The organism is Pseudolabrys sp. Root1462 (assembly GCF_001426945.1).
In the GTDB taxonomy this organism is placed as follows: Bacteria; Pseudomonadota; Alphaproteobacteria; order Rhizobiales; family Xanthobacteraceae; genus Pseudolabrys.
Window position 1 is genome coordinate 2,244,166 of record NZ_LMFS01000001.1, and the last position, 40,913, is coordinate 2,285,078.

A 40,913-nucleotide genomic window follows, 5' to 3' on the forward strand; every position below is an offset into this window, starting at 1 on the left:
TGCGGGGCATCGCGATGGCCCAACTCGGGGATCTCGACCGCGCCAAGCTGCTGCTGAGGCGCGCGGCGCGCGGCTTCGGCCCCAAGGAGGCGCTCGCCCGAGCACGCTGCATCGTCGCCGAGGCCGAGATCGCGCTGGTGTCTCGCGACCTCGACGGCTCGGCGAAAGCGCTCGAGGCCTCGCGAACAACACTCGAGCGCCATGGCGATCGCGTCAATGCCGCGCATGCGCGTCATCTCGCTATCCGGCGCTTCATCCTCATCGGCTGCATCGACGAGGCCGAGAAACTGCTGGCGGGTTTCGATCCGGCGCCATTGCCGCCGGCGCTGCGCGCGGCGCACGAACTGGCGATCGGCGGCATTGCTCTGCGCCGCTTGCGCACCGAGCGCGCCCGCGAGGCTTTGGCCGAGGCGGCGCGCGCCGCGCAACAGGCCGGCATCGCCTCGCTGGTGGCCGAGGTTGAGAAAGCGGCTGAGATGCTCACCACGCCGGCGGCGCGGCTCATCGCGCGCGGCACGGAAAAGTCACTACTCCTTGCAGATGTCGAGGCCCTCCTCGCCTCCAAGGCGCTCGTGATCGACGCCTGTCGCCACGCGATCTCCATGGCCGGCGATACGATCTCGCTGGAGACGCGGCCGGTGCTGTTCGCGCTCGCGCGCACTCTGGCCGAAGCCTTTCCCGGCGACGCCTCGCGTGAAGCGTTGCTGACGCGGGCATTTCGCGCCCGTCACGCCGACGACTCGCATCGCGCAAGGCTGCGCGTCGAAATCGGCCGCTTGCGCAAGGTGCTGGCAGACATTGCCGAGATCGAGGCGACTTCAAATGGCTTTGCCCTGAAACCGCGCCGCGGCCGCGACGTCGCCGTTCTGGCGCCGCCGAGCGACGAAGCGCATGCCACCGTACTCGCGCTGCTCGGCGACGGCGAAGCCTGGTCGAGTTCGGCTTTGGCGCTCGCGCTCGGCGTCAACCAACGGACAGTGCAGCGCGCGCTCGACGACTTGCTGGCCGCCAGCAAAGTGCAGCCAATCGGTCACGGTCGTGCGCGACGCTGGATGGCCCCGCCCTTGCCGGGTTTCCCGACAAGCTTGTTACTCACGGCCGCGTTGCCCGCTGGCTAGCCTGCGACCATCAGGCAAAGCAAACAAGGAACAGTCTCATGAAACGCTCGGCAGCCAATATCGCCCACGAATATGGTCCGTTTCCGGACGTCGAACGCGTCAACGGCGTCAGCTATGACGGCAGCCATATCTGGGTCGCGGTCGGCGACACGCTCAACGCGGTCGATCCCGACACCGGCGCCACGGTGCGCAAGCTCAATGTCCCCGCGCATGCCGGCACCGCCTTCGACGGCCAGTATCTATTCCAGATCTCCGGCGATCGCATTCAGAAGGTCGATCCCGACAGCGGCAAGGTCATCGCCAGCATTCCGACGCCGGACGGCGGTGCTGCCGGCATGGCTTGGGCGGAAGGTTCGCTCTGGGTCGGTCAGCATCGCAACCGCAAGATCCATCAGGTCGATCCGAACACCGGCGCAGTCCTGCGCACGATCGAATCGAACCGCTTCGTCACCGGCGTCACCTGGCTCGGCGACGAGCTGTGGCACGCGACCTGGGAAGACGATAAGAGCGACCTGCGCCGCGTCGATCCTAAATCCGGCGAAGTCCTCGAACAGGTCAACATGCCGGACGGTCTCGTCGTCTCCGGTCTGGAGTCGAACGGCCGCGACGCGTTTTTCTGCGGCGGCGGCGGCAGCGCCAAGGTGCGCGTCGTGACGCGCCCGCGATAGGCAGACAGGCCGCGCCGTTTGAGCGGCGCGGCCTTTGGTTCAGCTGGCTGCGCGGTAGCGCGGCGCAGCGCGCTCATTGGCGAAGTTCGGCAGCATCGCCTGGCGCGCCGCGTTGAACGCCTCCCACTGCGCGGCATCAGGCAGCGGCGGAATCGTCACGGTCTCGCGCCGGTCGAAGCCGGCGAGCGCTGCGTCGACCAGTTCGCCGACATCCATTACGCCCGCAAGCTTGTTGACGTCGCGGCCGGAGCGTTCCCAGATTTCGGTGCGCGTCGCCGCCGGCAGCACCGCCTGCACATAGAGGCCGCGGCTGCCGAGTTCGGCGTTCAGGCTCTGCGACAAAGTCAGGACGAACGACTTGCTGGCGCTGTAGGCGCCGAGCCCGATCTCCGGTGCGAGGCCAAGCACCGAAGCGATGTTGATAATGTCGCCCTTCCCTTGCGCCAGGAAACGCTTCACCGCCGCGGCCGCGAGCCGCGTCACCGCGGTAACGTTGACCTTGATCAGCGCTTCCATGATGTCCGGATCGCCGTCGGCAAAGCCGCCAGGTGCGGCCATACCTGCATTGTTCACGAGGATGCCGATCGCGGCATCGTCGCGCAGACGCTTTTCGACCTTGGCCAGATCCGCCGTAACGGAGAGATCGGTCGGCAACACATCGACCTTTACGCCCGTCGCGGTGCGCAGGCGCGTCGCCAGCGCGTTCAGCCGTGCGGCATCACGCGCCACCAGCACCAGGTTGTGACCGCGTTTGGCGAAGCGGTCGGCGTAGGTGGCGCCAATGCCCGACGAGGCGCCGGTGATGAGGACGGTCGATTTGGGTTGAACAGCTTGAGCCATGACACTATCTCCTATTCATGATCATTGTCATGATTGTTTTTATGATAATCGTACTGTATAAGTCAAGACCGATGGAGGCGATCACATGAAAGTCAGCAAGGAAAAAGTAGCGGAGCACCGCAAGGCCATCCTCGAAGCGGCCGGCGAGCTGTTCCGCGCGCGTGGCTTCGACGATGTCAGTGTTTCCGACGTCATGAAGGAGGCCGGCCTGACGCACGGCGCGTTCTATGGCTACTTCCCGTCGAAAGAGGCGCTGATCGCCGAGGCCGTGTCGGCGGCGCTGGCGCCCGAACCGGCCAAACCGCGCCGCACGGTCGCTGACTTTGCCGACGCCTATCTCGGCACGCGGCATCGCGATAACCGCGAAGCCTCCTGCATGTTCTCGAGCCTCGGCACCGAAGCCTCGCGCGGCTCCGATGAATTGCGTCATGCCATGACCCAATCGCTGCGCACCACGCTTGACCGCTTCACTGCTGAAGCCAAGGGCAAGACGGCCGAGGACAAGCGGCGCAACGCCATTGCCGCCTGGACCTCGATGGTCGGCGCCCTGGTACTCGCCCGCATTGCTGACGACGAGGACCTGTCACAGGAGATCTTGCGCGAAGCACGCGCCGCCCTGCCGCTGTGAGCGGGGTTCAGGCCGAAAACTATGCCGCGCCGAGGCGCTTCTCGTAACGCCACACCTCGAGATCGAACGGGCCATCGGCAGTCTCGAGGCGGCTGACGAAGTTGCCGCTGCGGCGCCAACCGCATTTCTCGTAGAAACGCGCGGCGCGTCCATTGCCGATCGCGCAGGCGAGCCAAGCTATCGCATGCCCCTGCGCGGCAAGACACGTCTCCGCATCAGCGATCAGCTCTTGCGCAACGCCCTGCCCGCGCGCTGCGGCCGCGACGTAGAACTGATAGAGCTCGTCGGCCTTCAGCAGATGGAAGCCGAGAGGCGAGCCAACCGGTCCGATCACCCGCAGGTCGGCCTGCGCGTCGCGGAGGCGCCCGGCGAAACTGCTCAGCGTACGCGCCCGCGTCAGTGCTTCGGGCACGATGGCGGCATGGGCATCCTGCCAGCCGTCATGCCAGAGGCGGGCCAGCGCATCGATTTCGCTGCCATCGGCCGCTCGGACGCTCATGATCCCCCGCGCAAGCCTGTGCTCGCTATTTCGCCGCCGCCTGCGAGAACGTGCGATGCGCGCCGAGGTCCATGGCCGCAAGCTTGGTCCACACCTCGCCGGCGTCGTCGGCATAGTCAAAGACGCGGAGATCCGACGGGGCGATGGTGCCGGCCTCGACAAGAGCCTCGAGGTTGACGGCCGATTTCCAGAACTGCCGGTCCACCATGATCGTCGCCACCGGCGGCGATTTTCCGGTGATACGCAGGTTCAGTATCTCGAACAGCTCGTCGAACGTGCCGAAACCGCCGGGGAACACCACGAGAGCGTTGGCGCGCATCGCAAGATGCATCTTGCGCACCGAGAAGTAATGGAAGCGGAAGGTCAGTTCCGGCGTGGTGTAGGGATTGGGCCGCTGCTCATGCGGCAATTCGATATTGAAGCCGACCGTCGGCGCGCCGGCGTCATAAGCGCCGCGATTGGCGGCTTCCATCAGTCCCGGGCCGCCGCCGGTGGCAATGACATTGTCGCGCATCAGTCCGGCCGGCCTCAGCGCGCCGCCCTGCTCCGAGGCAATGCGGCCGAAAGCGCGCGCCTGTTCGTACCAGAACGCCTGTCGACCCGGTCCGTTTTCGCGCACGCGCGCCGAACCGAAGACGACGACGGTCGAACGGATGTGCCATTTGGCAAGCCCGGCCTCGGCAGTTTCGAATTCGTGGCGCAGCCGTTCACCGCGCAGGCCGTTGCCCGGCTTGAATTCGGCACAGAGCGCCTCGCCATCCGATTCCTTCTCCGGCATCGCGTTATCGGTCACGTCATTTGATCCCGTCGAACCATGTCTTCCAGTGTGGGACGGCCGTGGCATAGGTGCCGCGATGACTGGTCGGTCCGGTCGAAACCGCCTCGACATCCGGATTGCCGTTGCCGATCGCCTGCTGATAGGTCATCGCCAGCCGGCCCAGCCCCACGCTGATGGCCTCGTCAGCCTCACCGTAATAATTGCGCACGGGCGACTTGATGATCCAGCGATAGGCGGTCGTCTGCGCGACCAACTTGCCATAAGCCGACTGCGCAAAATACTGCGCATCGAAATAGTCCTTCTTGATGAGCTTGTGCAGGTCGGTCGGCACGTCGGCCGCGTTGAACGGCTCGCGCTCATAGGCCTTGCGCGCGGCCTCGTAATACGGCTCGGCGATCAGCGAGCGCGCCAGCCCGGGCACGCCGTAATAATTCTCAAAGGCGAAGGACGACAGGATGAACAGCGAGTTCACCCAGTCAGCATCGTTCTTGCGCGGGAAGCTGAGGAAGCCGTTGAGCGCGACGAAGATATCGACCGGCGCGCTGGCAGTCGCCGCGGCATCGACCTTGACGCCCGCGCTTTCCAGTTTCTCGAGGAAGGCCATGGTGACGAAACCGCCCTGCGACCAGCCGGCGATGAACAGCTTGCTGCTCGTGAGCTTCAGATCCGCCAGCACCGCCCGGCTCGCCATCAGCATGTCGTAAGTCGCCTGCTGATGGCTGGCCTTGACCATGTAGCCTTCCGGCTCCTTCGACGAACCCATGCCGAAATAGTCGGCGCCAATGACGATGTAGCCCTGCCCGGCGAATTGCCCGAGCATCAGCTGCGTCTCCGGCGACTGATCGGGGAACGACGGCACTTGCGTCTTTTCGTACACGGTGCCGTGCTGATACGACACCATCGGAAACGATGTGCCGGCGATATCCGGCACGGCGATCAAGCCGGTCGCCACGATCGGCTTGTTGCCGCGCTCCGGCATGACCGAATTGTACGTCACGCGATAAAGCTTCACGGCGTTCTTCGCCGCGCTGTACTTGACATCGACACCGAAGAATTTCGGCGTATCGCCGGTCAGTACCGTGTTGAGCTTGTCGGCGTCCCAGCGGCCGATGAGCTCGTACTGCACGCCGGAGGCCACCTGCACGGCGCCTGCGCCCTGCGCCGCGGCATGAGGCGCAACGGCACTCAACAAAACGAAGGCAGCCAGCGCCCGGGCGATCATTCGCGTTCTCCGAAGAATAAAGTGTGGCCTCAAGCTGCACGCGCACAGCTTAAATTTCGCTGAACTACGACAAAATACCGGCGTACCGCGCCGATACCTCAACCGACGCTGAGCGCCAGGATCCGGCTCAACTCGCGCTGCGGCCGCTTGGTTTCCTGCGCCCAACTGTTGAACGCTTCCTGCACCGCGTGCAATGCCGCCTTCGAGGTCGCCGGCCTGTCGATGACGCCGTCGCGGATCAGGGCCTTGGTCACGTCGGCCGAGAGGATGAAGGCATCCCAGCCGTTGAAGCGCAGGAAGTACATCGCGGTGGCACCGCCGAGCCTGGAGCCATATTTCTTCAGGTACTCCATGAGGCCGATCTGATCCGACGCCGGCCAGCTCTTGAGAAACGCTGCGAACGAGCCGTGCTCGGCGGCGATGTCGCGGACGAAGCGGGCATTGGCGATCGTCGCCTTGATTTTCGGTCCATTGCGCACGATGCCGGTGTCCTTCATCAGCCGCGCGATATCCCTGGCGCCATAGGACGCGACCTTGTCCGGATCGAATTGGTCGAAGGCCGTCTCGAAGCCCGGCCACTTCTGCTCGACCACGTCCCACGAAAAGCCCGACGAGAAGATCGCCTTGGCCATGCCGGCGAGAAAGCGGTCATCGCCCTGCTTGAGGCTTGCATGCGCGCGCCGCAGCTCGGCGAGCTTGGCTTTGACGCCATCGACGCCGTGATGCTTTTCCGCTTTGGCCAGGATCGTGGCGAATTTGACGTTCGGCATGATGGTCCGCGCAGTATGCCGAAATGCCGTTGCCCGAACAACCGAGGACAACGGCACCGCCGGCGCGGGCCTGCCCGGCTAGTGGCGCCGCCCGGTCATGAAATAAGCCAGAGCCAGCAACGGCAACGCGGCGCCGATCCAGACCACGCCCGGCCAGCCCGCGCCGGCGTAAGCCCAGACGCCAATCGCCGAACCAACGGCGCCGCCCATGAAGAACGTCGCCATGTACAGGCCATTGATGCGCGAGCGCAGGTCCGGGCTGAGCAAAAAGATGGCGCGCTGGCCAAAGACCAGATTGGCCATCACGGCGGCATCGATCAGAATGGCCGCCGCCACCAGGATGGCGCGCGCCGAGGTTGAGCCGTGCTGGGCCAGGAGTGTGACCAGCACTGCACCCGATGTCGTCAGCATCGCGAGAACGGTGCCTGCTCGGCTCCAGCCGCGATCGGCGACCCTCCCCGCAATCGGCGCCGCAACCGCTCCGGCAACGCCGGCCAATGCAAAGAGCGCCACCCCGTTGTGCGTCAGGTGGAAAGCCGGCCCCAGCAACAGCAGCGGCGCCGTGGTCCAGAACAGGCTGAAGACAGCGAACATGGCGGCTTGATACAGCGCGCGCCGGCGCAACAACGGCTCCGTCACCATGAGTCCCAGCATCGAGCGCAACAGTTCGCCATAACCCGGCCGAGTCTGCGGACGGCGCGGCGGCAACGCCCGCGCCAGGACCAGGGCCAGAACGATCATCACACCGGCCGACAGCACAAACACCGCGTGCCACGACAGTAACTCGGTGACAAAGGATGCGATGGGCCGCGCCAGCATGATGCCCAGCGTCAGTCCGCTCATGACATTGCCGACCACCTGCCCGCGCATCTCCGGCGGCGCCAGATGCGACGCATAAGGCACGAGGATTTGCACGGCGATCGAGCCGACACCGACAAAGAATGCAGCCGTCAGGAATAGCATCGCGGACGGCGCCACGGCGGCGGCTAACAGACTGACGATGGCCAGGCCCATCGAGGCCAGTATCAGCAGGCGGTTCTCGACCCGGTCGGCCAACGGCACCACCAGCAACAGTCCGAGCCCGTAGCCGACCTGCGTCACCGTCACGATCAAGCCGGCAGCCTTCGGCGTCATGCCGAGCGTCTGGCTGATCGGCTCGACCAGCGGCTGCGCGTAATAGACATTGGCGGCGATCGCGCCGCAGGCGGTCGCCAGCAGCAATGTCAGCATTGCCGAGATGGCGGGTTTGTCGGCAGGAAAGCAATCGGCAGTCGTCGTCATGGCACGTCCTTATAGGGAAACGATTGTTTCCTTTTTAGTGAAATTTTTTTAGTCGATCATCTTCAGCGCGGTGGCGATGACGGTCTCGACCCCGGTCCTGCTCGGCCGCACCTTGCGAACCAGCCGCAAGCCTTGCAGCAGGCAGAACATTGCGTGACCGACGGCGGCAGCATCGACCTGTGCGGAGATCGAGCCGTCATCCTGACCTTCGCGGATCAAACCGACGAGACGCATCTCGTTGCCCTTGAATGCCTGAGCCACGCGCTCGGCGACATCGGCGTCAACGGTCGCCACTTCGCTGGCGCTGCTAACGACGAGGCAGCCGCGCCGGCCTTCCTCGCCAAGCGACGACTCGGCGTAGAATCTGAGCACCTGACGCAAGCGGTCCCTGGCGGTCCCGGTTTCCGCCAGCGACTTTCTCAGCCTGTCTTCCCTGACCTCGCGATAGCGATCGAACGCGGCGAGGAAAACGGCCTTCTTGTCCTTGAAAGCCTTGTAGATGCTGCCTTCGGCCAAACCCATCGCCTCGGCCAGTTCACCGATCGAGGTGGCGTTGAAGCCGCGCTCGGAAAAGATCCGAACCGCGCCATCGAGCGCAACGTCCATATCAAAAGCGCGCGGCCGGCCGGGGCCGCGCTGAACGGGTGAAGCGAGCGTCTTCGTCATCGCCCTATTATAGGAAACATTCGTTTCCTATTCAAGCCCTCCCCCGCACGCGCATAGACGAATCGATCCTCTCAGACACCGAACCGGACATGGCCGTTCTCGTCGATCGGCCAGGCGGGATTCCAGGCGATTTCCCAGGCATGGGCGTCGGGATCGGCGACATAGCCGCGAAAGCCGCCATGCGCCGGCGCGTCCGCCGGGCGCAGGATATGCCCGCCCGCCGCGGCGAGCCTGTCGATCGTCGGCTGCACGTCGTCCTTGTGGCGGACATTGTGCGCCAGCGCAAAAGCACCCGGCCGCGACCAGCCGCTCCGCATCATATCGCTCTCCAGCGCCGCCGCCTGCCACGTGCTGAGCACGAAGCCGTTCATCTGATAAAAAATGACTTCGGCATTTTCAAACACCGGCACCCAGCCAAACCCTTCGGTATAGAAGCGTCGCGACCGGCCGAGATCGGCAATTCCCAATGTCACCACGGCAATCTGCTGCTGCATCCTGAAACCTCTTCGCAGTGATCTACGCGCTCAATCGGATCGGCTCGAGCCGCTGTTCGGTACTATCAATGCTTCAATGGTCGCCGGCATGAACAAGCCCGCCGCCGCAAGGCCAGCGTGCGGAGCGCGAGTACAAATAAGGGCGGGAGTTGAAGACGTGGCTGCCGTGGCCTGAAGCATCCGAAATCGCGGGTCGTATCGTCGGCTGGCGCGCTCGGCAACCGCTTCGATGTCGGCGACGTCGGCATTGACGAACTGATTCCCGTGTCGCCTGGCGTCGTCGATGATAGATACATACGGCGTGAGTATTTCGTCACGATAGTACCAATGCTTGGCCAGGCTTCTATCAGCCATGACGGTGGCTTCCTCGACACCGGCGCAGAGACCGACCCCGTCGAGCCCACATCCCGTAATTTTAACCGACATGCGACGAATCGGTTTCCCCGGCGCGGCCTGTGATTTGCGGTCTCGCGCGGCGCAACACGAGAAGACATCCCTGCCCTGCGCCGTGGGCCGGCGGCGGCCCTGATATGAAGCCGCCCAATTCCTCTCGCGAGAGGCCGGGCCTTGGCCGACAAGGCAAGCCACCCCGGCTTGCGTGCGCGTGACGCCGGCTTATCTGTGACAGACCGCGACCGGCGCCTGATCGTTCATCCCGCACGACCGCATAGGCGCGAATCCATCGACGACAGGAGAAATGGGAATGACTGCGACGACCGATTACACGCCGCCAAAGGTTTGGACTTGGAATAAGCCCTCGGGCGGCCAATTCGCCAGCATCAATCGTCCTGTCTCTGGGCCCACTCATGAAAAGGAATTGCCGGTGGGCAAGCATCCGCTGCAACTTTATTCTCTCGCGACGCCGAACGGCCAGAAGGTCACGATCATGCTCGAGGAGCTTCTTGCCCTCGGACACAAGAGCGCGGAATACGACGCCTGGCTGATCAAGATCGGCGACGGCGAGCAGTTCGGCTCCGGCTTTGTCGCGGTCAACCCGAACTCCAAGATCCCGGCGCTGTTGGACCGCAGCGGTCCAAAGCCTATCCGTGTTTTCGAGTCCGGCGCCATCCTCACTTATCTCGCCGAAAAATTCGGCGCCTTGCTGCCGAAGGACCCGGCGGCGCGCGCGGAATGCTTCTCCTGGCTGTTCTGGCAGATGGGCTCGGCGCCCTATCTCGGCGGCGGCTTCGGCCACTTCTACGCTTATGCGCCGACCAAGATGGAATATCCGATCGACCGCTTTGCGATGGAAGTGAAGCGCCAGCTCGACGTGCTCGACAAGCGCCTAGCCGAGAGCGAGTACATCGCCGGCCCCGACTACACCATCGCCGACATCGCCATTCTGCCTTGGTACGGCGGCCTGGTGAAGGGCTGGCTCTACGGCGACTCCGCCACCTTCCTGAGCGCGCACGAGTACAAGCACGTCAACCGCTGGGCCGATCAATTGCTGGCGCGGCCGGCGGTGAAGCGCGGCCGCATCGTCAATCGCGTGTCCGGCGATCCGAAGAGCCAGTTGCACGAGCGTCATGACGGTGGCGACTTCGAGTCCAGGACGCAGGACAAGCTGGCGAAGGCGACCTAGGCCCAGGCACTAGCCGCCGGTGTCGTCGGCGGCTTTTCTGGCTTTCTCGGCGGCGTCCTGAGCGTCACGGACGGCAACCGCGGCCTCGGCGCGGCCGGCGGCTTCGTGGCTTCTCGCCATATCGGCAAAGCTTACCACTATCCGCGCGGAGGCCTTCGCCTCGGCGCGGCACTTGAACGCCGCGGGCCAATCGCCTTTGGCCTCGGCCTCGCGCGCGCAACGCGCGAGATCTTCCGTGCTGATGGCGATCTGGTTGGCGGACGCCGCCAGCGACATGGTGAGTTGTGCCTCATTGAGGCTGGCGATGGTGGTGGTGCCCCGATCGTCCATCACCGTTGTGTCCCAATCCAACGGCGCAATCAGGGCTCCGCAATGAAACTGTATGTAATTTCCCAACGCGGTCGCCGATTGATCCATCGTCTCGGTGCTCGATTTCGGTGTCCGGGCGGCCTTTCCCAGTTCGACGCCGTAAGCGACGCCCAACTTGTGCCCAACCTCGAGACCGTCTCCCCACCCCAGACGTTCGTCGCCCGGCCTGAGCACCTCCGGGGTTGGGATCGACAACAGGATGAGAGTTTTGTTCTCGACAGGACTGGTCGCCGAACCGTTGTAACCATCGACCACGCCGCGCAGCCAACCGGGATAGGCGCCCTGGCAGGCGCCGCGATGAAACGCCGGACTATCGCGATCGGCGAGCGCTGCTCCAGCGCTCCAAGCGAACGCGCCGAGCGCGATGATGACCGGGCTCAATCGTCGAATGGCGCTTGGCGCCTGCCCCGTCCGATGCGTCATGCTGGCCACCTTTGATCGTGCTCCGTCTCCTCGCGGAGCCGCCATCATGAGGGCTAGCCGTCGCCACCAGCATTGATCTGCATCAGCCTGAATCGGATACCGGTAACGGTCTCAAGCGGTTTGCGCTTCCGGCGAAATCCGGCGGAGCAGCAGCAGCCGCAACGCGGCGACGTGCGTGATCATCAGGATCGGCACATACAGGATCGGTATCCAGTACGCCGCGCCGAGGGCGCCGGCCGCGCCCGGCAGGTCGAGCCGGACACCGTGGACATAATTGAGGATGAGGTCAGCCGCACCGACGACGTTGAAGGCGACGACGAACATCATGAACAGCGGCCGAACGCGGACACTGAACAGCGCCAGCATCGCCAGCAGTCCGGCCGCGAGATCGCCGTAGGCGGCGGACGCGGCAAAGCCCGGCGGCAGGCCTGGCCCGACCACGCCGGGGACCAGAAAGACCAGACCGAAAAAGCGGAAGCTGTGCAGCGTCGCGATGAGCCGGTGCGCCGCGACCGGATCCATCGCCCGCAGCCGCGGCCAGAGATAGGTGACGAACAGCAGGAGCCACGGCAAATAGCCGAGGGCGAGCTGGATCTGGAAGATGATGGCGGCCGGCATGCGCGTCCTCCCGTTCAGGCGGCGACGCGGGCGATGTACGGCACCTTCCCCGGCGGCACTATCCGCGATAATCTGCGCGATCCATGAAGCAGAACTTCACAATCCGCCAGGGCGCGCTCGACGGCGTCGAGGCCTTTCTCGCCGTCGCCGGCCAGCGCAATTTCCGCAAGGCCGCCGCTGCGCTCGGCGTCACGCCGTCGGCGGTCAGCCAGACCATCCGCGCGCTGGAGACGCGCATCGGCGCCGCGCTGTTCATGCGCACGACGCGCAGCGTCGGGCTGACCGAAGCGGGCGAGCGCTTCCTCGCGCGCGCCAAGCCGGCCTATGAGGAATTGCTGGCGGCGCGCGACGTCGCGCGGGATCTCGGCCAGCGGCCGTCCGGGCTGCTGCGCATCTCGGTGCCGCGCGCCGTCGTGCCGGTGCTGCTCGAACCGCTGATCGCGTCGTTCTGCGAGGCCTATCCGGATGTCGAACTCGAGATCGCGACGCGCGAGGAATTCAGCGATCTGGCCACCGAGGGCTTCGACGCCGGCATCCGCCTCGGCCAGTTCATCGCCGCCGACATGGTCGCGGTGCGGCTGACGCTCCCCTTCCCGCTCATGGTGGTGGCAACGCCGGACTATTTCAAACGCCGGCCGGCGCCACAAAACATCGGCGATCTGCGCGGCCACGCCTGTTTGCGTCTGCGCCGTTCGGACGGATCGCTGGCGCCGTGGCCTTTCGTCGACGGTAACAAGGCAATCGAGACCATCGTCTCCGGCCCTTTCATCGGCCACGATTATCTGACGCTGCTCGGCGCGGCGTTGCGGGGCGTCGGCCTGGCGCAGTTGCCGGCGCCGCTCGTGCGCGGCGCCCTGGCCGACGGCAGACTGCGCGCTGCGCTGTCGCCTTATGCCGTCACCGCGCCCGGGCTGTTCCTTTATCACCCCGGCAAGCGCCAGGTGCTGCCCAAGCTGCGCGCCTTCATCGAGCACGTGCGCTACAGAAGCGAGCGCAAGCCGGCCAAGGCGCCACCGCGGCCTGCGGCACGAAAGTCACAACGATGAGCGCGCGTCGTCTTGTCGCCCTGCGATCGCTTGCAACCTGCGCGGCGCAGAGTTATCTGGCGCCATCATGAAGATGATCGCTTTCAAAATCGCAGCGGCTTTCTTTCAAGGCTGACTCCGGCGCGCTCCTCTCGAGCGCACGACGTCGTTCGCCTGAAAGACATCGCCGGCCGTGCCGTTTCCGGCACCGATGAAGGCCGGCCCGAAAACGAAAGCTATCATCATGCCTCACGCTCCTCACTCAGGGCGCGCGCTCAGCGACGCCCAGATTACTCAATTCATTCGCGAGGGCTTCGTCCGCATCGACAACGCCTTTCCGCGCGCCGCGGCAGCCGATGCGCGGGCGATCCTGTGGCGCGACAGCGGCTGCGATCCGGATGATCCAGCGACCTGGACCCATCCGGTGATCCGGCTCGGCATGTACGACCAGACACCGTTTCTCGACAGCGCCAACACGCGCGTGCTGCACGATGCGTTCGATCAGCTTATCGGCGGCGGCCGCTGGTTGCCCTGCCGCAGCATGGGCACCTTCCCGATCCGCTTTCCGTCGGCCTGCGACCCCGGCGACACCGGCTGGCATGTCGATGCCAGCTTCGGCTGGGACCAGCCCGATTTCATGGAATGGCGCGTCAATGTCGTCTCACGCGATCGGGCCCTGCTCATGTTGTTCCTGTTCTCGGACATTGACGAGACGGATGCACCGACGCGCATCCGCCGCGGTTCGCACCTCGACATCGCACGGCAACTGGCGCCGGCCGGCGACGCCGGCCTGACCTTGCGTGAACTGGCCGCTGACGGCTTTGCCGGATCCGCAGCGCGGCCCGAGACACTGGCCGTCGGTGCAGCCGGCACAGTCTATCTGTGTCATCCGTTCCTGGTACACGCGGCGCAGCCGCATCGCGGCAGCCGCCCCCGCTTCCTGGCGCAGCCACCGTTGTTGCCGAAGGAACCGTTCAGCCTGACGCGCGGCGATCGCGACCTCTCGCCGGTCGAACGCGCGATCCGCGATGCGATCGATGGCCAGTTGTAGGTGTGCGCGAGCGCGAAGATGCGGGCCGCGCGCCCGCCGCCTACATCTCGAACTCGAACTTCACGCTCGGCGCCGATCGCTTGGCCGGCCCGTGATAGACCGCTTCGATATTATTGCCCGCCGGATCGATCACGAAAGCGGCGTAATAATTGGCGTGGTACTTGCGCGTGCCCGGCGCTCCATTGTCCTTGCCGCCGGCGGCAATCGCGGCCTTGTGGAAGGCATCGACCGTGGCGCGATCCTTCGCCTGAAACGCGAGGTGATGCCGCCCGGTCGTCTTGCCGAGCGCCGCCTGGCTGCAGGGGGTCGAGATGAACAATTCGTCGGCCCAGAAATAATCGTCGCCGCTGCCGGCCAGCGGGATCTCCAGCACTTTGAATATCGCTTCGTAGAAGCGCCGCGCGGCGGCAAGATCATCGACCACCAGTTGGATGTGGTCGATCAGGCGGCCGCGGTGAATTTCCATGACTTCCATGAGAGCCTCGCTGATGCGGACAGGGACTTCCCGTGTCTTGCCGCGCCGCGACGGCGGCGCGAAGTCAGCGATTTGCCGCAGGCTTCGATGCCGCGACCGCAGGAAGACGCGCCAGCAGATCCTGGCAACCATGCCGCTTGATGGCACCGGCCGGCGCCGCGTCACAGGACGACTCCGCCGCCTTCAGGCGCGAATCGCAACGACGCGCGAAGATGCGCGCATATGCATAGACATTGGAACCGACGCGGCGGACGGCGGCCTGTTCCCTTCCGGCCGCGGCCGTAGCATCCGCGGCGCCAATGCATTCGCGCAAACCGTCATGCGAATGGGAAAACAGTTCGTTCGCCGGCGATGTAACTGGGAGACTAGCGCGGCCCTTCGACGGCGCGACGAAAACCAGTGGTCCCTATTCCATGCCGACTTATCTCATCAACCACCTGCGCATCCCGGCCGATGTCCCGAACGATGAAGGCTTGACCTATCTCGAGCAGGTCGAGGCGACGGTCGCGCCGTATGGCGGCAAATGGCTGGCGCAGGGACCGGTCGACGTGATCGAAGGCGCCTGGCCGGGCTCGGTCGTTCTGATGGAGTTTCCGGACCGCCATGCCGCGGATGCCTGGTATCACTCAGCCGACTATCAGGCCATCGCGCCGCTGCGCATGCGCAATGCCATCTCCGACCTCGTGCTGATCGACGCCCTGCCCGCCGGGTTCACGATCAAGGGATTTGCCGGCGACATCCGCAAGGCGCTCGCGGGCGTCTGAGCGCGCCGGCCAACTTCCATCGAAGGAAATTGACGTGACCCCACTGAATTGGCGGTTGCTGACCAAGAAACGCGGCAGTTCGACGCAAGGCGTGCCGCCCGGCAAGGAGGACCTCGCCTGGGTCAACAACACCGTCACCCTGATTATTGGCGAGAATGATGCGGTGTTGGTCGATACGTTCCTGCCGTTGCAACAGTCACAGGAACTGGTCGACTGGGTCGCGCAAAGCGGTAAGAACCTCAAGACGATCTATGTGACGCACGCGCATGGCGATCACTATTTCGGCCTGGCGCTGCTGCTCGAACGATTTCCGGCGGCAAAAACGATCGCGGCAAGACCGGTCGCCGAGGCGATCGCGCGGCAAATCGAGCCCGACTTCGTCAAGTCGTTCTGGGAGCCCCGCTTCCCCGGCCAGCTGCCGAAAAAGTTCGCCGCGCCACGTCCCGCCGACAGCGACATCTTCCAGCTCGAGGGCCAGGACCTGCGCATCGTTCCCCTCGGCCACACCGATACCTCGGACACGACGGCCTTGCACATTCCTTCGATCGGTCTGGTGATCGCCGGCGACGCCGTCTACAACGAAACGCATCTTTATCTGGCGGAATGCGATGCGGCGGCGCGGTCGGAGTGGCTACACGCGCTCGACATCATCGAGACGCTGCAGCCCAAGGCGGTCGTCTGCGGCCATGCGGTCACCGACCAGGACGGCTCGCCGCGTCACATCGACGCCACGCGCCGGTATATCCAGGATTTCAACGCCGCGCTGCCGAACAGCGCGAGCCACCTCGATCTCTACAACAAGATGCTGGCGCTCTATCCTGATCGCGTGAACCCAGGCTCGCTCTGGGCCGCGGCAAAGGCCGCCATACCCGCCGGTTAATCACACCTGGGTCAGCAACACCTCGGCCAGGGCCTCGGGCTGCAACCGCGCGACATTGTGCCCGCAATCGAACGCCAGCGTTGACCATTCGGGGTCGCCGCTCAAGCGCGCATGCAGGTCGCGGAACGGACTGCCCTGCCAGCCGAAGGCGCCGATATAAGTCTTGCGCGGCACCTCGCGCCAGCGGCCGCTGAGAGTGGTGGCCTGCAGAAAGGTCGCCATCGGCTGCGGCCGACAGCGTGGGTCCATGGTCGCCGGCGGCACGCAATTGCGGCCGTCGGCCTTGCACCCGGCGACGAAGAGATCGCGAAACTGCGGCGTCGTCAGAGACCACACCGAGTCGCCGGTCTGCGGCACATAGGCATCGACATAGACCAGAGCGCGGATCGGCGCCGGCACCGCATCGGCCGCGCCGCTGACGATCATGCCGCCATAGGATTGGCCGACGAGCACGACCTCCTCGCCCTGCGCCCTCACCGTCTCGACAACCTCGGCGATGTGGCTGTCGAGATTGGCGTCCGGCGCCGGCTTATCGCCGAGCCCGGCCAGCGTCACCGGCACCGCCTTGTGGCCGCGCGCGGTCAGAAATTCCGCGACCTGCTGATAGATCCAGCCGCCCTGCCAACCGCCGGGGATCAGAATGAAAGTGACCATGATGTTCGTTCCCGGCTTCGTCCTAATTCTGAGGTTCGGTCACGAACGGCATGATATCGACGGCGTCGCCGGGAAAGATCGTGAAGTGCGGATGCTGCTCGAACAGTCTGGCCGCGGCGTCGATGCTCTCGGCTTCGACGACGATGTAACCGCAGATATCGTTCTGCGCGTCGCCGATGCCGTCCTTGCTGACGCGCTTGGTCTTGCCGACCATACCCCTGTCGCGAAATGACGCCGCGTTCGCCTCTTCCCACGCCACCCATTGCGGAAGACCGGCGGCGTCAATGGCCTCCTGCTCGGCCTTCGGCATGGCGCGAAACCGCGCGAGGTTTTCGGGCTTCATGGTGTAGATCGCGAGAAAGCGAGGCATGCTGGAGGCTCCGATGAGAGAGTGCGAGCATAAGCAGGCAATTGCTCTGGCTCAATCATCTCCGGCGCGATGCCTGCAGCCCGGGTGAAGTGAAACGCAACCGGCACTTGGTTGGGGCTTACCCGCCATTCGCTTGCCGCACGAGCGCCGGCTTAGTCGGTATCAATCGACGAGTTCGGTTTCGAGAACGTCCCCACGCCTTTGGCCGCCATCACCGCGGCGAACCGCTCGGTAGCGGCCGGGCGACAGACCGTGATGCCGAAGGAACACTTTCGAAAACGCAGCCACGGTCTCGTAGCCGACACGGGTGGCGATCCGCGCGATCCCCTCGTCGCTCGATTCGAGCAGGAACGCGGCCTCCGCCATCCGGCGGCCGATCAGATAGCGATACATGGACTGGCCGACGAGCCTGGTGAAGCGATCCGAGAACGTCGAGCGACCGAGGCCCACGCGTTGCCCGAGATCATCGAGCGTCCAGGGCCGATCCGGCCGTTCATGAATCAACTGAAGCGCGGGTCCGATGTGCGGATCCGCCATCGCGCCAAGCCACCCGCCTTCTCCGGGACCGAGCGACTTGACCCAGCTTCGCAACACCTCGACGAAGAGCACTTCGGTCAGCCGCGATAACGCGACGCCCTGACCGGGACGCTGACGCGCGGACTCGCTCACCATGCGCCGCAGAATCGCTTCGAGCCATTCGCCGTCCTCCGCCGGCTTCAGGAACAGGACGGGCGGCAGTAATTCCAGCACGCTGCCGCGCGAGGGCCGCGCCACCGTGAACTTGCCGCAGATCATCGTCGCGAATGGTTCCGCGCTGCCGCCGTGACGAACGGCGCCAAGATGGGCGGACGATCGATCCAGATCCATGACCGAGAACGGTTTGGTCCCTCGATCCGAAAAAAACTCATGGGGCTGGCCGCGTGAGACGACAACAAAATCGCCCGCAGACATGTGGACTTCTCGTCCGTCTTCGAGCGCGAGTGTCGCCGAGCCCTGACTGAGATAATGAAACAGCGCGTGCGGCCGCTGGGGCAGCGCCAGACTCCATGGACGGCCAAGTTCGAAGTGGAAGAGCAGAGTCCCACCGAGGCGAACGCGATCGAGCACTTCGGCCAGGATGTCCATAACAACAATGCTAATCCGGCGGACGGTTGGACACAATACTCGGACGATTGGGCTCTACCGACGGAAAACTCCCCATACTACGTCGTGCCGAGCCGACGCGTCGTGCGGTCATCTATTTAACAAATCCGCCGATGGAAAAATGCGATTTCGCCGAGACGTTTGTCCATCGCCGGCGCGCGGCCCGTCATCTCAACAGGAGCATTTGATGCGAACTCTTCTCCTCTCCACCGCCGCCGCCATCATGGCGGGAGCGGCCTTTGCCGCCACGCCCGCGCAAGCGGCTAATCTGCCCAAGGGGGCGGCTCACAATATTGTGCTGGTGCATGGCGCTTTCGTTGACCAGACGAGTTGGAAGCCCGTTGCCGACATTCTTACAAAGAAAGGCTACAACGTCACCCTCGTCGAAAATCCGCTCACCTCGCTTGCCGCGGACGTCGATGCCACCAAACAAGCGCTGGCGAAGCAGAATGGCAAGACGGTCCTCGTCGGCCACTCCTGGGGCGGCGTGGTCATCACGCAAGCCGGCAACGATCCGAAAGTCTCGGCGCTGGTCTACGTATCCGCTTTCGCGCCTGACGTAGGACAATCTCTTGCGGCGCTGGCCAAGAGCGGTCCGGCAACCGAAGGTGCCGCGGCGATTCATCCTGACGCCAAAGGAAATCTCTATATCGACCCCAAGGTGTTTCCTTCGGCGGTCGCCGCTGACCTTCCCCCGCAGATCGCCGAACACCTGGCGAACCATCAGCTTCCCTTGAATCACGTGGCGTTCGAGGCGCCGGTTGATACCGCAGCCTGGCGCGACAAGCCGACGTTCTACGTGATCACCACCAAGGACAAGGTGATCGCACCCCAGGCGCAGAAGTTCTTCGCCACCGAGATGAAGGCCCAGACGACGGAAGTCGCCGGCAGCCATGCTTCGCTCGTCGTTCACGCCAAGGAAGTCGCCGCGGTGATCGAGAAGGCCGCGCTCGCGGAATAACAAGACCGCTCCCGGCACTCTTGTGTCGGGAGCCGCCCGTCTGCGCCACAACCGTTTCGCCCGATTATTTCATGCCCAGCATCCAGAGGATGTCATGACCGAACTCGCCGTCACGAGCCAGGCAGTCGCCACGCTTGAAACCGCGCCAACGCGTTACGTCGAAGGCCGCGGAATCCGCTTCGCCTATCGCCGCCTCGGCCCGTCGGCCGGAACGCCGCTGGTTCTCCTGCAGCACTTCTCCGGCAACATCGATGCGTGGGATCCCGCCGTCGTCAACGCCCTCGCCGCCCATCGTCCCGTGATCGTCTTCGACAACGCCGGAGTCGGCCGCTCAACGGGTCAGACGCCCGACAATGTCGAGGCGATGGCGCGAGACGCCGTCAACTTCATCAACCTGCTCGGCCTCACCGAGGTCGACCTGCTGGGCTTTTCTCTCGGCGGCTTCATCGCCCAGCAGATCGCCGCCGAGCACGGGCCGCTGGTCCGCAAGCTCATCCTCGTCGGCACCGCGCCAAAAGGTGGAGAGGAACACTTGCTGGCGGTTCTCCAGGAGGCGTTTTCCCAAACCGATGCGCCGGACCCTCGCCTGCCGCTGTTCTTCACGAAGTCGTCCGCCAGCCAGTCGGCGGGCCTGGCGTTCCTGAAGCGGGCAAAGGCGCGCAAGGACGATCGGGACACCGATAACGGCAGCGCGGTGACCGATCCGCAGGCCAAGGCGCTGATCACTTGGTGCGCCACACCCGATCCCGAGCACGCCACACTGCGCGCCATCCGCCAGCCCACGCTGGTGGTCAGCGGCAGCGACGACACGATGCTGCCGGCGAACAACGCCTACGCCATGTTCAAGGCGCTCAGCAATGCTCAGCTCGCCCTTTATCCGGACTCAGGACACGGCGCCCTGTTCCAGCATCACGAGATGTTCGTCAACCACGTCCAGACCTTCCTGGACGCACCATAGATGACCACATGATCGCGGCGCGTTCCGACGCAGGTGCCCGCCTTATCCATGCGAGTTGTTGCGGAGGACAATATGGCAATTGCGAAGTTCGAAGTGGAACGTTTCAGTCTTACAAGCTCAAAGTCATTCGACGCTGTTGTGGCCGCGCTCAAGTCGGCGGTCGGGCAACCTGACATCGTCGAATTTTTCAAGGCTACGGAGGCGGCCAGTTCATTCCCGGATCTGGAGCGCGTTGTGCAGGGCGCCCTCGGCCGCACGGGTTTGATGCTCTTCGCGGAATTCGATTTGGGCGGTATTTTGCGCCGTGAAAGCGGATCCAAGACGCCCAAGATCGTACGGCTTGTGGTGGGCAATCCACTCATCATGAAGGAAATGGCCAAGCACGTTCCCGATGCCGGATCTTACGCGCCGGTTACGATCCTGGTCGATGAACGTACCGATGGCGTGCACGTCTCCTACGACAAGATGGAGAGCTATCTGCTGCCTTATGGCAGTCCGGACGCACTCGCCGTCGCCCGCAATCTCGACGCGAAGATCACCACCTTGCTGCAGGAATGCACGAGATAGCACGACCCTCCCGGGCAGGCGCGCTAGGGCTAGCCGCAGATCTCGTTCGCTTCCCCTCAGGCCAGCCATTGTAGGATGCCGGCGCATCGGCGGCGGCCTGCTCCGCCTCCGGCAAAGCGCGAAAGCGTAGTCCGGGTGACGCAAAGCGCAACGCGGGATTGATGCCCGCGCGCCCCACCCCGACGGAAGCGAAAGCGCTCGACTGGCGTGACGATCGTCACGCCGTCCATTCCTTCCGCAGGATGGCGTACTGCATCGTGTTCTCGAATTTCGGGGCTCCTTCGTCATCGGTCGTGAAAGAGACAAACTCTTTGAACAGCCCCTCCTTCCTCATGCCCAATCGTTCGCACAGGCGCCGCGAGGGGATGTTGTCTTCCTCGACATAGGCGTAAAGCCGCCGGGCACCTTTTGCCGTGAACAAATGCGAGAATAGAGCCCGCCCGGCCTCGGAGGCATAACCGGCGCCGCCAAAATCCGCGTTGAAATTCCATCCGACGGAGTACGTATCGGGAGGTTCATGGACGCAGAACAGATCGCCGATCAGCCCGCCGGAACTCCGCAGGCACACAGCGACATGCTCGTCGCTCTTGCTCCGCGTCTCCACTTCGGCTCGAGCCGCCTCGATATCCGCAAGCCTGAGAGAGAAGAAGCAGCTCGGCCTCGGTTGCCGCAGATATGCGAACAGATCGGCCGCATCGCCGAGCCTGAAATTTCTCAGGGTCAGCCGCTCGGTCTCGATGATGTCCATTCGAACTTCCTGTCGGCTCCCGTCGGAGAAAGGCGCGCGGTCCGTCGAAGCCAGCCGCTTGTCGGCATCAGGATGGACACGCGCAGGTGACGAAAGCATGACCGGGTTCGATGCCGGACATGCACGGTCGAGCGCCGCAGGCTTCCAGGCACGGCGCTATTGCGTCACAGAATCCGGCGACTCGACGTCAGCTATCATTGACGGCGCGGCCACGGTTCGCGAGGCACCAAGGCCTCGCCCCCTCACTCCCACTCGATCGTCCCCGGCGGCTTGCTCGTCACGTCATACACCACGCGGTTGACGCCCTTGACCTCGTTGATGATGCGCGTCGCCACCATGCCGAGAAAGCGCATGTCGAACGGGAAGAAGTCGGCGGTCATGCCGTCCACCGATGTCACGGCGCGCAGGCCGACCACATATTCGTAAGTGCGGAAGTCGCCCATGACACCGACCGTCTTTACCGGCAGCAGCACGGCGAAGGCCTGCCAGATGTCGTCATAAAGTCCGCAGCGGCGGATTTCCTCGATATAGATTTCATCGGCGAGCCGCAGGATATCGAGCTTCTCCTTGGTGATCGCACCGGGCACGCGGATGGCGAGACCGGGCCCCGGGAACGGATGGCGACCGACGAACGATTCCGGCAGGCCGAGTTCGCGGCCAAGCGCCCTCACCTCGTCCTTGAACAGTTCGCGCAGCGGCTCGACGAGCTTCATGTTCATGCGCTCGGGCAGACCGCCGACATTGTGGTGCGACTTGATCGTCACCGACGGGCCGCCGGTGAATGAAACGCTTTCGATCACGTCGGGATAGAGCGTGCCCTGCGCGAGGAATTGCGCGCCGCCGATCTTCTTGGCTTCGGCCTCGAACACGTCGATGAACAATTTGCCGATGGTCTTGCGCTTGACCTCCGGATCGTCGACGCCTTCGAGCGCCTTCAGGAAGGTGTCGCTGGCATCCACATGGACCAGCGGGATGTTGTAACTGTCGCGGAACATCGCGACCACCTTCTGCGCCTCGGCGAGCCGCATCAGGCCGTGATCGACCAGCACGCAGGTGAGCTGATCACCGATCGCCTCGTGGATCAGCACAGCGGCAACCGCGCTATCGACGCCGCCGGACAGGCCGCAGATCACCTTGCCGTTGCCGACCTGGGCGCGGATCTTCTCGATCGCCTCGTCCTTGAAGGCACGCATGGTCCAGTCGCCGGTGAGCCCGGCGATCTTGCGCACGAAGTTGCGCAGCAGCGCCGCGCCGTGCGGGGTGTGCACCACCTCGGGATGGAATTGCATGGCGTAGAATTTGCGCGCGTCGTCGCCGATGATCGAGATCGGCGAGCCCGGCGCCTTGCCGAGCACACGGAAGCCCTCGGGCAATTCGGTGACGCGGTCGCCGTGGCTCATCCACACCGGGTATTTTTCGCCCTTCACCCAGACGCCCTCGAAGAACGGGCTGTCCGCCGTGATCTCGACTTCGGCGCGGCCGAATTCGCGGTGGTGGCCGGCCTCGACTTTGCCGCCGAGTTGCTGCGCCATGGCCTGCTCGCCGTAGCAGATGCCAAGCACCGGCACGCCGGCGTCATAGATCGCCTGCGGCGCCAGCGGCGCGTTCTTGTCGAGGACCGAAGACGGCCCGCCGGACAGGATCACGGCCTTGGGCCGCATCCGGCGGAACGCCTCTTCGGCCTTCTGGAACGGGACGATCTCCGAGTAGACCTTCTCCTCGCGCACCCGGCGGGCAATGAGCTGGGTGACCTGCGAGCCGAAATCGACGATCAGGACCTTGTCGTGATCGGGATGGTTGGGATCGATGGCGGACGGTGCGGGTTTGGCTGGGTTCATCCCCTGAATTAAGCAAGTCGCGGGCCCGCCGCAATGGGCCAAAACGGCCTTCCACCGGCTCTTTCCTTGACCGCGCAGGGCAAAGCCGCCCATTTCGGCAGCGCGCGCCTTTTACCGGCTCGCTGGTTGCGCCCGCTCAGGCCTTGCTCTGGCGCCGGTCTTCGCCCGCGCCAGCGGCTTGGCCTTCGTGGCGGCCTTGGCCTTGTTGAACGCCACCGCTTCACGGACCAGCGCCTTCAGCGCCGCCGCGTTGATCCTGTCGCCCTCGTGAAAATCGATGGCGCGGCGGAGATTACCGTCGAGGCTCGCGTTGAACAGGCCGGAGGGATCCTTCAGCCTGGCGCCGTGAGCGAAGGTCATCTTCACCGCGCTTTTGTAGCTCTCGCCAGTGCAGATGATGCCGGCACATTCCCACACCGGCACGCCCATCGGGTTCGACGGCTTGCGCCATTTCACCGTTTCGACCACATCGGGACAGGCTTGTTTGATGATCTGCCGGATCGTCCCCAGCATTTCACCACGCCAGCCGCCGAGCTTCTCGATCTTGGCGTCGATCAATTGCGACGGCGACGCTTCCTTCGCAGATGCCCGCTTTGCCATGTCCGTTCGTCCTCAGGCGCGTGATCGTCCGGTCACATAGGGCAATACGAACATATAAAGCCCGGTGAACAGGAGCAGAAACAGCGGCACCAGCGGCGCATAGACGATCACGGCCGGCGGCGTGCCCACCGCCATGGCGGCGAAATTCGCGATGACGGTCAGCGTGAAGATGATCGATATCCAGCGGTGAAACTGTCGAATGCTCGTATTCCAGTTCAAATGCGCCTCCTTCGCTATGTGGCGTGCAACAGGTCAGGCGCCGCGCGCCACTACCTCTTCCAGTTTGTTGAAGAACTGCTGCCAGCCGACCTTGGCGCCGCCGAAGGCCTGCTTCTGCTCGGGACGGAATCCCGCTTGCTCCATGCGCAGATGCGTGCCCGCGGTAGTCGGCGTCAGCGTGAAGGTGACGACGCTCTTCAGCGCATACGCCGGATCGTCATTCACGAAATCCCACGTGTAAGAGAGCGTGCGCCCCGGCTCGATCGCGAGCACCTCGCAGTCGAGCACGCCGCCCCAGTCGCCGCGCAGGTTGAAACGATGGCCGACGACCGGCGCGAAATCGTTCTTCATCAGCCACTCTTCGATCAGATGCGGCTGCGTCAGCGCCCGCCACAGTTTGTCCGGCGCGTGCGGGAATTCGCGTTCGACGACGACGGTGCGGATTTCGGCCGTGGCTTCGTTCATTGGTCCATCCTTTTGAGCAGATCGCCGAGATCGTCGAAGCGCTTGTGCCAGAAGCCGGCCATCTCGCGGGTCCAGTCGACCAGCGGCGCCAGGGCGTCGAGTTGCGCGGCGTAATGCGTCTGCCGCCCTTCATGACGGAGGTTCACAAGTCCGGCCTGTTTGAGAACGGCGAGATGCTTGGAAACCGCCGGCTGCGAAATGCCAGCATGCAAGGTCAGCGCCGCGACAGTCTGCTCGCCGTCACGACACAGGCGCTCGAACAGCGCCCGCCGCGTCGGATCGGACAGAGATTTGAAGATGACGTCTTGGGGCTCGGACATGACCAATCAATAACCCGTTGGTTATGATTGATCGATAACCCAATGGCTATGGGTTCGTCAAGCGGCTCAGCGGTCGATGATGCGGCCGACGAACGGGATCTTGCCGACCCATGAGCCGCCGTTGGCGTATTGCTCCGACGGCACGCTGCCGGGCGGCACCGGATGGTCGCCACCTTCCCGCACCGGCTCGGGACGTCCCGAAACCTCAACGGCCGGCGGCAGCGGCGCGGCGGCAGGCGGCACCGCGGGCGGCTGATTGACGGCCCAAGCCGGCTGCAGCACGGGCTCGCCGGGTTTCGATGGCACCACGGGCTTCACGTCATCCTTGCCCAGATCGGCCTTCGCCGTTTCCGGCTTGATCGTTTCCCGTGGGGTCGGCTCGATGTTCACCGGCTCGGCCTTCGCTACTTCCGGTTTGATGACCGGCTTTGGACGAACGGCCGCCGGCTCGGCTATCTTTGCTTCGATGGCTTTAGCCTCGAGGGCTTTGGATTCGGTGGCCTTGGATTCTATTGCCTTGGTCTCGGCCTGCTGATCGACCAGCGCCTGGCGCACGGCGTCAAGCCAACGCGAATCCGACATGCCGCCTGGGTGCGTCTCGGCCTCCGGCGCGACGGCCACTGCCTGCGGCGCGGCAACCGGTTTTTTCTCGACGATCGCGGGGCGCAGTTCGTTCTTGGCCGCGTCCTTGCTGGGCTCCTTGGCCGCTTCCTTCACCGGCTCCTTGGCAATCGGCTTGGGCGCATCCTTCGCCGCAGCGACCGGAACCTTGGCCACGGACTGCGGCTTCGCCGCCACCGCGACCGATTTGTCGGCATCGAGCAGCGCCTTGAAGGCGGCGTGCGCGTCGGGATCGACCGCGCCGCAGTTGTTCTCGAAGGACTCGATGTCGCGCTTGACCAGCATGCGCCGGGTCGCGGCATCGACGTTCTTGTCCAGCATCTGCACGATCGAGGCGCGCAGGTTGGCGCAGGTCGTCTCCGGCGCGAAGTTGGCGCGGTACAGCGAATAGCCCGAGGCCAGCGCCAGCGGCACGCCGATCAGCGTGCTGATGGCCTGGAAGCCCGAGACGAAACGGGTGAAATGTGAGCCCGACTTGATGGGGTGGTGTGCGATCCCGACAGCGTGATGGTCGGCTGCCGGATGCGACGCCTCGCCGCCACGCCCGTTGGCGTGAAATGTGGGCTCGCGCCTTTCCGACAGTGTCACGTCAAAATCCCCAAACCGACCGTTAGAGCGATGAAACACCGAATCTTCGCGAGGTTTTTTGGCCGGGATTGCGGCGCAATCGAGGAATTCCCATCATCAAGGCATTATAACAGGCCGTACTGTTACAGACTGCGACGAACCGTGATCAGGACCGCCGCAGCACGGCAACGAAAAAGCCGTCGGTGCCGGTCGATTTCGGCGTCATCAGGATGCCCTCGGGGCCGAGCCGCGCCGCCTTGGCGAAGCCCGCCGCTGCCGCCCCGAGCCGCTTGATCGTCGTAGCCGGCGGCTCGACCGCGAAGCCCGGATGGCGGCCGAGGAAGCCCCTTACCTGCGCCCCGTTCTCCGCCTCGAGCAGCGAACAGGTGATGTAGACGATACGCCCTGTCGTCTTAACAAAATCGACGGCGCGGTCGAGAATGTCGGCCTGTTCCTTGACCCGCTGTTCCAGCGCGCCCGGCCGCATCCGCCATTTGGCGTCCGGATTGCGCCGCCACGCGCCGGTTCCGGTGCAGGGCGCGTCGATCAGCACCATGTCCATCCGGCCCTTGAGGTCGTCGATTTCTCCGCCGATCGACTTCGGCGTCCGGACCTGAACGTTGCGGGCGCCCGACCGCGTCAGCCGGTCGTGGATCGGCGCCAGGCGGCGCTTGTCGTCGTCGGTGGCGAAGAGCTGGCCCTTGTTGGCCATCATCGCCGCCAGCGCCAAGGTCTTGCCGCCGGCGCCGGCGCAAAGGTCGAGCACCTGCTCGCCGGCCGCGGCGCCGGAGAACAGTGCGGCGAGCTGCGAGCCCTCGTCCTGGACTTCGACCAGTCCCTTGATGAAGGCCGGCTCGGCGTGAACCGGCGGCGCCTTGGCTTCGGCGCCAAGCGTAATGCGCAGGCCACATGGCGACCAAGGCGTCAGCTCGGGCTTCAGATCAGCAAGCTGGCCCGCGGCCTTTTCGCGCTCGCCCTTCAGCGTGTTGACGCGCAGATCGAGCGGTGCGCGCGACGACAGCGCCGCGCCCTCCTCCGCCCGCTTGTCGCCGAAGCTTTGCGCAAAGCTGTCATCGAGCCATTCCGGATAATCGCCGATGACATGAGCTGACGCGCCGTCGAGGCTCGTCGTCTCAAGCCGCGCGCGCTCGTCGTCGCTCAACGCCTCCGGCGCGTATTGCCCGCCGCTGGCGAGCTTGCCGATCGCGTCGGCGTCGAGCCCGCGCTCGCGCTTGAGCATGCCGATGAGCACCGCGCGCGGCGTCTCCGCTCCCATGAGATAGGCGCTCGAGGCCTTGCGGCGCAGCGCGTCGAACACGAGACCGCCGATCGCGGCACGGTCACCCGAACCGGCGAAACGGTGCGCCTGACCCCAGCCCTTGAGCGCATCGGCAGCGGGCCGGCGGTCGTCGAGAATGGCGGTGAGAACTTCGATAGCGGCCTGCAGCCGTGCGGCGGGCGTCATAGGCCAGCGGCCGGTGCGACGGCGAAAATCTGGAACGCCAGCCAGATCCACATGATCATCACCGCCAGCGCGCTGAGACCGAACCAGATGGCGCGATGACGGACCTGATTGCTGGTGACGTGGATAAAGGCCTGCACATAACGGCACAGCACGAAGACCCAGGCCAGCGCCACTTCGATGATATCGGCATGGCGGGTGATGATCGCCGCGATCACCGCGACGTAGAACAGTACCGGCAGTTCGAACTGGTTGGCATAGGAATAGGCCGCCTGCAGCGCCGGCTTCGGCCAGTTAGGCTCGCGCAGCGCGATGTCGCGAATATGCGTGCCGGCCTTGAACGCGTCGTTGCGGCGCTTGGCCATGACAAAGCCGATGGCGAAGACCAGAAGCACCTGCACGAAAAGCGGCAGCAGTATCGCCTGAATCAGCATTGCCAAATCACCCGGGGTTTAAAGCACGCCCTGCGTTAGTCCGTGACGTACCGGCTGGCAAGCCGCGTGTTTCCTGCGACGGCCGTCGCCAGCCTGTCATTTGCAATACCGGCTGGCGTGCTAGGATACCTCCTGGAAATCAGGGGGACAATCCATGCGTGCATCGGCGGCGGCGGTTCTGGCGGCTTTCATTTCAATTGGCGTGATGTCGGCCGCAAGCGCCCGCGTTGAATCATTCCCATCCGGCTTCCGCACCGAACGGATCAAGACCGGCGACGCCACACTCTATGTCCGCGTCGGCGGCAAGGGCCCGGCGGTCGTGCTGCTGCACGGCTTCGGCGACACCGGCGACATGTGGGCGCCTGCCGCCCGCGCGCTCTACAAGGATCACACCGTTATCGTGCCCGACCTGCGCGGCATGGGCCTGTCGTCGCAGCCGAAGGGTGGCTACGACAAGAAAACGCAGGGCCAGGACATCGCCAAGGTGATGGACGCGCTCAAGGTCGACAAGGCCGACCTCGTCACCCACGACATCGGCAACATGGTCGGCTATGCGCTCGCCGCGCAGTATCCGCAGCGCATCACCAAATGGGTGATCATCGACGCGCCGCTGCCGGGTATCGGACCGTGGGACGAGATCCTGAAATCGCCGCTGCTGTGGCACTTCAATTTCCGCGGCCCCGATGTCGACCGGCTGGTGAAGGGCCGCGAGCGCATTTATCTCGACCGCTTCTACAATGAATTGTCGGCCAATCCGAAGGCGATCGATGAAGCGACGCGCCGGCATTATGCGCGGCTCTACGCCCGCCCCGGCAACATGCACTATGCCTTCGAGCAGTTCGCCACCTTCAACACCAAGGATCGCGCCGACAACAAGGAATTCGAGAAAAACAAACTGCCGATGCCGGTGCTGGCGCTCGGGGCCGATCATTCCTTCGGTGACATGCAGGCGACCGTCCTGCGTGAAGTCGCCAGCAATGTCGAAGGCGGCATCGTCAAGAACTCCGGCCACTGGATCATGGAAGAACAGCCGGCGCAGACCGTCGGATTGATCGTGAAATTCCTCGACGGCAAATGAGACTGCGATCGGCGGGATGCCGTCGCGGTGACCGACCGCGCCGGGCATCTGCTCGCACTTTTCAGAAGCGATGATGGCGGCGCGCATCTGGTCGATTCCGCGCGCCGCAAGGCCTACACGACCGCGAACATGAACGCGCATCCCTCTCCAGCCGGAGAGGGAGCGAGAACTACACCCGGCTCGGATAGTTCGGGCTCTCGCGCGTGATAGTCACGTCATGAACGTGACTTTCGCGCAGGCCTGAGCCGGTGATACGCACGAACTTCGCCTTCTCGTGCAGTTCGGGAAGATCCTTGGCGCCGACATAGCCCATCGCGGCGCGCAAACCGCCGGCGAGCTGGTGCAGCACATTCGATACCGGGCCCTTGTAACCGACCTGCCCTTCGATGCCTTCCGGCACCAGCTTGAGCGCGTCCTTGATGTCCTGCTGGAAATAGCGATCGGCCGAGCCGCGCGCCATGGCCGAGACCGAACCCATGCCGCGATAGCTCTTGTAGGAGCGGCCCTGATAGAGAAACACCTCGCCCGGCGTCTCGTCGGTACCGGCGAGCAGCGAGCCGACCATGGCGACGTCGGCGCCGGCGGCCAGCGCCTTGGCGAGATCGCCGGAATATTTGATGCCGCCATCGGCGATCACCGGGATGTTCTGTTTCTTCGCCGCCTCAACGCTCTCCATGATCGCGGTGAGCTGCGGCACGCCGACGCCGGCGACGATACGCGTGGTGCAGATCGAGCCCGGGCCGATGCCGACCTTGATGGCGTCAGCGCCGGAGTCGATCAGCGCCTGCGCGCCTTCGCGCGTGGCGACATTGCCGGCCACGACCTGAACCTTGTTCGACAGCCGCTTGATGCGGCCGACCGCGTCGAGCACGTGCTGCGAGTGACCATGCGCGGTATCGACGACGACAAGATCGACGCCGGCTGCAATCAGCGCTTCGGTACGGGCAAAGCCCTTGTCGCCGACCGTGGTCGCGGCGGCGACGCGCAGGCGGCCCTGCTCGTCCTTGCAGGCGTTCGGATTGGCGACCGCCTTCTCGATGTCCTTCACCGTGATCAGGCCGACGCAGCGATACTGCTCGTCGACCACCAGCAGCTTCTCGATGCGGTGCTGATGCAGCAGGCGCTTGGCTTCCTGCTGGCTGACGCCCTCCTTCACCGTGACCAGGTCGGATTTGGTCATCAGTTCGGACACCGGCTGGCGCGGATCGGTGGCGAAGCGGACGTCGCGGTTGGTGAGAATGCCGACCAGCTTGCCGGCGCGGCCCACCGCGCCGCCCTCGACTACCGGGATGCCGGAGATGCGGTGCATCTTCATCAACTCGAAGGCTTCATGCAGCGTCGCCGTCGGCGCGATGGTGACCGGATTGACCACCATGCCGCTCTCGAATTTCTTGACCTGCCAGACCTCGGCGGCCTGCTGTTCGGGCTCCATGTTGCGATGGATGACGCCGAGGCCGCCGGCCTGCGCCATGGCGATGGCCATGGCGGATTCGGTGACCGTATCCATGGCCGAGGCCAGGATCGGCAGGTTGAGCGGGATGCTGGCGGTGACGCGGCTGCGGACATCGACGTCGGAGGGCATCACGGTCGATAGGCCGGGCCTGATCAGGACGTCGTCGAAGGTGAGCGCCTCGATCAAATTGCCGCTGCTGATTGTCGCCATTCGCCAACTCCATCGCGCCCGGAAAGGGCTGAAAAATCGGGCCTCAAAAGGGCCGGCGCCGCTCGTGAGATGGCTGAAGATATAGGTCAGCCCGCACGGGGATGCATCCCCGCCTCGACGTCGAAGCCCGCTTTTGGGTTGGCGTGGGTCCGTAGCATGCTGCGCCCGCGATTCCTAGGCGAATTGCGCAAGGCCGCCATGACCGCCCACAGCCCCGTTTCGGTCATGGTTGTGCGGCTTTCCTCCGCGGCGCCTTTACGGTTGACCTCACCTGGGGGGCGCTGTTCTCTGCCTTTCCGCCGGACCCCAGCACAATGCGCCGAGACCGCATCGTTCCGCTGATCATCGCGGTCGCCCTGTTCATGGAGAACATGGACTCGACCGTGATCGCCACGTCGCTGCCGGCGATCGCGGCCGATATCGGCACCAATCCGTTGGCGCTGAAGCTCGCGGTGACGTCCTACCTGCTGTCGCTCGCCGTGTTCATTCCGGCCTCGGGCTGGACCGCCGACCGCTTCGGCGCGCGCACCGTTTTTCGCGCCGCCATTGCCGTCTTCATGGTCGGCTCGATCGGTTGCGCGCTGTCGTCGTCGCTGACCGACTTCGTCGTCGCCCGCATCCTGCAAGGCATGGGCGGCGCCATGATGAGCCCGGTCGGCCGCATGCTGCTGGTGCGCACCATCTCCAAGCGCGAACTGGTCAGCGCCATGGCCTGGGTGACGACGCCGGCGCTGGTCGGCCCGGTGATCGGCCCGCCGATCGGCGGCTTCATCACCACCTATGCGACCTGGCACTGGATCTTCCTGATCAACATCCCGATCGGCCTTCTCGGCATCGTTCTCTCGACGCGGTACATCGAGAACATCCGCGCCGAGCAGCACGAGCGCTTCGACATCGCCGGCATGATCTATGCCGGCTTCGGCATTGCCGGCATCGCTTTCGGCTTCTCGGTCGCCGGTCTGAATTTCCTGCCATGGACCGTCGTCGCGGCGCTGATCGGCGGCGGCGCGATCTTCATCATCGCCTATCTCGTTCATGCCAAACGCACGCCGGTGCCGGCGCTCGATCTCACGCTGTTCAGACTGACGACGTTCCGCGCCGCCGTGGTCGGCGGCTTCATCTTCCGTCTCGGCATCGGCGCGTTGCCGTTCCTGCTGCCGCTGATGCTGCAACTCGGCTTCGGGCTGTCGCCGTTTCACTCCGGCCTCATCACCTTCGCCTCGGCGGCCGGCGCCATGGGCATGAAGGCTGCGGCTTCGAGCCTGTTGCGGCGCTTCGGCTTCCGCAACATCTTGTTGTTCAACGCCGTCATCTGCTCCGTTATGCTCGCGGCCTGCGGCCTATTCACCGCAACGACGCCGGCCTACATCATGCTCGGCCTCTTGCTGATCGGCGGTTTCTTCCGTTCGCTGGAATTCACCTCGATCAACACACTCGCCTATGCCGAGATCGAGCACGAACGCGTGTCGCGCGCGACCTCGCTCGTCGCCGTCGGCCAGCAACTGGCGATGTCGTCGGGCGTTGCCGTTGGCGCGCTGGCGGTCGATCTCACCGCCGCATGGCACGGCCACGCCACTTTGGTCGCCGAGGATTTCCCGCCGGCGTTCTACGTGGTCGCCGCAATTTCGTTGATCTCGGTCGTGTTCTTCCGGCAATTGCCGCACGATGCCGGCGCCGAGATATCCGGGCGCGGCCTGCTGGCGCCCAAATCAAAAGACGCATCAGATCCTTCGTCACCCGACGAGAAAAATTGATTCAAATTTTAGATGTTAACCATGCGCGCAGGTTGGTTAACGCGCATGGACCCTTATCGTGGACAAGCCCTTGTATCGCTGACACATTCGGGGCCGGGCTATGGTTAATCGGCACGGTATTTCTTCAAGCAGGTCTTAAGGCAAGAGCAATGCTTCGGCGACAGTCAGCTACGCTTGCTCACGGCGCGATTTGCGCCGGCCTTGTCGTCGCCGCGATCGGCGTCGCGGCCTATGACTTCAGCAGCAATGCGCACGCGCAGATCCGCCTGTTCGGCCTTGGCGAGACGCGTGACTTCTTTCAGCCGCAGCATGTCCGCGTCGAGACGCGCACGCGCGCCCGCATCAAACCCGCGACGTCTTCCAACGCGGTGTCAGGCCTGCCCGACGCCGATGCCCAGGACATCAGACAGGCGATGCCGAAGGATCTGCCGCCGCGGCCGAAAGGCAGCGATGCGCGTATCTGCGCGACGCAGACCGAGAACCTCGCGATCTATCGCGTGCAGTCCTGCACGCGGATCATCGGCACCGGCAAACTGTCCGGCGAGCCGCTCGGCGTCGCCTACGCGCTGCGCGGCCTCGCCTATCTCGATCGCAACGACATTCCGAACGCCATCGGCGACCTGAACCGCGCCGTCGATCTGGCGCCGGCTTTTGCGCCGGCCTATCAGAACCGCGGCAACGCCTGGTATGCGCGCGGCAATTTCGGTCAGGCCATCGCCGATTACGGCAAGGCGATCGAGCTCGATCCGAACTCGCCTTCGCCCTACATCAATCGCGCGGCGGTGCGCCGCGATCTCGGCTACGACGAGGGCGCGCTGGAGGATTATCAGAAGGCGATCAGCCTCGGCGGCGACAAGGCCAACGCCTATAGCGGCCGCGGCCAGCTTTATCTGCGGCGCAAGGACTTTGCCCGCGCGCTCGGCGATTTCGACCAGGCGGTGCAGCTCGAACCGGACATCGACACCTTGATGCTGCGCGCCCAGGCGCGCGAAGGCGCCGGCGATCTCGACGGCGCGATCCGCGACTACGAGGATGCCTGGCGCCGCAATCCGAAGAGCAGCGAGGCGTTGCTGGCGGAAGCCGGCGTGTGGCGCAAGAAGGGCAATCTCGAGCGCACCATCGCCGTGCTCGACCGCGCCGTGCCGCTCGATGAGAAGCCGGCCCTCGCCTACCGCATGCTCGCCGAAGCCTGGCGCGACAAGGGCGACCGCAAGCGCGCTCATGCCGAGATCGGCAAGGCGCTGAAGACGCAGTGGACGGTGAACGGCCTGCGCGTGCGCGCCAGCCTGCGGCTCGACGACGGCGATGTCGACGGCGCGCTCAAGGATGTCGAGCAGGTGCTGAAGATGGAGCCCGACAACATCGATGCAGTGGCGGTGCGCGCGCTCGCTTATGCGCGCAAGAAAGATGACGCCAAGGCCCTGCCCGATCTCGACCGGGTGATCGCCGCCGACGCCGACAACGCGCTGGCGCTGGCGACGCGCGGCCGGATCTATTACGCCAAGGCCGACAACGACAAGGCGCTCAGCGACTTCAACCGCGCCGTCGAGCTCAAGGCCGGTAACGCGGCGATCTACAACGCGCGCGCCGAGATTTATGCGAGCAAGGGGGAGACCGACAAGGCGATCGCCGATCTCGAGCAGTCGATCCGGCTCGATCCGAAGCCGGCGGCGCCCTATCTGGAGCGCGCCAGCCTGCGCGCTCACAAAGGCGATGCTGCCGGCGCGCTGGCCGACACCAATGCCGTGATCGCGCGCGAGCCGAAGAACTTCCAGGCCTACTATCAGCGCGGCGCGCTGTACGCCGCGGCGCAGGATCGCGATGCCGCCATCGCCGACTACAAGAAGGCGCTGACCCTCAATCCGGCGATGACGGATGCCAAGCAGGCGCTGGCCTCGATCGAGGACGGCATGCGCCGCGAGCGCGAGACCGCGGCGCGCGATGCCGAAGCCAAGCGTCGCGCCGAGGCGGCGGCGCGCGACGCCGAAGCCAAGCGTCAGGCCGAAGCCGCCGAGGCGCAGAAGCGTGAGGCGGAGGCGAAGAAGCTCGAAGCGGACGCGGCCAAGCGCAACGCCAAGAAGGTCGCAGCCCGCGAGGATGTCACCGAGGAGCCGGCGCGCGAGCCGCGCAAGGCCAAGGAAGCCAAGCAAGCGGTCAAGGAAACATCAACGCCGCATCGCGAGACCGCCCGCGAGCGCAAGTTGCGCGAGGCGGAAGAACGCAAGACCGCAAAACGCAAACCGGCCGAGCACGTGCCGGCCCAGCAAGCCAAGGTCAAGCCGTCCAAGACCAAACAAGCTGCGAGCAGGCAGGCCGAACGCGAGCGACGCTGGGCGCCGCGCGACGGGCATTACTACGCGCCACCGCCGCGGCAGTTGAGCGCGGCCGAACAGCGCGAGCTCTATTTCCGGCAGCTCGATGCCCGCAAGCGTGGCGCGCGCTTCACCGACGTGTGGCGGTAGCGCTTCTACTTCCCGCCCCTGAAGCCGGTCGCCAGCAGATACAGCTCCGCCGAGTCCGAGCGGCTCGCCGGCGGCTTGATGTGCTGCACCTTGGCGAAGTCCTTCTTCAGGCCGGCGAGCAGCGTGTGTTCAAGGCCGCCCTGGATCACCTTGGCGAGAAACGCGCCGCCCGGCGCCAGCACCTCGCGGGCGAATTCCGCCGCCGCCTCGACCAGCGCCACGATCTTGATGTGGTCGGTCTTGCGATGGCCGGTGGCATTCGCCGCCATGTCGGACAGCACCACGTCGGCCGGCCCGCCGAGCATCTCCTTCAACAGGTCCGGCGCGCCGGGGTCGAGGAAATCGAAGACGCGGAAATCGACGCCCGCCAGCGGCTCGATGTCGAGGAGATCGATGCCGACCACCTTGCCTTGCGGGCCGACGCGCTTTGCCGCCACCTGCGACCAGCCGCCCGGGGCGGCGCCGAGATCGACCACGCGCGCGCCCTTCTTGAGGAAATGCGCCTTGTCGTCGATCTCGATCAGCTTGAACGCGGCGCGCGAGCGCATGCCCTCGCGCTTGGCCTTCGCGACGTAAGGATCGTTGAGCTGCCGCTCCAGCCACAGCGTGGAGGACAGCGAGCGCTTGCGCGCCGTCTTGACGCGCACCTTGAGCTCGCGCGCGCCGGTGGAAGGCTTTTTCGTCATGCAACATCCAATCGTCATTCCGGGGCGGGCGCAACGCGCACCAACCCGGAATCCAGATGGCGACTTATACAGCAATTGCCGGATTCCGGGTCGCCGCTGACGCAGCGTCCGGAATGACGGACTAAGCCGCCTGCCCGCTCCAGACACCGTCTTCGCGCATCATCTGCACCAGCATGCCTTCGCGCAGGCCGCGGTCGGCGACGCGCAAGCGCCGGCACGGAAAGGCGCGGCGGATCGCCTCCAGGATGGCGCAGCCGGCGAGCACGAGGTCTGCGCGGTCGGCGCCGATGCAAGGCGACGCCACCCGCTCCGCGTAGGACATCGTCAGCAGCCGCTCGAGCACGGCGTCGATCTCGTCGGCGGCCAGCCAGCAGCCGTCGACGCGGTTGCGGTCATAGCGCTTGAGATCGAGATGTACGCCGGCGATCGTCGTCACCGTGCCGGAGGTGCCGAGCATATGCACGTCGCCGAGATCATCGCCGCCGTGGTCGCGCGCGAACGGCTCGATCAGGTCGGCAATCTCGCGCACCATCGCTTCATAGGTGTCGCGCGTCACCTCGAGCCCGCCGTAGCGCTCGGCCAAAGTGACGACGCCGTGCGGCAGCGAGATCCAGCCCTTGATCTGCGGCGGCGGCGGGCCGCGGCCGTTGGCCGGCGCCGGGCCCATCCGCACCAGCTCCGATGAACCGCCGCCGATGTCGAACAGCACGACGCCCTGCGCCTGCGGATCGATCAGCGGCGTGCAGCTCGTCGCCGCCAGAGCCGCTTCGGTCTCGCGGTCGATCACCTCGAGTTCCAAGCCGAGCAGTTCCACCACCCGGGCACGAAAGTCGAGACCGTTGGCCGCGGCGCGGCAGGCTTCGGTCGCCACCAGCCGGGCGCGGGTGACGCCGCGGTTGCGCATCTTGTTGCGGCAGATCTCGAGCGCCTCCATCGCGCGCTCGATCGCCGCCTCGCTGAGGCGTCCCGATGCGGAGATGCCCTCGCCGAGGCGGACGATTCGCGAGAACGCGTCGATGACGCGGAACCCTTCGCCATTGGGCCGCGCCACCAGCAGGCGGCAATTATTGGTGCCGAGATCGAGCGCCGCATAAGTCGGCCCGCCACGATCGCTGCTGTTGCCAGCCTCGCGCCCACGTTCTCCAGGTCCTGGCGACCGCCGACCCCACCGTGGCGGCGCCGCCGGGTGGTCCACAGGATCCACCTTGCGCGCTCGGCCAATAGCGGGGTCGAAGCCTGGGTCATCCCCGGCCTCGCCGCTCATTTCGTACCTCTCGGCCGCCCCGCCCGTCTTGTCGCAGCTCTTCTTGCCTTGGGCCCCGCGGGGAACGGCAATTGTTTCACTTGTCCCGAAAAGTGTAACAGCGTCAGGCGGCGGCGCAACCCTGAGGTTCCGGGGCGGCGGTTGTCGAAGCGGACGCGTTAGACTATCTCAGGACGGTATATCCCTCCGCCTCCAGCGCAGAAGCCCCCACATGGACGACAGAACGACCGAGACCGCCCTCTCCTTGACCAAATTCGGCATCGGCCAGCCGGTCACCCGCAAGGAGGACCCGATCCTCGTCCAGGGCCACGGTCGCTACAACGACGACATCAGCCTGCCGAAACAGGCCTATGCCTGGATGGTGCGCTCCTCGGAACCGCACGGCATCATCCGTGGCATCGATACCGAGGCCGCCAAGGCCATGCCCGGCGTGCTCGCGGTGCTGACCGGCCAGGATCTCAAGGACTACAACGGGCTGAAGTGCTTCCTGCCGATCAAGAGCCGCGACGGCTCGCCGATCAAGTTCAATCCGCGTCCCGCGCTCGCGACCGACAAGGTGCGCTTCGTCGGCGACCCGGTCGCCTGCGTCATCGCCGAGAGCGTCGCGCAAGCCAAGGATGCCGCCGAGGCGGTGGCGCTCGACATCGAGCCCCTGCCCGCGGTCGTCTCCGCGCGCGACGCCGCCAAGCCCGGCGCGCCGCTGCTCTATGACGACATTCCGAACAACATCGCGCTCGATTATCAGCACGGCGATCCCGACAAGGTTGGCGCCGCGCTGAAGAACGCCGCGCATGTCGTGCGTCTGCCGCTGATCAACCAGCGCCTGATGGTGGCGCCGATGGAGCCGCGTTCGGCGATCGGCGAGTACGACGCCAAGAACGATCACTGGACGCTGCACTCGTCGAGCCAGGGCGTCTTCGGCATGAAGAACCTGCTGAAAGACATCCTCAAGGCGCCGGCCGAAAAAGTGCGCGTGCTCACCGGCAATGTCGGCGGCTCGTTCGGCATGAAGGCGACGCCCTACCCCGAATATGTCTGCATCCTGCATGCCTCGAAGATGCTCGGCCGGCCGGTGAAGTGGACCGACGATCGCTCGGGCAGCTTCGTCTCCGACCATCAGGGCCGCGACTACGACATGACGGTCGAAGTCGGTTTCGGTAAGGACGGCGTCATCCAGGCGGTGCGTCTGACCGGCTACGGCAATCTCGGTGCATGGTGCGCGAACTTCGGCCCGCTGCTGCCGACGCTCAACGTCACCAAGAACATCATCAGCATGTACAGGACGCCGCTGCTCGAGGTCTCGACCAAGTGCGTCTACTCGAACACGACGATCGTCTCGGCCTACCGCGGCGCCGGCCGCCCTGAGGGCGCGCTGTCGATCGAGCGCTGCATGGACATCGCCGCTATCGAGCTGGGCATCGACCGCTTCGAACTGCGCCGCCGCAACTTCATCAAGCCGAAGGAAATGCCGTTCGAAACGCCGGCCGGCACCACCTATGACTGCGGCGACTTCTCCGGCCTGTTCAAGCAGGCCCTCGACGTCGCCGACGTCAAGGGCTTTGCCGCACGCAAGCGCGCCAGCAAAAAGGCCGGCAAGCTGCGCGGCCTCGGCGTCGCCTGCTACGTCGAAACCACCGCGGCGATGACCCAGGAAATGGGCGGCATCCGCTTCAACGCCGATGGCACCGTCACCATCGTCACCGGCACCCTCGATTACGGCCAGGGTCACGCCTCGGCTTTCGCGCAGGTTCTGAGCGCGAAACTCGGCGTGCCGTTCGACAAGATCAAGCTGATGCAGGGCGACAGCGACCAGCTCGTCACCGGCGGCGGCTCCGGCGGTTCGCGTTCGGGTATGCTGTCCGGCACCGCGGTGTCGGAAGCCTCCGACAAGGTGATCGAGAACGGCAAGCAGATCGCCGCGCATGCGCTGGAAGCCTCCGCCGGCGATATCGAATTCGCCACCGGCACGTTCCGCGTCGCCGGCACCGACCATTCGATCGGCATCATGCAACTCGCCGAGCGACTGCGCAGCGGCAGCATCAAACTGCCGGAAGGCGCGCCGACCACGCTCGACGTGACGCATGTCACCGAGCCGGTGCCCGGCACCTATCCGAACGGCGTGCACGTCGTCGAAGTCGAGATCGAGAGCGACACCGGCCTGACCCGCGTGGTGAAGTACAACGCCGTCAACGATTTCGGCACCGTGCTCAACCCGCTGCTGGTCGAAGGTCAGGTGCAGGGCGGCATCGTTCAGGGCCTCGGCCAGGTGCTGCTCGAAGGCGTCGTCTATGACGATGCCGGCCAGCTCGTCACCGGCTCGTTCATGGACTATGCGATGCCGCGCGCCCACGACGCGCCGATGATCAAGGTCGACAACCGTCCGGTGCCGACCAAGACCAATCCGCTCGGCGCCAAAGGTTGCGGCGAAGCCGGCACTTCGGGCGGCCTGCCCGCGGTGGCCAATGCCGTGATCGACGCGCTCGCCGAGTTCGGCATCAAGCATCTCGAGATGCCGATGACGTCATCGAAGATCTGGGAAGCGCTCGAGAACGCGAAGGCGGCCAAGCCGGCGGCGTAAGGCCAAGCCGGTTGGCCTCACAATTTCTCCGTCATGCCCGGACATAGCCGTTCAGAGAACGGCTATGTTTCCTTGCGCCTGTCCCGAGCATCCATGATGGAGTGCGGCGGAAAATAGGCTTGCGCAAGGGCTGCTGCGGACGCGCCGCCTTTGGATTGCCGGGACAAACCTGGCAATGACAGCCGTGTCGTTCCTCGCTTCCAACTTCTGCCCACTCTGCGCGCGCAACGCACGGCCGCGCCAAATCCTGCGTCGTTAAGTTTCTGTCATTTATGCATTCTTTATGACGGTGGCGGCATTGCCACCGATTAAGACGGCATGGGGCGACTTGCAAATCACTCAAGCCGCAAATGTCACTTCATCTCGATGCCCCTGCCCGCAGCTTCGCGCTGCCGCGCCAATGGCGCTACAAACTCACCAATCTCCGCACCGGCCTCTCCAACTGGAACGACCGGCGCAGCAACCGCTCCGCCGCTTCGTTCTTCGCCGCGATGGCACGCGGCGGCGCCGATTACGACGCCCACATCGACGCGCTGCCGGAGCACAGGCTGATCTATGTCTGCGTGCCAAAGAGCGCCTCGACGTCGATCAAGATCGCGCTCAGCGCGCTACAGGGCGAGACCGTCGCAGCAAATCTGGCGCACAAGCGCCGCTACTCGTCGCTGCGTTCGCCGTCGCAGGTCGGCGTATCCGGGTTCTATCGTCTGGCCATGGACCCCGCCACGCTGTGCTTCACATTCGTGCGCAATCCTTATGCGCGCCTGGTCTCGACCTGGGCCGACAAGTTCAGAGACAAGCCGCTGGTGCCCGGCGATCGCTTCATCGATCGCTATCTGCGCCACCGCAGCGTGGCGGATCGCGCACAACCGATCGGCCTCGACCGCACACTGTCCTTTGCCCGCTTCGTCATGTTCGCCATCGAGACGCTCGACGATCGTCCCGATCCGCATTGGCAATTGCAGAGCAAATTGACCGGCGTGGCCGGGCTGCCGCTCGACCTGGTCGGCAAGGTCGAGAACTTCGCGCAGGATTTCCGCCTGGTGCTCAATCATGCCGGCGGAACCGCCGCCCAGCGCCTGCTGACGCTGCCGGTCAGCAATGTCTCGCAGCACGGGCCGTGGCGCGGCTTCTACACCGCGGAACTGGCCGAGCGCGTCCACCGCGCCTATAGCGACGACTTCTTCCGCTTCGGCTACGCGACCCGGCTGGAGAAGGCGTGACGGCATGCTGTAAATAATATTCCTAGGACTATTGACTCCATCTTCGACCTAGCCCTATATTCCCATTCATCCCGCCCCGACTGCGAGGGGTGTCTGATCAGCGTCTCCAGATGCTGGGGCGGGGAGCGGT

General features: G+C 64.9%; 44 protein-coding genes (1 of these 44 running past the window's edge). 17 read left to right on the forward strand and 27 right to left on the reverse strand.

Annotated elements, in window-relative coordinates; genetic code table 11:
- Positions 1 to 1,118, forward strand: the 3' portion of a protein-coding gene (locus tag ASD45_RS11000; RefSeq protein ID WP_056911518.1) for a hypothetical protein. Its footprint begins 103 nt before the window's first position; the window shows 1,118 of its 1,221 coding nt (coding positions 104-1,221); its start codon lies off the left edge, out of view; it ends in the stop codon at positions 1,116 to 1,118.
- A gap of 38 nt (positions 1,119 to 1,156) precedes the next feature.
- Positions 1,157 to 1,786, forward strand: a complete 630-nt coding sequence (locus tag ASD45_RS11005) for a glutaminyl-peptide cyclotransferase (RefSeq protein ID WP_056911519.1) — start codon at positions 1,157 to 1,159, stop codon at positions 1,784 to 1,786.
- A gap of 39 nt (positions 1,787 to 1,825) precedes the next feature.
- On the opposite strand, the gene ASD45_RS11010 is transcribed toward ASD45_RS11005, so the two are convergent.
- Positions 1,826 to 2,626 carry an SDR family oxidoreductase gene (locus ASD45_RS11010; protein WP_056911520.1) on the reverse strand — a complete coding sequence of 267 codons (801 nt, stop codon included), beginning with the start codon at positions 2,624 to 2,626 and terminating at the stop codon, positions 1,826 to 1,828.
- 85 nt (positions 2,627 to 2,711) lie between these two features.
- Between ASD45_RS11010 and ASD45_RS11015 the strand changes: the two genes are divergently transcribed.
- Complete coding sequence (locus ASD45_RS11015; protein WP_056911521.1) at positions 2,712 to 3,254, forward strand: TetR/AcrR family transcriptional regulator; 543 nt, start codon at positions 2,712 to 2,714, stop codon at positions 3,252 to 3,254.
- 19 nt (positions 3,255 to 3,273) lie between these two features.
- On the opposite strand, the gene ASD45_RS11020 is transcribed toward ASD45_RS11015, so the two are convergent.
- The 8 genes from ASD45_RS11020 to ASD45_RS11055 form a co-directional block, all read right to left on the reverse strand.
- Entirely contained in the window at positions 3,274 to 3,753 is a 480-nt protein-coding gene (locus ASD45_RS11020; protein ID WP_056911522.1) for a GNAT family N-acetyltransferase, read from the reverse strand.
- 25 nt (positions 3,754 to 3,778) lie between these two features.
- A complete protein-coding gene (locus ASD45_RS11025; protein WP_056912720.1) occupies positions 3,779 to 4,531 on the reverse strand; it encodes an LOG family protein in 753 nt (250 codons plus the stop codon).
- A gap of 16 nt (positions 4,532 to 4,547) precedes the next feature.
- Positions 4,548 to 5,753, reverse strand: coding sequence for a prolyl oligopeptidase family serine peptidase (locus tag ASD45_RS11030; RefSeq protein WP_056911523.1), 1,206 nt, complete (start codon positions 5,751 to 5,753; stop codon positions 4,548 to 4,550).
- 98 nt (positions 5,754 to 5,851) lie between these two features.
- Complete coding sequence (locus ASD45_RS11035; protein WP_056911524.1) at positions 5,852 to 6,523, reverse strand: DNA-3-methyladenine glycosylase I; 672 nt, start codon at positions 6,521 to 6,523, stop codon at positions 5,852 to 5,854.
- Positions 6,524 to 6,601: 78 nt separating this feature from the next.
- On the reverse strand, positions 6,602 to 7,804 hold the full coding sequence (locus ASD45_RS11040; protein WP_056911525.1) for an MFS transporter: 1,203 nt from the start codon (positions 7,802 to 7,804) through the stop codon (positions 6,602 to 6,604).
- Between the two features lie 48 nt (positions 7,805 to 7,852).
- A complete protein-coding gene (locus tag ASD45_RS11045; protein ID WP_056911526.1) occupies positions 7,853 to 8,470 on the reverse strand; it encodes a TetR/AcrR family transcriptional regulator in 618 nt (205 codons plus the stop codon).
- A 71-nt stretch (positions 8,471 to 8,541) separates the two neighbouring features.
- Positions 8,542 to 8,964, reverse strand: coding sequence for a VOC family protein (locus tag ASD45_RS11050; protein WP_056911527.1), 423 nt, complete (start codon positions 8,962 to 8,964; stop codon positions 8,542 to 8,544).
- Between the two features lie 30 nt (positions 8,965 to 8,994).
- On the reverse strand, positions 8,995 to 9,390 hold the full coding sequence (locus ASD45_RS11055; RefSeq protein ID WP_056911528.1) for a hypothetical protein: 396 nt from the start codon (positions 9,388 to 9,390) through the stop codon (positions 8,995 to 8,997).
- 277 nt (positions 9,391 to 9,667) lie between these two features.
- On the opposite strand from ASD45_RS11055, the gene yghU reads away from it, so the two are divergent.
- The gene (gene yghU, locus ASD45_RS11060) at positions 9,668 to 10,546 is read left to right on the forward strand and encodes a glutathione-dependent disulfide-bond oxidoreductase (protein ID WP_056911529.1); all 879 of its coding nucleotides are present in this window, start codon (positions 9,668 to 9,670) and stop codon (positions 10,544 to 10,546) included.
- Positions 10,547 to 10,555: 9 nt separating this feature from the next.
- Here the strand turns inward: yghU and ASD45_RS11065 are convergent, their stop codons facing one another.
- The gene (locus tag ASD45_RS11065; RefSeq protein WP_156380804.1) at positions 10,556 to 11,386 is read right to left on the reverse strand and encodes a hypothetical protein; all 831 of its coding nucleotides are present in this window, start codon (positions 11,384 to 11,386) and stop codon (positions 10,556 to 10,558) included.
- Between the two features lie 63 nt (positions 11,387 to 11,449).
- Positions 11,450 to 11,956: a hypothetical protein gene (locus ASD45_RS11070; RefSeq protein ID WP_056911531.1), complete on the reverse strand. Its 507-nt coding sequence runs from the start codon at positions 11,954 to 11,956 to the stop codon at positions 11,450 to 11,452.
- Positions 11,957 to 12,039: 83 nt separating this feature from the next.
- On the opposite strand from ASD45_RS11070, the gene ASD45_RS11075 reads away from it, so the two are divergent.
- Both ASD45_RS11075 and ASD45_RS11080 read left to right on the forward strand, forming a co-directional pair.
- On the forward strand, positions 12,040 to 13,002 hold the full coding sequence (locus ASD45_RS11075; protein ID WP_056911532.1) for a LysR substrate-binding domain-containing protein: 963 nt from the start codon (positions 12,040 to 12,042) through the stop codon (positions 13,000 to 13,002).
- A gap of 223 nt (positions 13,003 to 13,225) precedes the next feature.
- The gene (locus ASD45_RS11080; RefSeq protein WP_056912721.1) at positions 13,226 to 14,032 is read left to right on the forward strand and encodes a phytanoyl-CoA dioxygenase family protein; all 807 of its coding nucleotides are present in this window, start codon (positions 13,226 to 13,228) and stop codon (positions 14,030 to 14,032) included.
- A gap of 40 nt (positions 14,033 to 14,072) precedes the next feature.
- On the opposite strand, the gene ASD45_RS11085 is transcribed toward ASD45_RS11080, so the two are convergent.
- Positions 14,073 to 14,507: a VOC family protein gene (locus ASD45_RS11085; protein ID WP_056911533.1), complete on the reverse strand. Its 435-nt coding sequence runs from the start codon at positions 14,505 to 14,507 to the stop codon at positions 14,073 to 14,075.
- Positions 14,508 to 14,920: 413 nt separating this feature from the next.
- Between ASD45_RS11085 and ASD45_RS11095 the strand changes: the two genes are divergently transcribed.
- Together ASD45_RS11095 and ASD45_RS11100 are read left to right on the forward strand one after the other, a co-directional pair.
- The gene (locus ASD45_RS11095; RefSeq protein WP_056911535.1) at positions 14,921 to 15,271 is read left to right on the forward strand and encodes a DUF1330 domain-containing protein; all 351 of its coding nucleotides are present in this window, start codon (positions 14,921 to 14,923) and stop codon (positions 15,269 to 15,271) included.
- Between the two features lie 34 nt (positions 15,272 to 15,305).
- On the forward strand, positions 15,306 to 16,151 hold the full coding sequence (locus ASD45_RS11100) for an MBL fold metallo-hydrolase (RefSeq protein ID WP_244485300.1): 846 nt from the start codon (positions 15,306 to 15,308) through the stop codon (positions 16,149 to 16,151).
- Here ASD45_RS11100 and ASD45_RS11105 read toward each other — a convergent pair whose 3' ends face one another.
- From ASD45_RS11105 to ASD45_RS11115, 3 genes are all read right to left on the reverse strand, one after another.
- Positions 16,152 to 16,805, reverse strand: a complete 654-nt coding sequence (locus ASD45_RS11105; RefSeq protein WP_056911536.1) for an alpha/beta hydrolase — start codon at positions 16,803 to 16,805, stop codon at positions 16,152 to 16,154.
- A 22-nt stretch (positions 16,806 to 16,827) separates the two neighbouring features.
- Entirely contained in the window at positions 16,828 to 17,175 is a 348-nt protein-coding gene (locus ASD45_RS11110) for a hypothetical protein (protein ID WP_056911537.1), read from the reverse strand.
- A gap of 162 nt (positions 17,176 to 17,337) precedes the next feature.
- Positions 17,338 to 18,300, reverse strand: coding sequence for an AraC family transcriptional regulator (locus ASD45_RS11115; RefSeq protein ID WP_056911538.1), 963 nt, complete (start codon positions 18,298 to 18,300; stop codon positions 17,338 to 17,340).
- Between the two features lie 205 nt (positions 18,301 to 18,505).
- On the opposite strand from ASD45_RS11115, the gene ASD45_RS11120 reads away from it, so the two are divergent.
- From ASD45_RS11120 to ASD45_RS11130, 3 genes are all read left to right on the forward strand, one after another.
- The gene (locus tag ASD45_RS11120; protein WP_056911539.1) at positions 18,506 to 19,279 is read left to right on the forward strand and encodes an alpha/beta hydrolase; all 774 of its coding nucleotides are present in this window, start codon (positions 18,506 to 18,508) and stop codon (positions 19,277 to 19,279) included.
- Between the two features lie 94 nt (positions 19,280 to 19,373).
- Complete coding sequence (locus ASD45_RS11125; protein WP_056911540.1) at positions 19,374 to 20,237, forward strand: alpha/beta hydrolase; 864 nt, start codon at positions 19,374 to 19,376, stop codon at positions 20,235 to 20,237.
- Between the two features lie 72 nt (positions 20,238 to 20,309).
- On the forward strand, positions 20,310 to 20,804 hold the full coding sequence (locus ASD45_RS11130) for a DUF302 domain-containing protein (protein WP_056911541.1): 495 nt from the start codon (positions 20,310 to 20,312) through the stop codon (positions 20,802 to 20,804).
- Between the two features lie 217 nt (positions 20,805 to 21,021).
- Here ASD45_RS11130 and ASD45_RS11135 read toward each other — a convergent pair whose 3' ends face one another.
- From ASD45_RS11135 to ASD45_RS11175, 9 genes are all read right to left on the reverse strand, one after another.
- Positions 21,022 to 21,552, reverse strand: coding sequence for a GNAT family N-acetyltransferase (locus ASD45_RS11135; protein ID WP_056911542.1), 531 nt, complete (start codon positions 21,550 to 21,552; stop codon positions 21,022 to 21,024).
- A gap of 242 nt (positions 21,553 to 21,794) precedes the next feature.
- Positions 21,795 to 23,390 (reverse strand): glutamine-hydrolyzing GMP synthase, encoded by a 1,596-nt coding sequence (gene guaA / locus ASD45_RS11140; protein WP_056911543.1) that lies wholly within the window; start codon positions 23,388 to 23,390, stop codon positions 21,795 to 21,797.
- A gap of 111 nt (positions 23,391 to 23,501) precedes the next feature.
- The gene (locus ASD45_RS11145) at positions 23,502 to 23,990 is read right to left on the reverse strand and encodes a DUF1801 domain-containing protein (protein WP_056911544.1); all 489 of its coding nucleotides are present in this window, start codon (positions 23,988 to 23,990) and stop codon (positions 23,502 to 23,504) included.
- A 12-nt stretch (positions 23,991 to 24,002) separates the two neighbouring features.
- Positions 24,003 to 24,209 (reverse strand): hypothetical protein, encoded by a 207-nt coding sequence (locus ASD45_RS11150; RefSeq protein ID WP_056911545.1) that lies wholly within the window; start codon positions 24,207 to 24,209, stop codon positions 24,003 to 24,005.
- Positions 24,210 to 24,242: 33 nt separating this feature from the next.
- Positions 24,243 to 24,674 carry an SRPBCC domain-containing protein gene (locus tag ASD45_RS11155; protein WP_056911546.1) on the reverse strand — a complete coding sequence of 144 codons (432 nt, stop codon included), beginning with the start codon at positions 24,672 to 24,674 and terminating at the stop codon, positions 24,243 to 24,245.
- The gene (locus ASD45_RS11160) at positions 24,671 to 24,994 is read right to left on the reverse strand and encodes a metalloregulator ArsR/SmtB family transcription factor (protein ID WP_056911547.1); all 324 of its coding nucleotides are present in this window, start codon (positions 24,992 to 24,994) and stop codon (positions 24,671 to 24,673) included. The genes ASD45_RS11155 and ASD45_RS11160 overlap by 4 nt, the downstream gene beginning before the upstream one ends.
- A 66-nt stretch (positions 24,995 to 25,060) precedes the next feature.
- Positions 25,061 to 26,203: a hypothetical protein gene (locus ASD45_RS11165; RefSeq protein WP_056911548.1), complete on the reverse strand. Its 1,143-nt coding sequence runs from the start codon at positions 26,201 to 26,203 to the stop codon at positions 25,061 to 25,063.
- Between the two features lie 145 nt (positions 26,204 to 26,348).
- Positions 26,349 to 27,647 carry an RsmB/NOP family class I SAM-dependent RNA methyltransferase gene (locus ASD45_RS11170; protein ID WP_056911549.1) on the reverse strand — a complete coding sequence of 433 codons (1,299 nt, stop codon included), beginning with the start codon at positions 27,645 to 27,647 and terminating at the stop codon, positions 26,349 to 26,351.
- Positions 27,644 to 28,078 carry an MAPEG family protein gene (locus ASD45_RS11175; RefSeq protein WP_056911550.1) on the reverse strand — a complete coding sequence of 145 codons (435 nt, stop codon included), beginning with the start codon at positions 28,076 to 28,078 and terminating at the stop codon, positions 27,644 to 27,646. The genes ASD45_RS11170 and ASD45_RS11175 overlap by 4 nt, the downstream gene beginning before the upstream one ends.
- Before the next feature lie 154 nt (positions 28,079 to 28,232).
- Here ASD45_RS11175 and ASD45_RS11180 point away from each other — a divergent pair, with 154 nt between their 5' ends.
- A complete protein-coding gene (locus ASD45_RS11180) occupies positions 28,233 to 29,156 on the forward strand; it encodes an alpha/beta hydrolase (protein WP_056911551.1) in 924 nt (307 codons plus the stop codon).
- Between the two features lie 27 nt (positions 29,157 to 29,183).
- Positions 29,184 to 29,363, forward strand: coding sequence for a heme-binding protein (locus ASD45_RS23050; protein ID WP_082540785.1), 180 nt, complete (start codon positions 29,184 to 29,186; stop codon positions 29,361 to 29,363).
- Here ASD45_RS23050 and guaB read toward each other — a convergent pair.
- Positions 29,326 to 30,819: an IMP dehydrogenase gene (guaB, locus tag ASD45_RS11185; RefSeq protein WP_056911552.1), complete on the reverse strand. Its 1,494-nt coding sequence runs from the start codon at positions 30,817 to 30,819 to the stop codon at positions 29,326 to 29,328. The two genes, ASD45_RS23050 and guaB, sit on opposite strands and share 38 nt — an antisense overlap.
- A gap of 314 nt (positions 30,820 to 31,133) precedes the next feature.
- Here guaB and ASD45_RS11190 point away from each other — a divergent pair, with 314 nt between their 5' ends.
- Positions 31,134 to 32,573, forward strand: a complete 1,440-nt coding sequence (locus tag ASD45_RS11190) for an MFS transporter (RefSeq protein ID WP_056911553.1) — start codon at positions 31,134 to 31,136, stop codon at positions 32,571 to 32,573.
- 149 nt (positions 32,574 to 32,722) lie between these two features.
- Positions 32,723 to 35,035, forward strand: coding sequence for a tetratricopeptide repeat protein (locus ASD45_RS11195; protein WP_056911554.1), 2,313 nt, complete (start codon positions 32,723 to 32,725; stop codon positions 35,033 to 35,035).
- Positions 35,036 to 35,040: 5 nt separating this feature from the next.
- Here the strand turns inward: ASD45_RS11195 and ASD45_RS11200 are convergent, their stop codons facing one another.
- Entirely contained in the window at positions 35,041 to 35,721 is a 681-nt protein-coding gene (locus ASD45_RS11200) for an RlmE family RNA methyltransferase (RefSeq protein ID WP_056911555.1), read from the reverse strand.
- A 121-nt stretch (positions 35,722 to 35,842) separates the two neighbouring features.
- Positions 35,843 to 36,925 (reverse strand): Ppx/GppA phosphatase family protein, encoded by a 1,083-nt coding sequence (locus ASD45_RS11205; RefSeq protein WP_244485302.1) that lies wholly within the window; start codon positions 36,923 to 36,925, stop codon positions 35,843 to 35,845.
- A 271-nt stretch (positions 36,926 to 37,196) separates the two neighbouring features.
- On the opposite strand from ASD45_RS11205, the gene ASD45_RS11210 reads away from it, so the two are divergent.
- Together ASD45_RS11210 and ASD45_RS11215 are read left to right on the forward strand one after the other, a co-directional pair.
- A complete protein-coding gene (locus ASD45_RS11210) occupies positions 37,197 to 39,563 on the forward strand; it encodes a xanthine dehydrogenase family protein molybdopterin-binding subunit (RefSeq protein ID WP_056911556.1) in 2,367 nt (788 codons plus the stop codon).
- Between the two features lie 350 nt (positions 39,564 to 39,913).
- Positions 39,914 to 40,783, forward strand: a complete 870-nt coding sequence (locus ASD45_RS11215; RefSeq protein WP_056911557.1) for a sulfotransferase family protein — start codon at positions 39,914 to 39,916, stop codon at positions 40,781 to 40,783.
- Positions 40,784 to 40,913: the final 130 nt, after the last annotated feature.

Excerpts from the sequence above, each read along its gene's own strand:
- ASD45_RS11045 (WP_056911526.1), bottom strand. The coding sequence starts at position 8,470 with ATGACGAAGACGCTCGCTTCACCCGTTCAGCGCGGCCCCGGCCGGCCG.
- ASD45_RS11175 (WP_056911550.1), bottom strand. The coding sequence starts at position 28,078 with ATGCTGATTCAGGCGATACTGCTGCCGCTTTTCGTGCAGGTGCTTCTG.
- ASD45_RS11195 (WP_056911554.1), top strand. The coding sequence starts at position 32,723 with ATGCTTCGGCGACAGTCAGCTACGCTTGCTCACGGCGCGATTTGCGCC.
- ASD45_RS11010 (WP_056911520.1), bottom strand. The coding sequence starts at position 2,626 with ATGGCTCAAGCTGTTCAACCCAAATCGACCGTCCTCATCACCGGCGCC.
- ASD45_RS11065 (WP_156380804.1), bottom strand. The coding sequence starts at position 11,386 with ATGATGGCGGCTCCGCGAGGAGACGGAGCACGATCAAAGGTGGCCAGC.
- ASD45_RS11110 (WP_056911537.1), bottom strand. The coding sequence starts at position 17,175 with ATGCCTCGCTTTCTCGCGATCTACACCATGAAGCCCGAAAACCTCGCG.
- ASD45_RS11035 (WP_056911524.1), bottom strand. The coding sequence starts at position 6,523 with ATGCCGAACGTCAAATTCGCCACGATCCTGGCCAAAGCGGAAAAGCAT.
- ASD45_RS11005 (WP_056911519.1), top strand. The coding sequence starts at position 1,157 with ATGAAACGCTCGGCAGCCAATATCGCCCACGAATATGGTCCGTTTCCG.
- ASD45_RS11200 (WP_056911555.1), bottom strand. The coding sequence starts at position 35,721 with ATGACGAAAAAGCCTTCCACCGGCGCGCGCGAGCTCAAGGTGCGCGTC.
- ASD45_RS11085 (WP_056911533.1), bottom strand. The coding sequence starts at position 14,507 with ATGGAAGTCATGGAAATTCACCGCGGCCGCCTGATCGACCACATCCAA.
- ASD45_RS11145 (WP_056911544.1), bottom strand. The coding sequence starts at position 23,990 with ATGGCAAAGCGGGCATCTGCGAAGGAAGCGTCGCCGTCGCAATTGATC.
- ASD45_RS11055 (WP_056911528.1), bottom strand. The coding sequence starts at position 9,390 with ATGTCGGTTAAAATTACGGGATGTGGGCTCGACGGGGTCGGTCTCTGC.
- ASD45_RS11020 (WP_056911522.1), bottom strand. The coding sequence starts at position 3,753 with ATGAGCGTCCGAGCGGCCGATGGCAGCGAAATCGATGCGCTGGCCCGC.
- ASD45_RS11050 (WP_056911527.1), bottom strand. The coding sequence starts at position 8,964 with ATGCAGCAGCAGATTGCCGTGGTGACATTGGGAATTGCCGATCTCGGC.
- ASD45_RS11215 (WP_056911557.1), top strand. The coding sequence starts at position 39,914 with ATGTCACTTCATCTCGATGCCCCTGCCCGCAGCTTCGCGCTGCCGCGC.
- guaB (WP_056911552.1), bottom strand. The coding sequence starts at position 30,819 with ATGGCGACAATCAGCAGCGGCAATTTGATCGAGGCGCTCACCTTCGAC.
- ASD45_RS11025 (WP_056912720.1), bottom strand. The coding sequence starts at position 4,531 with ATGCCGGAGAAGGAATCGGATGGCGAGGCGCTCTGTGCCGAATTCAAG.
- ASD45_RS11160 (WP_056911547.1), bottom strand. The coding sequence starts at position 24,994 with ATGTCCGAGCCCCAAGACGTCATCTTCAAATCTCTGTCCGATCCGACG.
- ASD45_RS11155 (WP_056911546.1), bottom strand. The coding sequence starts at position 24,674 with ATGAACGAAGCCACGGCCGAAATCCGCACCGTCGTCGTCGAACGCGAA.
- ASD45_RS11095 (WP_056911535.1), top strand. The coding sequence starts at position 14,921 with ATGCCGACTTATCTCATCAACCACCTGCGCATCCCGGCCGATGTCCCG.
- ASD45_RS11040 (WP_056911525.1), bottom strand. The coding sequence starts at position 7,804 with ATGACGACGACTGCCGATTGCTTTCCTGCCGACAAACCCGCCATCTCG.
- ASD45_RS11070 (WP_056911531.1), bottom strand. The coding sequence starts at position 11,956 with ATGCCGGCCGCCATCATCTTCCAGATCCAGCTCGCCCTCGGCTATTTG.
- ASD45_RS11135 (WP_056911542.1), bottom strand. The coding sequence starts at position 21,552 with ATGGACATCATCGAGACCGAGCGGCTGACCCTGAGAAATTTCAGGCTC.
- ASD45_RS11210 (WP_056911556.1), top strand. The coding sequence starts at position 37,197 with ATGGACGACAGAACGACCGAGACCGCCCTCTCCTTGACCAAATTCGGC.
- ASD45_RS11180 (WP_056911551.1), top strand. The coding sequence starts at position 28,233 with ATGCGTGCATCGGCGGCGGCGGTTCTGGCGGCTTTCATTTCAATTGGC.
- ASD45_RS11125 (WP_056911540.1), top strand. The coding sequence starts at position 19,374 with ATGACCGAACTCGCCGTCACGAGCCAGGCAGTCGCCACGCTTGAAACC.
- ASD45_RS11170 (WP_056911549.1), bottom strand. The coding sequence starts at position 27,647 with ATGACGCCCGCCGCACGGCTGCAGGCCGCTATCGAAGTTCTCACCGCC.
- ASD45_RS11105 (WP_056911536.1), bottom strand. The coding sequence starts at position 16,805 with ATGGTCACTTTCATTCTGATCCCCGGCGGTTGGCAGGGCGGCTGGATC.
- guaA (WP_056911543.1), bottom strand. The coding sequence starts at position 23,390 with ATGAACCCAGCCAAACCCGCACCGTCCGCCATCGATCCCAACCATCCC.
- ASD45_RS11075 (WP_056911532.1), top strand. The coding sequence starts at position 12,040 with ATGAAGCAGAACTTCACAATCCGCCAGGGCGCGCTCGACGGCGTCGAG.
- ASD45_RS11115 (WP_056911538.1), bottom strand. The coding sequence starts at position 18,300 with ATGGACATCCTGGCCGAAGTGCTCGATCGCGTTCGCCTCGGTGGGACT.
- yghU (WP_056911529.1), top strand. The coding sequence starts at position 9,668 with ATGACTGCGACGACCGATTACACGCCGCCAAAGGTTTGGACTTGGAAT.
- ASD45_RS11130 (WP_056911541.1), top strand. The coding sequence starts at position 20,310 with ATGGCAATTGCGAAGTTCGAAGTGGAACGTTTCAGTCTTACAAGCTCA.
- ASD45_RS11080 (WP_056912721.1), top strand. The coding sequence starts at position 13,226 with ATGCCTCACGCTCCTCACTCAGGGCGCGCGCTCAGCGACGCCCAGATT.
- ASD45_RS11015 (WP_056911521.1), top strand. The coding sequence starts at position 2,712 with ATGAAAGTCAGCAAGGAAAAAGTAGCGGAGCACCGCAAGGCCATCCTC.
- ASD45_RS11030 (WP_056911523.1), bottom strand. The coding sequence starts at position 5,753 with ATGATCGCCCGGGCGCTGGCTGCCTTCGTTTTGTTGAGTGCCGTTGCG.
- ASD45_RS11190 (WP_056911553.1), top strand. The coding sequence starts at position 31,134 with ATGCGCCGAGACCGCATCGTTCCGCTGATCATCGCGGTCGCCCTGTTC.
- ASD45_RS11120 (WP_056911539.1), top strand. The coding sequence starts at position 18,506 with ATGCGAACTCTTCTCCTCTCCACCGCCGCCGCCATCATGGCGGGAGCG.